Genomic DNA, 57671 nt, shown 5'->3' with positions numbered 1-57671 from the left:
CGTCGATCGGCGGGCGTTCGTCGCCGAGCTGCTGCCCGGCTGGTACGACGACTGGGTGATCGCCGAACGCGAACGACTCACGCAGCTGCAACTGCACTTCATGGAGGCGCTCGCCTACGCGCTGGTGCGGGCCGGTCGCATCCCCGAAGCGCTCGACGTCGCGATCCGCCTCAGCGCTGCCGACTCGTTGCGCGAGGGCAGCCAGCGGGTGCTGCTGTGGGCGTACTGCTGGGAGGGCAGCCTCGGTCAGGCGCGCCGGCAGCTCGAGCGGTACCGCGACGAGCTGCGCGAGGAGTTCGGCGTCGAGCCGTCGCTCGACCTGGCGTCGATCATGCAAGCGGTCGCTGCCGAACGCGGGCGCGGCTGCCCCGAGCACGCCGCGCAGGGCATCCCGGTCGCCGCCGGATCCAGCCGCTGAGCCCGTCACCGCCGGCCTGCGCCGACCGTCGACGGCTGCGCGACGGGACCGCGACGGTCCGACGACGATGCCGCACCTTCACTGTTCCGCATGATCGTGCGGCCGATGATCGCGGACTGGCAGGTGCCCAACCTGACGTCCGTCGAGGCGGTGGAGTCGAAGCGGGTCGCTGTGCTGCCCGTCCCCGGGCTGCGCGGCGACCTGCAGCAGGACCTGGGTACCTCGTCGCTCGAGGTTCGCCTCATCGGATCGCTGTTCGGCGACGAGGCCCGCGACGAGTTCCTCGGCACCGTCCGCGAGAGGTTCCTCGCCGGTGAACCCGTGACCTTCGTCGCCGACATCACGACCGCGACCGAGCTCGAAGAGGTGCTGATCGTCGGCCTGGAGGTGTCCGAGCGCGCCGCGAGCAACGGCGAGTGCCACTACTCGATCACGCTGCGCGAGTACGTCGAACCGCCCGAACCGCCGCTGCCGTTCGACGAGCTCGGCGCCGACCTGCTCCCCGACCTCAGCGACCTCGCGGCCGGCCTGCTCGACGGCCTGGAGCTGCCCGATCTGCTCGGTGCCCTCCCCTCGATCAGCGACCCGGTCGCGCCGGTCATGCCGGCGCTCGACGCCGTCGCCGCCGAGGTCGACGCGGTGCCTGCGCTGCTCGATGGCGTGAAGGGGGCCCTCGGGTTGTGAGCGTCCCGCAGCTCCTCGACCGGCTGGGCACGGCGATCGGTGTCGGCGCGCCCGCTGCGACGGTCGGTGTCGCCGCACCGGTGGATGCGGCCGACCTCCCCTCGATCGTGCTGCACGCCCAGGCACTCGAGCGTCCGATGAACGGCATCGGCGATCGTCCCGCACCGAGCCGGACCGGCGCCCTGCCCGTCCAGCGCTCGATCGACCTCGCCGACCCGGTCGCGACGTTCCTCGACGGGTCCACCGCAGACCTCGTCTCGACGGATCGCCTCACGCTGTTCCTGCCATTCGGCCCCGCGGTGGCCGCCGACGGCGTCGAGGTCGACACCCTGACGGGGGACGACATCTCGATCGACATCGACGGCACACCGGTCACCGTCACGTCCGCCACGCCGGGCAGTGGGGAAGCGCTGGCGACCCCGGCGCTCGGCACGGTGGTCTTCGGGGATCCGCTGCCGTCGACGGGCCTCCTGTCGGTCGCGTACTCGATCGGCGAGTGGGAGGTCACGCTCGATCGAGTTCGTGGCGAGCTCGTCGTCGACGTGTACGGCGCGAACGACACGTCCGTCGACGACGTGAGCCGGCTCGCCGACGCGGCGCTCGTACCGGCGAGCCGCGGCGGCATCGCCGGGCTGGTCAGCATCGCACCCGTCGAGTTCGGCGAGATCGAACCGCCGCTCGCGACGCACGGCAACGGGCGGCGCCGCCGTCTGACCTACGCGATCGACGCCGAGGTCGAGCTCGTCGCGCTCGGTGGCGGTGGCGGCCCGATCCGCACGGTCGACGTGACCTCCACGTTCGGCCCCGAACTGTTCTCCGTCCCGGTCCCATGACGCGCCCCGCGGCATCGAGGCCGACAACCCAACACAGCGAAGGGAGCTCACCATGAGCGAGTCGATTGCCGAGATGATCCTTCCCGGCACGTACATCGAGGTCCGGTCGGAAGGCCTCATCAGCGCCGGCGCGATCGCGACCGGCAACATCGGCATCGTCGGCACCGCGGCTCGCGGCCCACGCAACGAGGTGCGGGCGATCGGCAGCTACGCCGAGGCCCTCGACCTGTTCGGCGCCTACGACTCCTTCGTCTCGCCGAACGTCGCCGGATCGCCGCTCACGCTGACCCGTGCCCTCGAGCAGGCGTTTCGCGGCGGGGCCCGCAGCGTGTACGCGGTGCGGATCGCCGCCGGTGACCCGTCGGCCGCGACGCTCGACCTGCTGACCGACGGCGGCACGGCGGCGTTCACCCTGACCGCCGTCGACGAGGGGAGCTGGGGCGATCTCATCACGGTCAAGATCGTCGACGAGGGCGCGCCCGGCGCGGCGAACTGGAAGCTCTCGCTCTCGTACCGCAACGTCACCGAGACGTTCGAGGGCGCCGACGTCGCCGCAGTGCACGCCGCGATGGCGACGTCGAGCCTCGTGACCGTCGGTGCCGTGTCGAACGGGACGTCGGGGTTCGCCACGCTCGACCCGGCGCAACCGCTCGCCGGCGGCGCCGACGAGCCCGTCGTCAGCAGCATCGACGTCGGCGCCGGCCTCGCCGTGCTGGAGGACCAGCCCGTCCAGCTCGTGCTCGTCGCGGGATTCGGGTCGAGCGCGGTGCGCGGCGTCGTCGCCGGCCACCTCGAACGGACCGAGAACGAGGGCAACGAGCGGATCGCCGTGCTCGGCGTCGCCGACGCGGGCACGTCGACCGACGTCAGCGCACCTCTCGCCGAGGCGACTGCGATCGCCGACGACCGCGTCGTGCTGGTCGGACCGGGCCTCGTCACGACGGATGCTGCGGCCAGGGCGGTCGTCGACCTGCCGGCGAGCTACCTCGCGGCAGTCGTCGCAGGCCGCCTCGCCACCGTTGCCCCGCACGTCAGCCTCACCAACAAGACGCTGGCGGTCGACAACATCACGCCGCACTACACGTCGACCGCCTACAAGAACCTGCTGCAGAACCGGATGCTGCTGGTGCGCCGCAAGTTCGGCTTCCAGGTGGTGAAGGGCATCACGACCGACACCGGGGCCTTCAAGCAGATCAGCATCCGGCGGATCGTCGACTTCGCCAAGGCCGGTGTGCGCCAGAGCAGCGACCCGTACATCGGCAGACTGAACAACTCGCGCGTGAGGTCCGCACTCCAGGCGACCCTCGACGGCTTCCTGTCGCAGATGGTGCTCGACGAGATGCTCGTGTCCTACGAGCTCTCCGTGACCGCCACGCGACAGCAGGAGATCCGGGGGATCGCGCAGGTGACGATGACCCTCCTGCCCACGTTCTCGATCGATTTCGTCCGCGTCACGATGAACCTCCAGTGACCGACCGTCCAGCTTCAGACAGGAGATCAACATGACCAGCGTGTACACCGGGATGGACGGCTCGATCAGCGTCGCCGTCGAATCGGGCGTCGAAGGCGACGCCGCGGCCGTGGTGGCCGACGAGTTCGGCCTCACACCGATCGGGCGGGCGACCGACGTTCGCGTCGAGGTGGTGTCCGACGTCAAGGCGTTCCACGAGATCGGGCAGCGGTATCCGACCGATGTCCGCTACGGGAACGTCAACGTGTCGGGCAGCATCGGCCGCGCCTACGTGAACGGCGCCCTCCTCCGGCTGATGCTCGGCGAGGGAGCGGCCGGCACGCGCCCGGCGGGCGCGTTCGTCAGTCCGACGTTCAACCTCTCCCTGCGTCACGAGAACCCGGCCCAGCCGGGCACGGCGTCGACGATCGCGATCCACGGCGTGAAGATCGACAGCTGGAGCCACCACATGCCGGAGGACGACTTCGTGCTCGAGGGCGCCACCTTCAAGGCGCTCTGGATCAGTGCCGTCGACGAGTCGGAATGAGCGACGGGTGAGCACCATCACCGCCGAAGCGCTCCTGGCCGGCGGCGACACGACGTTCACCGTCGAGGTCCCGCCGTCGATCCTGACCCCGGCGCGCCGCGGGCAGGATGGCGAGTCCGACGGCGCCGACCCTGTCGAGGGGCCGGCGACGGTCGTGCTGCGACCGTTGCAGCTCAACGACCTGCAACGCGTCGCCAAGGCCGCGCCGGACTCGAACGAGCTGTCGAGCGTGCTGATGGTGCAGCAGGCGCTCGTCGAACCGGCGCTGAGCGTCGAACAGGTCGGGCGGCTTCACGCCGGCCTCGTCGAGTTCCTGCTGGGCGAGGTCAACCGCATCAGCGGGCTCCACCTCGCTGACGGCGAGCTGAGCGACGCCGTGCAGGCGCCGATGGCGCGTGCGTGCTTCACGCTGTCGCGCGAGTTCGGCTGGACGCCCGACGAGTGCGCTCAGCTGACGATCGGCCAGGTGCTGCTCTACCTGGAGATGCTCAAGACGGGTGGAGGTCCGTGGGATACGCCCACCGCCTGACGGGCCCGCCGCGCCTCGACGCCGCGATGGCCGGCCATCGCGTGATGTCGCGCCTGCGCGTCGGCGACGAGCCACTGCTGGCCGAGAACGAGCGGCGCGCGACCTTGGCCGCGCTCGGCGGGACGTTGCCGACGTGGGTCCACGCAATGCGCAACGTCGACGACCGGCTGGCGCTGGCGCTCACCACGACCGACGCAGTTGCCGTCGACGCACCCGACGAGCTCCTGCGCCGGGCGTCGTTGGCGGCACCCGCACCGGTGCCCGAGCGCACCGCCGCCGCTCCCCGCCCAGCGGCACCGGGACCGGTGCGTCCGCACGCCGCCCCGATCGGCGGGCGGGCGACTGCTGCACGTCGCCGCAGCCACGACCGACCCGACGTGACGCCGGCCACTGCGGCGCGTGACCGGCTGTCGAGGCCGGCAGCCGCCGCGTCGGACTCGGGCGACGCCACGCAACTCGCCGCAGCCCCGACCCGCCCGACGACCACCGGCCCGGTCGTCGTCTCGGCCGCAGGACGCCCGCTCGAACGCCCGCTCGCCGCCGCTCGCTCCTCGGCACGTGCACGCCGGGTCGGCGCCGCCGCTGGCGGCCACGTCGGCAGCCGGGCACAGGCGCCGTCGGCGCCCACCGCCGCCGCACCGGCACCCGCCGCGATCCCGCACGACCGCGAGACCGACGCGACAATGCGCAGGCCGGCTGCGCCGATGCATCCGGGCGCAGCACCGGTGACCGACTCGCCGGCCACCCGGCCGCCGGCGATCCGAACGCTGGCGGACCTCGCCGAGCGGTACCAGCCCCGGCCGGCGACCGCGCCGCCCGAGCGGCACGAGGCTCCGACAGCCGAGATCGAGCCGGTGCCCGTGGCTGCCGGCCCCGCTCCGTCGTCCGGCGTCGAGGCGCAGCGGGTCGCCCCGAGGATCGACGGCCGTCAGAGCGGCGTCGATCAGGCACCGGACAGCCAGTTTCACGAGCTCGGATCCGCCGATCCTGCACACGCACCATTCCTCGCGGCGCAGCTCGCCGAGCTGGTCGGCGAGGCCACTGCGCACGAGGCGCGACGGCAGGGTCTCGATCTCGAAGGGCTCTTCACGTGAGTCGTGTCCCGACCGCCGAGATCGTCGTGGACGGACGGTCGCTGTCGATCCCCGAGTCGGGACTGATCGCGATGTCGGTGTCGATCGGGAGCGGGCCGTCGGTCGACGCGGCCACGCTGGCCCTCAGCTGGTACTCGCCGGTGGCGGCGACCGAGCCGGGCGCGCCGGTCGAGGTCTCGCTCGGCTACGAGGGCGAGAACGAGCTGGTGCTCACCGGTGACGTCCAGCGCGCCACGGGTGCGCCGTGGGGCGTCCGGCTCGACGTCCACGCCGAACCCGGCCGTCTCCAGCGGGTCAGGGTCGGGCAGAGCTTCCTCGACCAGACGGCCGCCGACATCATCTCGACGCTGGCCGGCGAGGCCGATGTCAGGACCGGCGAGCTCGCGAGCGGCGACCCGCTCGCCGCGTACCACGTCGACGAGCACCGCACCGCGTGGCGGCACGCCAACGACCTCGCTCGCCTCGTCGGCGGCCAGCTGACCACCGAGCCGGACGGCGCCCTGTCGATGCTCGTCGCCGGTGGTGGTGGGGCGCTCGGAGGGCTCGCCGACGCCGCCGCCTCGGCCGCCGGCAGCCTGCTCGGAGGTGCGGGCGGCTATCGCTACGGCGCCGAGCTGCTCGATGTCGCGATCGTGCGATCGATGGCCGAGCCCACCCCACAGGTGGTCCCGCACGGCGCCGCGAGCCCGCTCGGCGGCGACAAGTGGCACCTGCTCCTGCGCGAGCCCGACGGCGGCGCGCCGGGCGAGCCGACGCTGGTGCCGGCTGCGATCCGCGATCAGAGCGGGGCCGACACGTTCCGCGGCGGCATCGAGGTGCTCGCGAGCCGAGCCGCCGCGACCGGCCGCCTCGCCGTGCGCGGCGTGGCCTCCCTGCGTGTCGGCGATTCGATCGAAGTCGGCGACTGGCCCCATGGCGAGCCGCCGGCGTTCCGGGTGGCGGACGTGCAACACCGCATGAGCCGCGCTGACGGGTTCGCGAGCCACGTGCGTCTGGAGCAGGCGGCATGAGCAGCCTGCTGACCGTGATGCGCGCCGTCGTCCGCGAGGAGCTCGCCACCCGACGTACGGCCGAGCTGGGCACGGTCACCGACGTCGCGACCAACTCGGGCGGGAACGGCGACCGGCATCTCGAGTGCAACGTGCGGCTGAGGGGCAGCGCGCTCGAGCTGCAGCGGGTCCCGGTGAGCGTGGGGCGCCCCGGTCTGTCGGCGCTCCCACGCGTCGGCGACCTCGTGGTCGTCGCGTTCGCCGGCGGCGACGTGAACGGTGCGGTGGTGATCGGCATCGTGCACGACGAGTCGATGCCACCACCCGACGCCGAGCCGGACGAGATCGTGTACACGGTGCCCGACGACGGCGGCGAGCGGCGCTTCGAGATCCAGCTCCCGAATGGCAACCTCATCACCGTCACCGACGATTCGGTGGTCATCTCGTACGGCGGCTCCACGTTCGATCTGCAGTCCGGCGGCGACATCACGATCGAGGCCGGCGGCAACCTGACGCTGAAGGCCGGTCAGGCGATCACGATCGAGGCCGGTACCGATCTGTCGGCGAGCGGGCTGAACGCCTCCATCGAGGCCTCGGCCGAGGCGAAGTTGAAGGGCGCGATGACCACCATCGCCGGGATCACCCAGTTCTCGAGTTCGTGAGATGTCCGGTCCTCCTGTCTCCATCGGCTGCACCGTGACGGTCTCGCCGGGCGCCGCCGGACCCCCGGACACCGGGGTGATCACCGTGATCCCCCAGGTCACCGCCACCGCGAACGGGATGCAGCTGGCCGTCACCGGATCGGTGTGCACCATGGTGAACTCGGTCAGCGGCGTGCCCTATCCACTGCCGATCGGCTCGGTCGGCGCGTCGACGGGTGTCACGATCGACGGTCAGGCGCTCGTGCGGATGGGCGACAACATCCCGTCGGGCAGCGGGATCATGACCATCCTCGGGCCGCCCGCGGCGCCCACGATCATCGACGGGAACGCGCCGTGAGTCGTCGCAGCATCGCCGAGCTCGACCTCCTCGAACGACGGCTCGGCCGCGACCTCGAGCTCCGCTATCTCGAGACCGCCGGCATGTTCGAGGACGCGGAACTGGCCACGGTCCGCACGACGAGTGGGGGTCTCATGCCCGCCAACGACATCGCGACGATCGACGGCATCCCGGCTGCGACGCAGCTGCTGGCCAACCGGCTCAAGACGCAACGGGGCGAGCTCGCACCGCTCGGCCATCCGGAGTACGGCTCGCGCCACCACGAGCTGATCGGCGAGCCGAACGTCGAGCGGACCCGCAACCTGATCAAGCTGTACGTGCTGCAGGCGCTGCGCCACGAGCCCCGCATCGCCGAGGTGATCCAGTGCACCGTCGCTGCCGGGCACCAGCCGGCTCGTGATCTCGTGCGGATCGAGCTCACGGTCCGCCTGATCGACGAACACCAGCCGCTCAACCTCGTCGTGCCGTTCTCACTCGAGACGGGAGACCCATCGTGAGCTTCGCGGCCGAACCCTACGGCGTCTTCGTCGACGACCTCGTCTCGGGCCTGACCGGCGGTGTCACCCGCGAGTCGTTCCGGAACCTCGTCGAACAACGGCCCTTCCGGCTCGGCGCAGGGACGGCGGTCGTCGCGGCGACCGTGCGCGTGCACGGCCTGCTCGACGGGGAGTTTCACCGGTTCGTGCCCGAGCAGGACTTCGACGTCGTCGACGGCACGATCGTGTGGCGCGAGGATCCCGACGGTACGCCGTCGGCCGGCGCGACCTGGCCCGATCGGGGCACGCTCTTCTGGGCCAGCTACGAGCGGACACCGGACCCGCAGGCGCCACCCCGGCTGACCGATCGGAATCCGGGGAGCATCGTGCGCACGCTGGCCGAGAGCTTCGCCCGCGAGTTCAGCGTCGTCTCCTTGCAGCTCGACACCGTGTACCGCGCGGCGTTCATCGAGACGGCGGGCGGCCGCGATCTCGACCAGCTCGCCGCTCTGGTCGGCCTGACCCGCCGGTCCCAGGAGTTCGCCACCGGCGAGGTCGTCTTCTCGCGCGGCTCGCCGGCGGCCGCCGACATCGCCATCGTGGAGGGCACGCTGCTGTCGACCGCCGATGCGCCGGCCGTCACCGTCGAGACGACGGTCGATGCGACGCTGCGAGCCGGCACGCTGTCGGTCGCCGTGCCCGTCCGAGCGCTGGTCTCCGGCGGCGCCGGGATCGCTCCCGCCAACAGCGTGACCGTGGTCCACCGGCCGATCCTCGGCATCACGGGCGCGACGAACCCGCAGCCGTTGGCGTTCTCGGCGAATGAGACCGACGACGAGCTCCGCCGACGGATCGCACGTGCGCTCCAGACGGGCGGTCGCTCGACCGTCGATGCGCTGCTCGGCGCCGTCACATCGGTCGACGGGGTCCGCGAGCAGGACGTGCTCATCGAGGAGGACCACCTCGAGTTCCCCGGCGTCGTCAAGATGACGATCGCCGCCGACCTCGACGACGATGCGGCTCGGGTGGCGGCCGAGCGGATCGAGGCCCACCGCCCGGCGGGGATCCGGGTGCTGCACGACCTCCCGGTGGTGTCGACCGTGACGCCCGACCCCGGTCCCGGTGGCGGAGGTGGCGGTGACTCGACCGAGGAGACGGCACCTGTCGCGCCCGACGACATCGCCGCCAATCGCTTCCCGATCGGCGTGACGGCCGGGCTCACACCGGCCAGCTCCAACCTCACGGCAGCCGAGAAGGAGACGCTCGTCGCAGCAGCGGAGACGGCCATCGAGGATGCCGTGTCGGCACCGGGCCTCGGCGAGCCCCTCATCTACAACCGCCTCGTGGCCGACCTCATGTCGATCGCCGGCGTCTACGACGCCGTCGTGGACGTCTACCAGATCGGCCAACCGCCTCGACGGAGCAACGTGCACCCGGTGCCGGTCACCACCCGCGTCGAGCTGGTCGAGCTCGACGTGACGCTCCGCGGCGCGCTCGTCTCACTCGACGTGACGGCCGATCTCAACCTGCTCTCGTTTGCCGCCGAAGGCGACCCCGTCGCGCAGCGCGCCAACGCCATCAAGGACATCCACGAGCGTCTCGCGGTGTTGATCCCGACCCTCGCGCCAGAGACGCCGCCGGGTGGCGAACCGCCGCCGTTCACGGTGACCCCCGCACTGCTGCTGGGTGCACTCACCGCGACCGAGACGTACGAGGTCACCGCGATCGACTACACCGCCGAGTTCGTCGACGAGGGCCTGCGCGTGAGCAAGCCGAACGTGACGATCACACTCCAGCCCGACCAGGTCGTCTCGGTGCGACGTGTCGTCGACGGGGGTTCGTGACGTGACGGCGACCCTGACCGGGCGAGCGAGGGCGGTCCTCGAGCGATTCCCGCACCACCTCGCCGTCGACGACGCGACGAAGGTCTTCGCCGAGGTCGTCGATCAACTCGCGCTCGAGCTCGACCGGCGCTCGAGCGAGGTCGGGCGGATTCGCAAGGCACATCGTCTCCTCGACGGCGAGACCGAGTGGGACGTGCTGCACCACGCGGGGCTCCACGACCTGCGGTCGAGCGAGTTCGAGGTGCTCCGACGGCGACTCGCGGCCTGTGCTGCGATCGCCGACGCGCTCACCCGGGAACCGGGCACCGCCGCCGCGGCCGACGCCCGGGCGGCGCTACCGGCGACGCTCAATGTCGGCGCCGACGTCTTCCCGGCGTGGGACGGCGAGCCCGATGACGTCGCCGCCGATCAGCGGCTCGGCGCCGCGGTCGGCGCCCAGCGCCGGTACGGCAACGAGCTCGACCGGATGCAGCGCCACGTCGCCGATCTGGTACGCGTGCACCAGGTCGGCAACGGCACGACGTCGGCGATCCTCACCGCAGCAGCCAGCCATCTCGCGCTGGGCATCGACGAGATCGGCCACAGCGACGACGGCTACTGGCACATCGCCCGCTGCACCGATCTCCTCGTCCTCGACGAGCCCCGGCCGCCGAGCGACGACCCGGCGACGGCCGGCCCCCTCTCCGAACCGGTGGCGCCGCTGCCGGATCTGGTCGCTCTGGAGGACAACCCGTTCCGGACGGCCGAGATCGACCCGGTCGAGCGCTCGCACGCCGATCGGTTCCTCGTGACGCGCTCGGGCTGGGAGCCGGTCCCGGTGACCGTCCGTGTCGTCGGGATCGGCGAGCGCACGCACGCGCCGATGGTCGTCAACATCGACAGCGGTGTGGGCGTCGCCTACACCGGAACGGTCCCCGACGGGGCCGAGCTGCGTTTCGAGTCGGTCGGCGTCGCCACCCTCGACGGCGCTGCGGTCACGCGGGAGTGCCACGGCTTCGAGGGCGGCGTGTTCGCGGCGCACGACGCCGAACACGTCCGCGACTTCGTGTTCGCCGACGCAGACGACCCGGACCGCTTCGGTGATCGGTCCGGGACGTGGTCCCGGCCGATCCCGTACGCCGAGGCCTTCGATCGCACCGCGAGCTTCCCGCACGCCGCCGGCAACCTGACGGCGCCGGAGCTGCGGGTCGGCGAGACCCGCTGGGCGTTCCTGGTCGGCGTCGGACACTTCGGCACCCGGCGCGTGGCCGAGGGCGAGGTGCCGGCCGTGGACCTGACCGCCGTGCCGCTCCCGTTCGCCGGGATCTGGGACGACGCCGTGTTCCACCCCGACGACGCCGGCACCAGCGCACCGTCCGGCCACGTCGGGTTCACCTGGCAGGAGCGCGAGGCGTTCGCGGCCCGGCTGTGGCTCCCTCGCCGCTTCGCCGAGCTCGACGCCGATGCACCCGTCACGGTGGCCGAGCAGATCCGCCTCCGGCTCGACCGCTACCGGGCCGCAGGCGTGCACCTGTACGTGCGCTACGCCGACGAGCGCTGGGTGCTCGGCACGGGACTCCTCCGCGACCTCGAGTCCGACGACGGGCTCGGCATCGTCGTCGCAGGCACCGCACTGTGGACCGACGAGATCGAACAACCCACGCCATGACCGACGACCCCGACCAGAACGGAGCGACGAGATGCCCCTAACCAAGCCAGCGATCACCCCGGCCGTTCCCGGCGAGCCGATCACCGCCCAGGGATGGAACGAGGTCGTCGACGGCGTCGACGACCTGTTCGACGCCGTGCTCGCGATCGGCACCGGCGTCGCCGAGATCCAGCCGACGGCGGGCGGCGCGACGGTCGCCGGCGCGATCGTCGTCGCCGAGCCCTTGGGCGAGGGAAACCCGGTCCCGGCGATCCCGCCGTTCGGACCCCGGGAGACCTACAGCGTCGTCGGGGTCGCGCCGGGCAACTGGCGCATCCACGTCGCTGCGGCGGGCTTCGTCACCGAGGCGCGTGACGTCGAGTTGCCGCTGACCGAGACGCTCGTGGTCGAGATGACGCCGGCCGGGGCCACCGTGCCCGACCTGTTCGGCACGAGCATCAGCGAGGCGATCCGCGAGCTCGCAGCGCTCGGGGTCGACATCGAGCGGGTGATCGACACCACGGGTCGCGAGATCTCACCGTTCGACGTCCCTGCCGACCAGACCGACAGCCCGGTCCTCGTCCAGCTGCCCCATGCGGGCGAGGTGCTTCCAGCGCGCGGCAACGTCCGGCTCGTCGTCGCAGCACCCGTCCGGCGCACGAGCACGGTCACCATGCCGAGCCTGATCGGCCTCACCTACGACGAGGTGGTCGAGGTGCTCGAGCGACTCGGCCTCCGCGTCGGCGCCACCACGACCCGCACCATCTGAAACGACGAGGAGCAACACCATGAGCGACTTCAACTTCCGAGAGACCGAGAGCTTCGGGGCGTTCGCAGATCGCTTTCGCGCTGCCGAGAGCCAACCGAGCGAGGTGTTCATCGCGCTCGGGGAGAGCGCCAAGAAGGCCAACGTGGTGCGAGACGACTTCGCCGTGCCGGTCCTCGAGGTCGACACGAGCGTGTTCGACGACTTCTTTGGTGGCCGACCGCAGATCGTCAACAAGGTGGTCTCGCAGTCGATCCCGGCGGGCACCGTCGTCACTCAGGGCACCGCGGTGAACCTGGTGCTGGCGCCGGCCAGTGAGGTGCCCGGCAAGGTGTTCCAGGGCGGTCACGTCGGCCTCAACGAGGACACGATGGCCTCCGTCTACGAGCTCTACGTCGGCAACAACGTGGAGGTCAACCGGATGCTGAGCCGGCGGAGCAGCCCTGCGGACCTGTCGCCGGAGGACGTCGAGATCATCAAGACAGTCGCGGCCGACAACGAGCTCAACGTCTCCGACCAGGTGGGGGAGACGGTCGAGGACCTGTTCGTGTCGTGGCAGCACGCCTACACGTTCGCCCGCTGATCGGCAGGAGGACGGGAGCATCGTGGCGACGCAGTACACCGGTGACATCGCCTACGTGGAGACGACGGTCCACGGGTACTACGGCACGCCCTACCTGATCTACCAGCCCACGGGCACCGCCGTCCTGCTGCGGTTCGAGGACCTGGCCGTACCGGCGGGTGCACTGGTGCGCAGCGTCCGGGCCAGGGTGAGGGCGCGGGCGCCGGGCACGGTGCCGCTGCGCGACGTCGCCGAGGTGCGTGCCGCCGGTTCGGCGACCGGCAACTCGACCGAGATCATCGTCGACTTCAAGGGAGTTCGCACGATCGCCAGCCTCTCGCGCGACTTCGTCGCCGCGTCGCCGTCGATGGTCGACGTGGACTACGCGCCGTGGACCGGCAGCTCGTTCAGCTACCCACGCGACATCGCCACCTTCGAGGAGCTGGCGACCGAACGCCTGCAGCTGATCTTCCCGGCGCCGGTCGCACCGTCGGCCATCGCCGACGGCTGGCGCGCCACCCTGCCGTCGCCACCGCAGACGATCGATCTCACCGTCAACGGCGGGCGGGCCTGGTCGGGGGGCGTCGCGACACCCGCCGCTCCGGACAGCGACTACGACGTCGACGCCGAGATCGACATCACCGGCGCGGTCGCCACGGCGGTCGCATCGGCGAGCGTGCCCGTTCACGTCGAGCTGACGTCGACGATGCCCGCCGACCTCGAGCTCGAGCTCATCGACGTCGACGTGTTGCACGTGCACGAGGTCGGCTTCCCGGAGGGCTCCCTCCGGCGGGCCGAACGAGCGTCGGAGGGGCGCTGGCACCTCGATCTGCCGCTCGCCGGTCTCCCCGACGCCGCCTCCGCCCAGGTCCGGCGGCTCGAGCTCTCGGTCAGCGCGGACGTCGGCACGACCCGCGTCCTTCCGGCAGATGGCCCGACCGCCTCACCGGACGCCACCGTGGAACTGGTGGGGGGCCGCTCGGTGCTCGTGCGACTGCCCGTCGCCCTGACCGGTCGCTTCGAGCAGCTCGACGGCGTACGTCTCGCGATCGCCACGGATGCCGAGGTCGAGCTCGCCGGTGAGCTGCGACGGGGCGTCGAGGGAGCGCACGTGCCGACGCCCGGCGAGTCGATCAGCGACGTCGCGTTCGACCCCGTGATCGTTCCGTCGACCGACGGCGTCGTGCAGTGGGTCACGATGACGACGACCGAACCCGTCGAGCTCGACGGCGGCGACGTGTGGATCGCGCTCCAGCCCGCACGCGGCACCGCTTTGCTCGCGACCACCGACGCAGCGGCGCTGGCGGCGGAGTCGCGGACGCTGCTCCGATGGCAATCGGCGAGCGGCGCGTACCGGAGCCTCTCCGCGCCCGCCGAGCTCCCGCCGCTCGACGCCATGGTGCGCGCGATCGGCACACCACCTGCCGAGAACCCGGTCGGGTCGGTGACGCTCAACGTGGGCGACCGGTCGGACATCGCCGTGGTCGCCGATCCGCCGGCCGCCGGGCAGCAGTTCGTGGTCGATCTGGGCGAGCAGGCGATCACACCCGACGAGCAGGGCCTCGGCGACGTGCCGGCTCTGCGCGTCGACGTCCTGGCGACCGCGGCGGGCACGTACACGTTCGACCGGGTCCGTGTCTTCTACACGCCCAACGAGGAGTGAGTTCGATGACTCTGGCGCAGCACAGCAACTTCGTCGAGGGCTTGCGGGTCACCCCGCAACACCTGGCCCATCTGCAGGACACGCTGGCCGAAGCGGTGCGTGACCTGCGGACGGTGATCGGCGTCGGTCAGATCGGCTACGGCCTCCGGCTCGAGACCGACGGATCGGCGGTGAGCCTGACGCCGGGCCTGGGCTTCACACCGGGTGGCGAGCGGCTGCGCATCGAGGAGGGTGCGACCGTGCCCGTGCCCGACGGCGACGGCCCGTTCCGAGTCGAGCTCACGCAGCAGATCGACGACGACCCGGTGAGCCGCTTCGGCGACGTCGGCACGATCGTGTTCGCGACGACGCTCGTCTCGGTGGTCGACGATGCCGAGCCGAGCGCCCCCGACGCGCTCTCGATCGGAACGATCGAACGTATCGACGGCGACCTCACCGTGACCCAGGACCCGATGCTCTTCGTCGCGCCGAGTCGTCACGGCCACACCGGCGAGCACTACCAGGACGGGGCGGGTCGCTGGCGCTTCGACGGCCAGCTGCTCGACGCAGGCGGCGGAGCCGTGGGGCCGGCCGGACCACCGGGAGCCCCGGGTCCCCAGGGCGAGGCCGGACCCGCCGGCGAGGCCGGCCCACCCGGACCGGCCGGCGACGTCGGTCCGGACGGCCCGCCCGGACCGGCAGGCCCGCCGGGCCCGCAGGGCGAGCCGGGCCCGCGAGGTGACGCAGGCCCCGCCGGCGAAGCCGGTGAGGCGGGTCCTCCCGGGGCCGCCGGCGAAGCCGGCCCGGCCGGTCCCGAGGGTCCCGCCGGGCCTCCGGGACCCGCCGGCGAGCGGGGCCCCGCCGGCGCGCCGGGGACGGCAGGTCAGCAGGGTGCCGTCGGCCCGCCCGGGCCGGTCGTCCCGCCGGGACCGGCGGGCCCGGCGGGTGAGATGGGTCCCGCGGGCCCCGCCGGAGAGCGTGGTGCGGCCGGCGCCGCCGGTGAGGAGGGCCCGCCGGGGCCACGAGGTGACATCGGCCCGGCCGGTGGGGTCGGACCTCCCGGCCCGGAAGGTGCCGCCGGGCCTCGCGGCCCGGTCGGCGAGGCAGGTCCTCAGGGCACCGCCGGCCCCGAGGGCCCCGCCGGTCCGCCTGGCCCGCGCGGCGAGCCCGGTCCCGACGGTCCGGCGGGCGAGCGAGGAGACCCAGGCGCACGCGGCGAACCCGGTCCGCAGGGCGAGGTCGGCCCACCCGGTCCGCAGGGGAGGCGCGGTGCCGTCGGCCCGGCGGGTCCGCAGGGCGAGACCGGTCCGGCGGGGGAGCGTGGCCCCGTCGGCGAGCCCGGTCCCGAAGGTCCGCAGGGTGAGGTGGGTCCACCGGGGCCGCGCAGCGAACCCGGGCCCCGGGGCGAACAGGGTGAACCAGGACCGCGCGGCGAGCAAGGTGCGCGGGGCGAGCAGGGCGAGCGCGGTGAGATCGGACCGCAGGGGCAGCGCGGCAGGACCGGTGCGACCGGTCAGCCCGGTCCACGAGGCGATCGGGGCGAGACCGGACCGCCGGGGCCCCGCGGTGAACCGGGGCCGGACTCGCTGCAGGGCCTGGTCGTGCTCGAGGGCGCGGCATGGGACCCGCGCAAGCCGATCGGTGCCGACGAGGCGCTGTCGATCCTCGGCAACCTCGAGTTGAGCTGGAGCGACGTGCTGACGCCGCTCGTCCCGCAGAACGCCTTGTTCCTCGCGATGACCGTGACGATGCGCGTGAACGCCCCGGCGAGCCCGGCCGTCGTTCTCCGCGGCACGGTCGAGGTCAAGGACACGATCCTCCGCTGGCGCATCGTGGGCGACGACGTCGAGCGGGTGAGCGGCACGATCGTCGAGATGACGACCTTCATCGGCGTCGACGTCGACTGCAACCAGTTGGTGGGTCCCGACCGCCGCCTCGTCTCGTCGTCCACGGCGCCGCTGTTCGGCGGCAACGGACCGCTGGCGCCCGGCGGTCTGATGCGTCTCATGATGATGGTCACGACCCCGAACGCTCCGGTGACGATCCTGCGGCGTCCGTTCGCCAACACCCCGTCGGTCGCATCGATGCCCGGCGTCGACTTGAGCCGGCTGGTGCGCTGACATGGCACTGGCGGCAACGCTCGAGGCCGACTTCGGCGACGGGGGGTTCGACCTCGACGTCACCGTGGACGGTCTCGGCGGCGACCTGAGCGCGATCGACGTGCCCGCGATCGACCTCGACGGCGCATCCATCGCCGACGCGGCGGCGTCGATCGACGGGATCGGCACTGCGACGATCGGCGACGCCGTCGCGGCGATCGTCGACGGCCTGACCGCGGTCGGCGTGGAGGTCCCGTTGTTGGACGAGCTGATCGGTCCGCTCACCGCTGCGATCGATCTGGGGCGTCAGCTGACCGAGCTCGACATCGACGCCCTCGCGGCCGTCGGCGAGCTCGGCAGCGACATCGAGGGGACCGGCCTCGACGCGATCGAGGCCCGGATCCGGGCGGTGACCGACGGCGTGGCGTCCGGACCGGTTCGCACGATGATCGATCTCCTGGGCGGCGCCGTCCCCGGCGGTCTCGACCTCGACGGTGTGTTCGGCGAGCTCGGATCACACGGCGCCGCGATCAAGGAGCTGGTGGTGCAACTCGGCGGCCTGATGGCCGTCGAGGCAGCCGTGCGCGACGCCGCGGACGGTGCCGCACTCGTGCTCTCGATGATGGAACCGACCGAGCTGTCGGCGCTCGTCGGCCGCCTGGAGACCTGGCGGCTCCGCGACCCGGCGGACCTGCTGGTCGGCATCGACCCCGACGATCCCGATCTCACGGCGATCGTCGCCCCGGTCATCGTCGACTTCGCTCGCGATGTCCGGCTCACCGCCGAGGCGCTCACCCGCGGGCTCGGCTTCGGCCAGGCGACGCTCGTCGGCATCGATGTCCCGGGGGTGGCCGCCCGTCTCGACGCGGCGGTCGCGCTGCTCAGCGAGTCGGGAACGGCGCCGATCCGGGCGCTGTCGGAACAGATCGTCGAATGGTGTCGCCCGCTGCTGGACGCCCCGCTGCCCGACCCAGCCGACTCGCTGGATGCGTTCTGGCAGCTCGCACGCGACCAGGTCGGCGCGCTGGCGAGTGGCATCGATCAGCTCGACCCGGCCGTGCTCGCGGGTGGGCTCGTCGGCGGTCTCGAGCCGGTGCTCGGGTTCGTCGACACGGTTCGCCAGGCGGCGGACGAGGTGGTCGTCGCGATCAGCAGCGCGCTGGCCACCGTCCGGCAACTGGTCGAGGCGGTCGACCTCGGCCCGCTGATCGCCGAGATCCAGACCGTGCTCGAGCCGATCGAGGCGGTGATCGACACCGTCACCGGGCTGATCGGCGATGCGGAGGCCACGATCCAGAGCGCCAGCGACGCCGTCGTGGCCGCGATGGACACCGTGCGGACCTCGATGCAGACCGCTGCCGACCTGGTGTCGGGGGCGTTCGGACGGATCCAGGCCGCCCTCGACGCGCTCGATCTCGCCAACCTCCAAGCGACGCTCGAGGCCGGCATCGCTCCGATCGCGACCGCCCTCGAGAAGGCGCAGGTCCGGCCGTTCTTCGACACCGCCATCGACATCGTCGACACGACCGCCGACGTCGTCGGCGCCGTGCCGCTCGGTCTGCTTCCCGACGACGCCAAGGCCGACCTCGCCGAGGCCGTCGAGCCGATCAAGCAGATCGACGTGCAGCGCGACGTCGCCGACGTCCTGAACGCCCGCCTCGCCGAGATCCTGGATCAGCTCGACACGACCGTCCTCGACGAGATCGAGCAGGCCTACGCCGAGGTCATCGCATTCCTCGAATCCGTCGACCCCGGCGCACCGATCGAACAGCTGGAGGCCGACGTCTACGAGCCGTTCCTGGAGACGCTGCGAGCGATCGACCCGACCGCGATCCTGCAACCCCTCGACGATGCGATCGCTCCCGTCCGCGACGCGATCGGTGGCTTCGATCTCGGATCCGATCTGCTGGACCCGATCGATGCGGCCCTCGACGACGTCCAGGAAGCCCTCGCGCCGTACGAGCCGTCGACCCTGCTCGCGCCGGTCGTCACCGAGATCGACGAGGTCCGGACCGCGATCACCGAGTTCCTCCACATCGAGGAGCTGCACGGCTGGCTCGACCAGGCCGAAGCGACAGTGGACGAGTGGGTCGGGCGGCTCGACCCCGACCAGTTCACGACCCTGTTCACGGGAGCGTTCGACCGCATCGTCGCCGACGTCGCCGGGCCGTCGCGTGGCGTCGGCGTGGTCCCCGCGGCCATCGCTGGCCTGCTGCGCAGCGCCGGCATCGACGCGCGACCCGAGACGTACGACACGGTCTCGGCGTGGATCCGTGGCGAGCCGTCGGTGCTCCAGCCCCGCCTCACCGGACCGGCCGGACGGATCGGTGAGCTCGCAGAGGTGGTGCGGCAGGTCGACCTGACCGATCTCGTCGCAGGTCTGGCGCCGATCCATCGAGGTCTCGTGCAGCAGATCGAGGCACTCCCCGAGAACAGCCTGCTCCGGCTCAGCGTCGAGATCGAGGTGACCGCGGCCTCGCCGACCGAGCTGCTCGGCCCCTTCGCCGACGCCGCCGCGCACTACGCCGACGCGCTGGACGCCGCGGCGAGCGAGCTCGACCGCCTCGCCGGCTCGGAACGATTGATCGTCGACGCCGTGGCAGCCGCGCTCCGCGACGCGCTGCGCCCGCTGTCGACGATCGGCGACTGGGTGCGCTCCCTGCTCGGACGGTTCGGGCTCGACCCGTCCGGGAAGACGCCACGCGAGATCGCCGCCGAGCTGCTCGCGACCCTGTCGCCCGACACCGTGCTCGAGCCGCTGCTCGACGCGATCCGCTCGTTCGTCGACCGGCTGGCCGCGCTCGCCTCCGACGGCGTCCTGCAACCGGCCCGCGAGATCGTCACCGACGTCGAAGCTGCGCTGGCCGCGATCGACATCGGGTTCGTCGCCGACGAGCTCGATGCGATCTATGCCGACCTGCTCGGCGCGATCGATGCGATCCGCCCCAGCGCCGTCCTCGGCGACCTGCTGACCAGCATCGAGGCGCTGCAGGCCGAGCTCGCCGGCTTCGACCCCTTGGCGCCGGTCGAGGCCGCGGTCACCGCGATGACCGACGCGATCACCGAAGGCTCCGAGGCGCTGCGGCCGACGGTGCTGTTCGCGCCCGTCACCGACATCTACGACCAGATCGTCGATGCGTTGGGCGCTCTCGACATCCGGGCTCTCCTCGACCCGCTACTGCTCGCCCTCGATGCGATCGCGGCCCAGCTGGGCGGCGGGCTGAACGACCTGGCCGTGGCCATCAAGCGGCTCCAAGATGCGCTCCCCGACGCCGCCGACCTGGCCGGGGGCGGTGGCGCGAGCGCCTCGGTGAGCCTGTCGGTGGGAGGTTGACATGAGCGACCTGATCCTCCCGAGTGCCGTCGTCGCACTGGCCCACAAGCGCCTTCGCGAGGCAGGCAGCGCGCTGCGCGACAAGGCGACAGCCGGTCGATACGACGCACGGATCGGCGGGGCGGCGGCGAACCTGACCGACGCGGTCACCTTCCAGGACACCGACCAACGCATGCTCGCGCTCATCGAGCGCGCACGCGACATGCTCGCCGGTGCCGACCAGGCCCCGATGCCCGCAAGCCTGCGCATCGGCAACGGCGTCGGCACGTACGCGATGCTCGGCACGACCGCGTTCGAATGGCCGAGCTACGCGCAGTACTTCACCGGCGACCCCGTGTGGATGACCGGTGCGATGCGTCGCGGGTCCCCCGACCCGAACTTCAGTCAGGTGATCGTCCCCTCGACCGAGTTCGCGCTCCAAGTCGGCCAGCGGGGGCGGCAGAAGACCACCGACGCCGACGAGCGGTCGAACATCGACGCGTTCACGGGCGGCATGCTCGCCGCCGTCGCCACCGATCTCATCGTCGGGCCGATCGCGCGTGGCCTTCGCGCGGACGTGAACGACCGGCGGCACGATCGTCACGGGCCCGCCGCCGTCACCGAGGCCGGCCGGGCTGCGGTGAGGAACCTCTTCGGTGGCGCAACCCGTGGCGCCGCATCGTGGCAGCGGTGGTGGCCGCCGGAGCGCGAGATCCCGGATGCGTTGTACGACGGGTACCTCGAGGCGCTCACGACCACGTACGGCTTCTCGCCGCCGTTGGGGTTCGCACCGTTCCTGGACGGCTTCGAGCCTGGTGACGACCTGGACGCCGAACGTCTCGCGGCCGGCGTGTCGTTCCTGACGCAGGATCTGGTCACTGCCCAGTGGGGTGCCGGCGAGTGGTACCTCGTCCTGACCCCGGCGCTGCTCTCGGTGCCCGTGTCGCTCCTCGTCGGGCGGTTCCTCGGCCCGGCGAGCGGTTGGCTGACGGCGACGGGCTCCTCGGGCGCCATCGGCGCGCTCCAGCTCTACAGCCTCGCGGCAGGCATCTCATCGATCTCGCCGTTCGCGCTGTCGATGTACCTCTGGGCCAACGTGCCCGAACACGCCGAGGCGTTCATCACGGCGCTGGTGCTGGGACTCGCACGAATCGTGCTGACGCCGGCCACCGTCGGCAGCGCCGCCGCCGGCAGCGTCGGATGGACCTGGGCGCTGTGGGGCCTCCAGACCGGCACCGATCTCTACTCGCTGGTCCGCGGCATCGTCGCCGCCGGGATGGGTGAGGGGGCCGATGCGTTCCTGCACCTGATCAACGCCACGCCCTCGATCTTCGGTCTGCTCACGACGGCCTTCGCCGCGATCATCGATGCCGCGGATCTGACCGACGATCTGGGCTTCTGGCTCACCTGGGCGATCCTGACCGTCCTGATCATGGTGCCCGGTGGCCTGGCCGCCGCCTTCGGTCTGGCCGGTGCGGGGGGCATCGGGGCACTGTTCGCTCCCGACCGCAGCGACCGGTTCCCGGTGATCGAGGCGCTCGCCGATGCGGCGGCTGCGTCTGCGGTCGCCGCTCGGGCAGCCGTCTTCGACGAGTCGACGCTCTGGCGCGACCCAGCCGTGCCGCCGGCGACGCCGGCAAGCCTCACCGAGCTGCGCTACCCGACCGACCGCCAGGCGATCGTGAAGGTCTGGTGGACCGGAGCCGGCAACCTCGAGATCGCACACGACGACCACACCATCCAGCTCCGGGTCGACGGCGGTGCGCCCACCGTCGTCACCCTCGGCCCCGACGAGATGACCGGATTGGCGATCGCGATCAAGCTCGAGGAAGCGCTCGTCGACGTCAACACCGCACTGGTCGACCCGCCGCTGGATCAGCGCCTGGCGTTCCCGCACGGGCTCGCCGATCCGGGCGACGACGAAGCGACACGAGCCGACCACGATGCCCATGCCGGTGACTTCGCGGCGGTCGGCACCACCGAGGACGAGGCATACCTCCTCCGGACAGCCCCCAGATCGCAGGTGGCGACCCGGGTCGGCCTGACCGCCGCCGCCGGCCGGCCTGATCAACCGATCGCTCTCGTGCCGGGTCCCTCGCTCGCCGACACCGACCAGTCGGCGGTCGGTCTCGCCGCCGACCTCGCGGCGATGTTCGCCGCCGGCGCCGTGCCGTCGCTGGGTGGCGCGAACGCCAACCAACCCGGCCTTCCGATGATCCCGAACAACGTGCCCGGTGCCGTCTACCAGGTCTTCCGGCAATGGAACCTCGACGAGCGACGGCTGAACGAGTGGCGGATGCTCGTCGAAGGCGGCGCGGTGAGCGAGAAGGCGGACGCGGCGAACCACGAACCCGGCATGCGGCCGCACCCGGCCCCTGCCGCCTACGGCAGCGCCGTGCCGGGCGGTGAAGACCTCCTCAACGACATGGGCTGGATCGCGACCTGGCGAGCGTGGCTCCGTGTCGCCTCCGACATCACGACCGACACCGCGGCGACCATCGCCGAGCCGTACACGCCGGCGGTGCAACGCCGCGACGGCACGACCGCGCCGCCGACCAACGCTCAGCTGACCGACGCGATGCGATTCCTCTTCGATCTGCCATGACCCGCAACCGAACCCGACCCGGCCCATGACCGACGACAACGTCTCTCTGCGCGAACTGGCCTTCGACGCCGACCTGGCGACGAAGGAGGCATGGAGCACCGAGGCGGTTCCCGGCCCGCCCCGACTCGCGGTCGACCGCGACCCGGCGCCCGGCGACCCCGTCAACTTCCCGGGCGATGCGGTCGCCAACGCGTCTGGGAGCCGGGCCCCGACCCCCGGCAGCCACAACTGGGTGTCGATCGGACCCCGCAACGTGGGCGGCCGCGTGACTGCGCTGGCGGTCGACCCGACCAATGCCGCGATCATGTACGCCGGCGGCGCCTCCGGCGGGGTGTTCAAGAGCCTCGACGGAGGACAGTCGTGGTTCCCGCTCTGGCAGGACACGGCGGCGCTGGCCGTCGGCGCGATCGACATCTCGCCGTCGGCGCCGCAGACGATCTGGGTCGCGACCGGGGAGGTCAGCACCGGCGGGGCCGAGATCATTCGCGGCGACGGCGTCTACGTGAGCACCGATGGTGGGGCGACGTGGGCGACCAGCGGACCACCCGGTGCCGCCCCGAGCATCGGTTTCTCGTTCGACGCGTGTGCAGCCCACCCGACCGACCCGACCATCTGCTGGGCCGTAGGACCGGCAGGGGTCTTCCGAACCTTCAACGGCGGTGGGGCCTGGACGCAGTTCGCCGCGACCGCCGGCACGAACTTCTCCGACGTCGCCTTCTCGACCGACACGGCAGGGCGACCGATCCTCTACCTGGTCCGCGGCTCTGCGACGAGCGCGGCCGGCGGGTCACTCGTCATCCGCCTCGACAACGCCCTGCACGGCGATCCGGCCACCACGGCAGCATCCAACGATGCCGCGGTCGAGGCTGCGCTCGCGCTTGCGGCGAACCAGATGCAGGTCGTCGCGCCTCCCGGCGGCCCGAACCCGCCGCTGCCGGGCCGCGCCAAGATCGCGATCGCCCCGTCGAACCGGAACGTGGCCTACGTGCTGTACGCCGACGCGACCAGCGGCGCCGTGCTCGGCCTCTACCGGTCGCGCAATGCCCGCGCCACGCCGCCGAGCAGCGTCGCCTGGACACGGCTCGCTCCTCACGTCGACTGGCCCAACGAGGCCCAAGGCGGCTACAACATCTCGCTCGCCGTCAGCCCGGCCAACTCGAACCACGTGGCGCTGGGTTTCGTCGAGTTGTACACGTCGACCAACGCCAACACCGCCAACGCGGCGAACGTCAACTGGAACCTGGCGATGCTGTCGGATCTGTACCACCTCGATCGCGCCCATCACGCCGACCACCACGCCGCGCTCTTCATCCAGCGCGCCCCAGGCACGCCCGAGCTCTGGGTCGGCAACGACGGTGGCATCTCGATGAGCACCGACTGGAACACGGCGAACTCGTACGTCGCCAGGGGTACGAACCCGTCGACGATCTTGCCGCTCCCGGCGGGCGGGACCACATGGCAGAAGCGCAGCGCCGGGCTGCTCGCCGCACAGATGTACGACCTCACGACGAGTCCGTTGGTCCCGACGATGATGGCGTGCGGGTTCCAGGACAACGGCGTGTACGTGACCGATGGCGGCCCGACGTGGCGTCTGGCCCTGAGCGCCGACGGCGGCTTCGTCACCTTCGACCCCGACGACCCGTATCGGTTCCTCGCCACGTGGCAGGGAGCCATCGATGCCGTCGAGTTCGCCGGCGCGCTCGACGGCACCTTCCCGGTCGCCGGCCACGACGTGGTCAACGGGTTGTGGCCGCGCGAACTGACGCAGGGGTTCCTTCCCGAGGACGATGCCGTGTTCGTTGCCGACACGGCGAGCGACCCCTTCGACAGCGACCGCGTGCTCAACGCGCGGTGGCACCGGCTGTACGGGCTCCAGCGAGGGGCGACCGGCGAGCTGTGGGCCCCCGAGGCGGTCGGAACGCACGTCCACATCTTCGCCCCGCAGGTGGGCGGCAACGCGCAGATCACCGTCCAACAGTCGGCCGGCGCCCGAGGGCTGGGGCTCGAGCCGCAGCGGTCGACGGCCAACGGTGCGAGCGCCCATCTGCTCGTCCCGTGGACCGAGCCGTACGCCTTCGCCGAGGGCGATGTGCTGCAGCTCAACGTCAATGGCGCCGCGCTGCCGATCGTGTTCAGGTCGGGGCCGACGATCGCGAGCGCTGCGTCGGCCACCGCGGCGGAGGTGATCGCCACCATCAACGCGCAGGCCGGCGGTGCAGTGACGGCAGCGCCCACCTTCCCGGCGCGCCCGCTCGCTGTCGAGATCCAGACCATCGCGACGTCGCCCGCCGCGCCGGCGGCGCCCGTCTCGATCACCCTCGGTGGCACGGCGCTCACGACCGCGCCGGCGAGTCGGCTCGGCATCGCGGCCGGGACGTACACGGCGTTGCCCGGAGCGCCCGCGATCGTGCGGATCCCCGTCGTGAGCGCTGGCGCCGGGGGCTCTGCGTTCGCCAACGCCGGCGGGCCCCCCGCCAACATGACCTTGACCGTTCAGGTGTCGGGTCGGCCGATGCGGACCGTCACCTTCTCAGCGCCCACGTTCGCCAACCCGACCAACCTGCGGGTCGGCGAGCTCGTGGCCGCCTTGCGGACCGCACTCTCGACCGACGGTGTGCGGGTCGAGCCGACCGCCGTCTTCAAGTCGATCCGCCTCCGCGGCAACCCGCCCGGCGGCGTGACGATCGGCGGGACCGCCCTGGCAGCTCTCGGCCTCACGGCAGGTGGGTTCCTCGGGCAGTCGTTGGGCAACGAACCGTACAACGTGCCCCCTGGTCAGACGCTGCAGCTGACCGTCGGCGCGACCACCGCGACCGTGACGTTCAACGCGGCTACGTTCCAGAACCTCGGCGCGATCTACGTCGACGAACTGCTGCCGATCATCCAACAGGCGATCACCACCGCCGGTCTGGCGGGCGCTTTCGCAGACTTGAACGTCGGTGCGGCGAACTGGACGCAGAACGGCCTCGCCGCGTTCGGCGGTCATGCGACGGAGATCACGTTCTCGCCGGTTCGGCCGAACACCGTGTGGGTGGGTGCGATGGCGGGCACCATCTTCGCGTCCGACGATGGCGGACAGACCTGGCGGACGATCCGGTGGCCGGCGATGGTCTCCCAGGATCGTCGGGTCGAAGCGATCGCCTTCCACCCGACCGAGCCCGACACCGTGTACGTCGGGCTCTACGGCGAGCGCCAAGATCTCGGTGTTGCGTTCAACAACCCGCTGTTCCTCGGAACCGGCGCCAACGATCCAGGGTTCATGTTCCGCAGCACCGACGGTGGCGCCACGTTCACCCACATCGGTGCGCAGATCGTCGACACCGGGGCGCCGCCCAGCCTCGTCAGCATCAACGCGATCGAGACCGACCCCGCCCAGCCCGATGCGGTCTACGTCGGCACGAACATCGGCGTGTTCGCCTCGACGGATCGTGGCCGGAACTGGACCGCGATGAACCAGGGACTGCCGAACGCGTGGATCCGCGATCTCGCGTTCGAGCCGACGACGCGCATGCTGCGGGCCGGCGCGTGGGGCCGAGGCGTCTACGAACGTCACGTCGGGACGCTGCCGGCACAGGACGTCCAGCTCTACGTCCGCGCCAACGAGCTCGACATGGGTGTGCAACGCCCTGCGCCGATCGGGCCCTCGGTGATGTCGCCGGTACCGGCGCGCGCCGAGATGTCATCGCCCGACATCAAGATCACCCGATCCGCGCCGGCGCGCTTGCTGGCCGCCGGTGCGGTGATCGACGGCGTCGACTTCGACGAGGACATCGTCGACGAGCACCCGACGCCAGGGGCAGCCGACCTGTTCGTCCAGGTGCACAACAGAGGTGCGTTCCCGGCCAGCGGGGTTCGGGTCGTCACGATGTACGCCGACACGTCGGCCGGGGTACCGCCGCTGCCCGAACTGTTCTGGGTCGACCACCTCCTCGGTCCTGTCGCCGGCGCACAGGGGGCGTGGACCGTGCTCGACGACCACACGATGACCGACCCGACGAACGTCGGCGCCGACCGGGTCACGCCGGAGATGCCGCGCGTGCGGCACGTGTCGGTCAACTTCCCCGCCGACATCGCCAACTTCGCGTCGATCGGCATCCTGACCATCGTCGAGTCGCCACAGGACACGATCCCGGCCGACGTCGTCGACGTGACCGACGTCGAACGCCTGGTCGCGACCCAGCTCAAGATCGCACTCCGGCAGAGCCTGACGACCCCGACGGCCGACGATCACCAGCTCTTCCTGCGCGGCGTCGACGGCGCGCAGTTCTCGGTCGCCGCGTCGCCCACCGCATCGGCGCTGCAGCGCCTCGGCTGGGCGGCAGCTGTCGGTCCTGTGTCGGAGACGCTGGCGGGCTCCGAGACGTTCGACCTGCGTCCCCCGGGCCCGACCGATCGCGGCATCCGCATCTCGACGCCGCAGGCGGCGTTCAACATCTCGATCCCGACGAATCCGGTCGACTTCCCGCCTCCCGGACCACACAACGCATGGGCCATCGCGTCAGCGCTCAATCGGGAGTTCGCCGAGGCCGGGCTGGGAATCCAGGCCGACGCCGTTCTGACGCCCCCACCCGGACCGATCACCACGGTCCGGATTCGCGGTTTCGGCGGCACCCAGTTCGCGATCACCGGAGGCTCGCTTCAGCTCCTCGTCGGCTTCCCCGTCACGCCGCCCGGCACCATGGTCAACAACTCGATCGGGACCAACAACCAGAACTACGTGATCCCGCCCGGGAACAACACGCTGACCATGCTGGTCGCCCAGCAGCGCGACGTCCGGTTCGCCAATGCCGACTTCGGCAACCGCCGGCTCGCCACCGCCCGCGAGGTCCGCAACGTGATCAACCGCGCGATGGCCGAGAGCCGGATGCCCGTGCGAGCCGAGGTGCCGCGCGTCGCGCTGCGCGTCGGCGGCTCGGTCACCGACGTGCTGGGTCCCGAGCCGACGCTGGGCGGAGCGCACCTTGCCGAGCTCACCGCGCAGGGCAACGTCTCGATTCCCCCTGCGGGCCGTGCCGCGCTGTTCCAGCTCCTGCCGGTGCTGGGTGCCGACACCGTGCAGCGCAACGCCAACAAGTTCCTCTACCTCCGCGTCACGAACGCCGGCAACGTGCAGGCGGCCGCAGCACAGACGCGGCTGTTCGCCGTCACGATCGATCCCGGCGACGGTGAGGTCACGACGGCGCAGATCGGTGCCGACGTGCCGCTCGACGTGCCAGCGGGCGGCTTCGGCATCGCGGAGTTCCAGTGGAACCCGGGGCCCGTCGACGCAGGGTCGGAGGTCTACGTGCTCGCCGTCGCCAACCAGGCGGGGCGCGAGATCGCGATCCCGCCCACCTTCACCGACTTCGACGCGTTCCACGAGTTCTGCGTGACGAACCCTGCCGTCGCCTACCGATCGTTCGGCGTCTCCCCATGAGCCCGGCGATCATGACCGTCGTCCTCGTCGCGACGTTCGTCTCGTTCACCGTGTCGGCGTCCGCAGGTCTGGGGGGCTCGCTCGTGCTGGTGCCGACGCTGGTCGCGGTGCTCGGGCCGAAGGAGGGCGTCGCGCTCGCCGCGCTCCTGCTGGCGGCGAACAACGTCGTCAAGGTGGTCGCCTACCGCGACCGCCTGCCGTACCGCGTCGCCGTGCCCGTGGTTGCGCTCGTGTCGATCGGCGCGTTCCTCGGTTCGACGCTGCTCGTGGCAGCCCCGGAGGCGTGGGTGCTCGCCGCTGTCGGCGTGGCGCTGATCGCGGGCTTCGCGCTCGAGCGGGCGCCGGTGACGTCGAAGCCCGCCGGGCCGCTCCTCGCGTTCGGCTCGGGAGCCACATCGGGGTTCTCGGGCACGTCGGGCCCGTTGAAGGGCATGGCACTGCGGGCCCTCGAGCTCGACCGCCACCACCTGGTCGGCGCGGCGTCGCTCGTGTCGCTGTTCGGCGACGCGACGAAGTCGGCCGTGTTCGCCGAGGCGGGGCTGCTCGGTCCGAACGCGGTCCGCGTCGCCGTCGCCGCCGTCCCCCTGATGCTCGCCGGGACGTTCCTGGGGCGTCGGCTCAACGACGAGCTCGGCGAGCAGGGCTACGCCGCGCTGTTCTGGCTCGTGATGAGCGGCTACCTGGCGCGGCTCGCGCTCGCGTAGCGGGCGCTGCCGAGGACGCACCCGCGCCCGCTCGTGGAACGAGACCGACGCTCGGCGGGGTCGCCGGAGGGGGAGGCCCGACCAGGGCGCCAAGCTCCTCGCGAAGTTCGAGGCGCTCGTCGGCCCGGTGCTCGGGGCGGAGCGAGCCGGGGCGCTGGGTGACCGGCTCGTCGATCTCGCCTCGGTCGCAGACATGGGCGCCCTGCTCAGGAGCACCGTCTGAGCCCTTCGCTGGGGCGGGCGCACCTCTGATCGCCGCCGTGGCGTGGAGAGGCTCAGGCGAGGTGCTTGCGGTACTCGACCTCGGGCACCCTGACCTCGCAGTACTCGTCGAAGTCGGCCTCGATGCCGCTCGCCTGCCAACCGTGCTTCTCGTAGAAGCGGCGGCCGCGCGGGTTGTCGTCGAGCACCCACAGCACGGCGACGTCGAACCCCTCGGCGCGCAGCCGTGTCTCGGTGTGGTCCATCAGCGCCGACGCGATGCCGGTCCCCCACAGATCGGGCTGCACGTAGAACGCCCAGACCTCGCCACGGCCGGTGAACCCGCGGGCCCGCTCGCGTTCGGGACCGTAGGACGCGAAGCCGAGCACCCGTTCGGCACCGTCGTCATTCGGGCCGACGGCGACCGACAGGCGGTGCCCGGGCGCGAACCGCCAGGCGTTCCAGAACTCGCGGCGGGTCGAGTCGAAGTCGTCGGCGTACAGCACCGACTCGGGGAAGACGTGCGCGTAGCCCGCTCGCCAGGCTGCGACCTGGGCGTCGGTGATGCCGTCGGCGTCCTCGCGGTGCGCCGGCCGGATCTCGAACGTCATCCGCTCAGTGTTGCACTTCCTCCGTCCGGATTCAGACCGTGTTCGAACTGTCGCGCGAGCTCGTCGCGCCGGCGGCCGGCCGCACGGAAGCCCTGGACGAACCACTCGCGCCGCTCGTCGGTCGAGGTGGCCTCGACCCGCCACGGGCGCCGCAGGACGACCCGCCCGATCACCCCGAAGATGCCGACGATCAGCAGCCAGGCGAGGTCGATGCCCAGGAGCAGGAGCGGCCAACCGAACAGGAACAGCAGGATGATCGCCACCACGATCGCGACGACGATGGCGACGGCCTCGATGTCCCCACTGAAGTCGAGCAGTTCGACGCCGTCGAGCACGCGGTTGCCGTCGTCCCTGCTTCCTCGCCGTCGCTCGCGGTGCTTCCGGAAGCGAGATGTGACACCTCGGCCCTCGCGGTGAGGGATCCAGCGGCGGCGAACCACCCAGGGGGTGCCATCCGGAGCGGAGACCCGCCGCGCCGTCATCGAAGGCGCCCCTGGTCGCGACGCGAGTTCACCTCGACCCTCATCGCGTCGAAGGGCTCCGTCGGAACCGATGAGGAATCGTGGCGCTGAGGCGGGTCCGGGGTCGGTGAGCGCAAGGCGCGACGAGCCCGAGTTGCCCCTGGGCAACGAGCGGCGAGCCGCAACGCAGCGATCGCCGGCAACCGGCCCGCCTCAGACGGCGAGGAGGTCGCGGGCGCCGGTGTCCGAGCTCGGGTGACGCAGCTTGCTCATCGCGCGCGCCTCGATCTGGCGGATGCGCTCGCGGGTGAGGTTGAAGTGCTCGCCGACCTCTTCGAGCGTGCGCGGCTCGCCTCGGTCGAGGCCGAAGCGGAGCTTGAGGATCTCGCGCTCGCGCTCGTCGAGCGGGGCGAGCAGCCGTGCGATCTCTTCGGGCAGCAGCGCGGTGGCGGCCACCTCGAACGGCGACTCGGCCGAGCGGTCCTCGACGACGTCGCCCAGCTCGGCGTCGCCGTCCTCACGCAGCGGCTCGGACAGCGAGAGCGGCTCGGCGGCGAAGCGCAGCGCCTCGGTGACCTTGTCCTCGGGCATCTCGACTTCCTTGGCCAGCTCGGCGAGCGTGGCCGGGCGGCCGTACTTCAGCTCGAGGCGCGAGCGGGCCTTCTGCAGCCGGGCCAGCGTGTCGCCGGCATGCACCGGGAGGCGGATCGTGCGCCCCGTGTTGGCGATGCCACGCGTGATCGCCTGGCGGATCCACCACGTGGCGTAGGTCGAGAACTTGAAGCCCTTGCGCCAGTCGAACTTCTCGACGGCGTGCATCAGGCCGAGGTTGCCCTCTTGGATGAGGTCGAGCAGCGGCAGGCCGGATGCCTGGTACTTCTTGGCGATCGACACGACGAGACGCAGGTTCGACTGCACGAACTGGCGCTCGGCCTCCTCGCCCTTGCGGGCGGTGCGGCGGTGCTCGCGCTTCTTCGCGGCGGTGAGCTCTTTGCCGCCGGCGTCGAGCGCCTCGATCGCCTCTTTGCCGGCCTCGATCGCCTTCGCGAGACGGACCTCGTCGTCCTTGGTGAGCAGCGTGTACTGGCCGATGTCGGTGAGGTACAAGCGGACGAGGTCTTCGTCGTCACGGTCGACGCGATCTTTGGCCACGTTGGCTCCCTTGGTCTGGTCACGCCCGACGGCGATGCTGGCGCCCCTCCGTCGTGGGCGGACGAACCAGCCACCAGCAAAACTCCTGGTAGGTCGGCTTGGCGGGGGTCCACCCGGTGCCATTGGGGTTGTGCTAACGATACCGAGGACGTCAAGTGGGGCAACCAGGGCGTCTGGCTTTCCGTGCCGATAACTGTGTTCGGAATGGTGAGGCTCGCGCCATCGCTGCCGGAGATGGCCGTCGCCTCGTGATCTGGCGGTGTGATCGCTGCCCACGGTCGGTCGCCGATCCGGACCGCCGCGGCGCCGGTAGCATGATCGCCCGGCCGCGCCCGCCACCAGCGGGCCGGGCCGGCGAGGATTCCAAGGAGGATTCGATGGCCAACCCGGTGCTCAACGAGCGGACGATGCGGCAGGCGCCCATGAACTGGGCGCCGCCCGAACCCGGCACCGACTACTTCCCGCCGGTCACCGACGGCCCGGTGAGCTCGTGGACGCCGCGGGTGATGACCGTCAACGGCGTCATCTCCGCCACCGCGACCCTGCTCGTGCTCCTGCTGGTCAGCGCCACGTTCGGCTGGATGCAGACCGAGACCGTCGAGGTCGGCGACGGGCAGAGCGTGGTCAGCGGGTTCCCGACGCTCGCGTGGGTCGGGCTGTTCGTCGGCATCGGCCTCACCTTCCTGTTGATGTTCAGGCCGCAGCTCGCACGGTTCGTCGCTCCCGTGTACGCCGTTGCGGAGGGGTTCTTCGTCGGGGCGATCTCGAAGGCCTACGAGACCTACTACGACGGCATCGTGGTGCAGGCGGCCGGCGCCACGCTCGCGGTGTTCGCGGTGATGCTCGTGCTGTACCGAACCCGCATCATCAAGGTCACCGAGCGGTTCCGGCGGATCGTCGTGACCGCCACCATCGGCGTGATGGTGTTCTACGGCGTCAGCTTCCTGATCCGCCTGTTCGCCGGCGCCGACTCGGTCAGCTTCCTGCGCAGCCCGAGCCTCCTCGGCATCGGTTTCAGCATCCTCGTCGCCGGCCTCGCTGCGTTCAACCTCGCGCTCGACTTCGACTTCATCGAACGCGGCGCCAAGCAGGGGCTCGACAAGAAGTTCGAGTGGTACGCCGCGTTCGGGCTGTTGGTCACGATCATCTGGCTGTACCTCGAGCTGCTCCGTCTGCTGGCCAAGCTGCGCGAACGCTGAGCGGGTGACCGACAACCGGCTGCCCGAAGCCGCTGCCACGGCCGCAGCCGGCGCAGCACTCGGCGGCGCGTTCGGATCGCTGTTCGGCGTCGCCGTGCCGGCGGCGCTGATCGCCGGGGCCAACGGAGCGGTCTCGGGGTGGCGGGCGATCTACGACTGGGGATCGTCGAGAGGGGTCGGCGCGTTCGCGCTCGACTCCACCTGGGCGCTGGCCACGACGAGCGCCGGCCTCGTCTCGCACGCGCTGGGAGCGCTGCGTGGTGACGCCGGCTACGTCGAGCCTCTCAGCCGCCGCAGGAACCGTCACGTGTACACCCGCGGGTTCCAGCCGCGCCGTGGCTTCGCGATCACGCTCGGCAACGTCATCGCCGGCGCGGGCGATCTGTCCCGACCGCGCCGGGCGAAGCTGGTGACCGACCACGAGGACGTGCACGTCTGGCAAGCTCGGGCGTTCGGGCCCGCCTACCCGGTGCTCTACGTCGGTTGGATGGTCGGTGGTGGCGTCGCCGGTGCACTCGTCTGGCTGCTGGCGCGCCGCGACCAACCGTTCGGCCGGGTCGTCGAGTCGTGCGCCTACTACATGAACCCGTTCGAGTGGTGGGCGTACAGCCGCGACGACCACTGGCCGCCATCCGGCATGGTCGACCGGCTCGGCTGGAAGCGGCCCCTCGTGCGCAGCTTCGCCAGCTTCCGCTGATCTCGCCGCTGGCGGACCCCTCAGCCGAGCGCGGTGGCGAGCTCGTCGACGTCGGCGGCGACCAGGTCGACGACGCGGTGGGTGCTCGGGTCGAGGTCGGGGTCGGCGCGAGCGGCGAGGTCGCCGAGGTCGGCGCGGAGGTCGTCGAGCGCCGACCGGTAGGCGTCCGCACGCGCCGCCGGTGGCGTCGCCGGCGCCAGCGCGGTCGGCGTCGGCTCGTCGCCGGGACCGAGATCGGCGACCGCAGGCCGGCGCGACGACCAGAGGTCGGCGTGCCAGGCGTGTCGATGACCGGCCGTCGCGAACAGCCGCTGCAACGCCGGGTCGTCCGTCGTCGTCACCCAGGCGCCGAGCGTCTCGAACAGGTCGAGGCACCGGCGTCGCATCCGCTCGCACACGTCGGCGAGCTCGACGATGCCGAGGTGCTCGCTCACGATCGGGCGCCGGCCCGCCACGCCGCTTCGGCCGCACCGAGGTCGGTGGCGGGCTCGCCGTCGGCGACGTACTCGAGCAGCATCGCCCGGAACGGGCCGTGCGCCTCGAGCTTGCCCATGATCGCGCTCATGCCCCAGACGACCCGGTCGAGGATCACGAACGAGGGCGGCATGTTGAGCGACTCGATCACGTCGGCGTGCGGACCCTGCACGTCGAAGATCTTGCCGAGCGTGTCGACCATCCACTGCCGGGTGAACGTGAACTCGTCGGACAGGTACGGCACGTACGGGCTGCTGACGTAGTCGTACAGGTGCGCCGCGTCGAGCTGGTGGCCGGGGCGCAGGAAGCCGCTCGCCTCCATCGCGTCGACGAGCCGGTCGGGGTCGCGGTGGATGATGATCGCGTCGATGCTCGGACGCAGGAGCTCCCACTCGCCCGGCGACCATCGCTTCACCAGGCCGAAGTCGAGGAACGTGACGCTGCCGTCGTGGTGGAACTTGTAGTTGCCGGGGTGCGGGTCGCCGTTGAAGGCGCCGTGGTGGTGGATCGAGTACTGCGCGAACCGCCAGATCACCTCGGCCGCCCGCTGCTTGGTGTCGTGGCTCGCCGTGTGGCGGAAGTCGTCGAACGACAGCCCGTCGATCCATTCGGTCGTGAGGATCTTCTCGGTCGAGAGCTCGGACACCAGCCGCGGCAGCCGCGCCCACGGGTGGCCGGCGAACCGCTCGGCGAACTCGGCGATGTTGTCGGCCTCGATCCGGTAGTCGAGCTCTTCGCGCATCCGGTCCCGGAGCTCGTCGACCAGTCCCTTGGCGTCGAGGCCCTTGAGCATCATCGCCGAGAACATCGTGTACATCGCCTCGGCCGCGTCGAGGTCGTGCTCGATCGCCTCGTGGACGCCCGGATACTGCACCTTCACGGCGACGTCGACGCCGTGCGACGTGACCGCGCGGTGCACCTGGCCGATGCTGGCCGCCGCCGCCGGCGTGTCGGACCAGTCGAGGAACGCGTGCTCGGGCGCCTTGCCGAGCTCGCCCTCGACCACCTGCGCGGCCAGTGTCGGCGACATCGGTGCCGCGTCGGCCTGCAACGTGGCGAGCGCCGCCTGCGCATCGTCGGGGAGCGCCTCGAAGATGAAGCTGATGAGCTGGCCGGCCTTCATCAGCACGCCCTTCATCTCGCCGAGCTCCTTGGCGACGTCCTCGGCGGTACGGATCGCGAACTGGGCATCGAGCTCGGCGCGCCGTTCGGCGGCTGACCCGACGCCGCGCACCTTCGCCATCGCGAACCGGGCCGAGTTGCGCGCCGACAGCTTCCAGACCTTCGCCGAACGGCTCAGCTTGCTCGCCACCGGCAGCGGGTCACGCGTGTTGCGCCGCGCCGACGCGGCGCCGATCCCCGCCGCTACGGCGGCCAGCGCTGCGGCGGACGCAGCGCGCTTCATGGCGCACGTCGGGCGACCGGGTCGTCGGCGAGGGCAGTGTCAGGGATGGGCGCGCCGGTCACCTCGTCGGTCCAGTAGGTGCCGTCGTCGAGGCGATCGAGCGCACGCTCGACACCGGCCAGGTCGCGTTCGATCGCTGCGAGATCGAGCGCCGGGTCCTCGTAGCTCACATCTGCGGACGGGGTCGGAACGGCGCGATCGGCGCCCGGCTGGTCGGCGACGGGTTGCGGATCGAGCTCGGACGGCGACGGGGGATCGACGTTGGCGTTCACCCGACGGACGCTAGCCGTTCTCATCGGCGGCGTACCCTGTGGGCATGGCAACGCGTTCGGCCCGGCGGCGGCGTTGGAGGCAGTTCCCCGCCGCACTGGCGTTGCTCTCCCCGTCGATGGTGATCCTCGGTGCGTTCCTGCTGTACCCCCTCGGACGGGCGGTCTGGCTGGGCCAGCAACGGTGCGACGTGCAGGGCCGCAACTGCGTGTCGATCGGCTGGGACCAGTACACCGACACGTTCATGTCGTCCGAGTTCCAGCACGCGCTCTGGGTGACGACCAAGTTCGCACTGATCACGGTGCCGCTCGGCCTCGCCCTCGGGGTAGGGCTCGCCGTGCTGGCCGACAAGCACCTGCGCGGCATGGCGTTCTTCCGTGCCGTGTTCTCGTCGACCGTCGCCACCTCCGTCGCCGTCACGAGCCTGATGTGGCTGTTCCTGCTCCAGCCCGAGGTGGGCGCACTCGCGAACGTGGGTTGGCTGAGCGACCTGTTCCCGGTGATCAAGAGCCCCGGCCTGCTCCGCGATCCGGGGACCGCGCTCACGTCGGTCGCGCTGTCGAGCGTGTGGTCGAGCCTCGGCTTCACGTTCATCCTCGTCACCGCCGGCCTGCAGGGGATCCCCGACGAGCTGTTCGAGGCCGCCGCGATCGACGGCGCGTCGAGCACCCGGCGCTTCTGGCACGTGACGCTGCCGATGCTCGGCCCGACGCTGCTGTTCGTGGTCATCGTGCTGACGACGAGGGCGTATCAGACCTACGGCGAGATCGACTTGCTGACGTCCGGCGGCCCGAAGCCCTACGACTCGACGATGACGCTGACCTATCTCACGTACGGGCAGGACTCGATCATCCGCGGCAACGTCGGTCTCCAGGCGACGACCGCAGTGCTGCTCTTCGTCGTGCTGCTCGGTCTGTCGCTCCTCCAACTGCGCGGCATCGGGAAGCGGGTGCACTATGGCAACTGACCCGACCGCACTCACGAGCGTCGACGACGCAACGCAGCCGGTGCCCTCGGCGAGGCGGCTCTCGGGGCCTGCGTTCGGCCGCCCGCGTGGCCTGCGTCTCCTCGGCCGCTACCTCCTGCTGTCGTTGGTGACCTTCGTCGTGCTGTTCCCCGTGTACACGACGGTGATCGCCTCGCTGAAGCCCGGCGACCGCGTGCTGCAGAACCCGCTCGTGCCGGACGCGTTCACGCTCGACATCCTGCGCGAGGCCTGGACCGACGGCCGGCTCGGGCGCTTCATCCTGAACTCGCTCGTCGTCGCGATCGTCGTCACCGTGTGCCAGGTCGCCACGTCGGTCATGTCCGGGTACGCGTTCGCTATGCTGGAGTTCCCGGGCCGCGGGCTGCTGTTCCTGCTGTTCCTGGCGACGCTGCTGGTGCCGCTCGAGGCGACCCTCGTGGTCAATCGCCGGACGATCGACTCCCTCGGCTGGCTGAACTCGTACCAGGGTCTGGCGGCGCCGTTCCTGGCGACGGCGTTCGGTACCTTCCTCCTCCGACAGGTGTTCCTCGGCTTCCCACGCGACCTGCGCGACGCCGCCCGCATCGACGGCGCCGGGCACTTCCGGTTCCTCTGGCACGTCGCGCTGCCCGTGATCCGGCCGACTGTGGGAGCTTTGGCCCTGTTCGGCTTCCTCTCGAGCTGGAATCAATATCTGTGGCCGAACCTCATCACGACGGAGTCCGACATGAACACGGTCCAATCCGGCCTGCGCCTCCTGCGCAACTCGACGCTCGACAAACCCAACCTCCTGATGGCCGGCACCGTCATCGCCGCCGTGCCGATCTTCGCCGCGTTGCTGGCCTTCCAGCGCCAACTGGTTCGCGGCCTGACCGCCGGAGCGGTGAAGGGATGAGGCGCCGGACCGCCCTCCTCGCCGCCACGCTGGCGCTCGTGGCTGCAGCCTGCGGCGGCGGCGGCGATTCGATCCTGGAATCGGGACTCGAGACCGACACGACGCCGCCGCCTCCCACCACGCAGCCCGCCACCGACGACGGAGCGGCGACGACCGCGACCGACGCGACCGACGGCGCGGACGGCGCGCCACCGGCGACGACCGCACCGGCGCCGACGGCTCCGCCCAGCACGATCTCGACGCCGCTCGACCAGTTCCCGCCCTGCCCGGTCGATGCGCTCGAGGGGGCCGATGGGCCGGTCGACGTGTTGATGTGGCACGGCCTCACCGGCGCCACCGAGGACGGCATCAACTTCCTCGCCGACCAGTACAACGCGAGCCAGTCCCGCGTGCGGGTGCAGCTCGAGCCACAGGGCAGCTACGACACGACGATCGACAAGTACGTGCAGTCCGGGCAGGACAGCCGGCCCGACCTCGTCCTGTTCCCCGAGTACGTCGTGCAGCAGACGATCGACTCCGAGTCCGTGATTCCGATCGAGGCCTGCATCGACGCTGCCGGCTTCGACGTCGGCACGTTCCAGCCGGCCACGATCAAGGCGTACTCGACGGCGGGCGTGCAGTGGGCGATGCCGTTCAACGTCTCGAACCCGGTGCTCTACTACAACCGGTCGATGTTCCGAGAGGCCGGGCTCGACCCCGACGATCCGCCGCAGTCGCTCGAGGAGCTGCGGGCGTACTCGCAGGCGATCGTCGATTCCGGAGCTGCCGCGTACGGGATCGCGATTGACAGCGCCACCGACTCGGGCGGCGGCTGGTTCATCGAGCAGTGGTTCGCGAACGCCGGCGAGCTCTACGCCGACAACGACAACGGCCGCGCCGCACCGGCGACCCGCGTGCTCTACGACAGCCCGGCCGGCGTCGAGCTGCTGACGTTCGTGCAGCAGCTGGTGCAGGACGGCCTCGCGTTCTACGTCGGCGGCAACGCGAGCGGACAGGACAACTTCCTGAAGTTGGCGGATGCCGACGAGCCGGCGGCGATGACGATCGGCACGTCGGCGGCGCTCGGCACGATCATCGACGTGATCGACGGCGGGCTGATCCCCGACATCACCGGCGACGACATCGGCATCGGCCCGCTACCCGGCCCAGCGGGCACGCCGACCGCCCTCGTCGGCGGTGCCGCGCTGTACGTCGTGGCCGATCACGGCGACGAGACGGCGGCGGCTGCCTGGGACTTCATCACCTACCTGGTCTCGCCGGCGGCGCAGTCGGAGTGGGCCGTGCAGACGGGGTACGTGCCGGTGCGCACCGATGCGCTCGACGTCGAGCCGGTCGCCACGACCTACGTCGACGACCCGCGGTTCCGCGTCGCCTACGACCAATTGATCGGCTCGCCGGACGAACCGGCGCTCCAGGGGCCGATCCTCGGCCCGCAGCGCGACGTGCGCGTCGTCACCGCCCGCGCCGTGGCGGAGATCCTCGACGGCGGTGACGTCCAGGCCGCTCTCTCGAACGCCGCCTCGCAGGCCAACGCGCTGATCACGGAGTACAACGCGCGAAACTGATGGGGCTGCGCACGGTGGCCGAGCCAATGGCTCCGGTCCTGATGTGGGACCGCAAGGCCGGCAAGGTCTCCAACCCGTTCCTGTTCAACATCGGCCTGCTGTGCTCGAAGACGTGCCGGGCTCGGTGCTCGCTGGGCTGCGCTCTCGCCTCCCCGCCCCGGCGGGCGCGGATGGCTGAGGCATGATGTCTGGCTGCACCTCCCGTGCTCGCCGTCTGCGCCTCGCTGCGACGCTGCGAGCCCTTCGGGCTCGGCCCGCCTCCGTGGCGCGACGCGGTCGGCCGGTGGGTCGAACCTGTCGCTCCGGGTCGCCGGGCCGGGATCGACTGCACCCGGTCAGGTCGTGGGGAACTCGACGACCTTGCCGCGGTTGATGCTGACCCAGTCGCGGGCGTCGAGGTACGGGCGGAAGCTCTCGGTGATCGCCTGCTGGTGGGCGTCGGTCTTCGGCTGCTGCAGCTCGAACAGGTGGGGGAACTCGAGCCATGCCGTCACCGCGTGCCAGAGCCGCAGCGCCGCGTCCCCCGTCGGCGGGTCGATCAGCACCGGGCCGAACAGGCAGTGGTCGCCGAAGAACATGGTCGGCACGCCGTAGCCGCCCGCCGCCACGACCCGGTCGTGCTCGGCCCGCACGACGTCGTGCGTGGCCTGGTCGCCGATCGCCTCGTCGACCAGCGCAGGGTCGAGACCGAGCTCCTCGAGCAGGTGGCGGGCGACGTCGGGGTCGTGCGGGCGATGACCGTCCTCGTGGAGGGCCCGTCCGGCGCGCTCGTACCACGCGTCGAGGTGCTCCATCCCGATCTCGCGCAGGCGTGCACCGATCCGCATCATCGACCATCCGTACGACCACTCGCGTTCCCACGGATGCTTCTTGCCGGGTTGCCGGTTGATCTCCTCGAGACTGAAGAACCGCCAGTTGATCGTCAGGCCGGTCTGCTCACGGACGTCGCGGAGCCATTTCGACGTCTGGTAGGCGAACGGGCACATCACGTCGAAGTGGAAATCGACCACGCTGCTGTCGGGGGCGCTCATCGGTCCAGCCTTCCACGCCGCCACCCGACGCGACGAGGGGTACGTCCGAGTCGACCGGCGGCGGGCCGTCAGCGATCGCCGAGCCGGGCGAGGGCACGCCGCCGGCGCATCCGCTTGTTGCGGCGGGCGATCGCCACGAACGCGATGAACGCCGCCGAGACGACGAGCCAGACCACCAGCGCCACGAGGGCGACCGTCGCCAGCGGGCTCGCCCATGCGTTGCCACTGCCGGCCGGGCGCTGCACCGTGTCGGTGCGCAGGTTGACGCTGGTGCCGTCGAGCGGCGCCACCCACTCGATCACGCCGTCGTCGACCTCGGTGCCCGTCTCGGACGACACGATCTCGCCGGGCAGGGCGATGCGGAACGTGAACGAGATCGCCTGCGACGGCGTCAGACCCGATGCGGCGATCTCGGCCCCGAACGGCAGGCCGCCGACGGCCGCCAGCAGGTCGGCGTCGGCGAACGTCTCGAACCCGTTCGTGAGCACGAGATCACCGTTGATCGCGTTGGTGACCTGACCCTCGGCGTCGGCGGTGCGAGCCGCCTCCATCCCCTCGAGCGGTGGCCCGATGCTGTTGAGCACGTTGGCGAGCTCGACCGCCGAGCGGAACTCGTGGGTGAGCGTGATGGTCGCGCCGCCGCCCTCGACCAGCGTCGGCCCGTCGACGACCCACCCGTTCGCGATCGCATCGTCGAGTCGCAGATCGTCGATCAGGTCGGGCACCTGCCCGAGCAGCTCGTCGTCCGCCACGGCGACGACCGTGACCACGCCGGTGCCGTCGGGTTCCATCTCCACCGACACCGAGACGTCGAGGCGGCACGCCGACAGTGCGAGGACGGCCACGACGAGGAAGGCGAGTCGGCGGGTCACGGCGCCCCATCATCGCAGGGCCGCGCAGGCCCCGGCTGGCACCTCGTGAGCATCGGCGCACGCCGGATTCGGTGCACGGATGGTCACCGGAGTGAGATGATCACTGTCGTGCTGCCCGAGATCGTCCCGACGCAGCGGCATCGCTTCTACGACGGCGGCGAACCGGCCGACGACGACGGCGAGGGCGGTGAACCGCCGAACCGCGAGGCCGAGCTGCAGATCCGCCTCGACCGGCGACTCGTCGACGGCGACGAGATCTTCCTGCTCACCCGCCGGATCGCCTATGACGACCGCCACTGCGGCGAGATCGTCGTGCCGCCGGTGTACGCCTCGTTCACGTCCGACCTCACGTCGGTCCCCGCGCTGTTCACGTGGCTGGTGCCCAAGACCGGCGCGCACCTGCCGGCTGCGCTGATCCACGACGGCCTCGTCGGTGACCCGCACGATCCGACGTACATCTCCACCGAGGGCCACACCATCGATCGGGTCGAAGCCGACCGCATCTTCCGCGACGGCATGGCCGACACCGGCACCGGGTTGGTCCGCCGCTGGCTCGTCTGGACCGCGGTCACCCTCGCCACGATGTGGGCGCGCGACAGCACGTCGTCACGGGCCGCGGTCCGCGTGTACTACCAGGTCATCGTGGCAGCGACGCTGGCCTCGATCGCCTGGCTCGGCTACGTGGCGACCGCCGACCTCTTCGACCGGGCGTGGTGGCTGACCTACGAGTTGCCGTGGATGGGCGACCGCAGCTTCGGCGCCGAGCTCGTCACCGGCGCGGCAGGAGCGATCGCCATCCCGCTCGCGCTCGGCCTGTCATGGGGCCGCTTCCACCGGGCCGGGTTCATCGCCGGTGTGGCACTCGGTCTGCTCTTCCACGTCACGATCGCGCTCGCAGCTGTGCTCGCCGTGTACCAGGCGCTCGAGCGCGTCGCCGTCGCGGTGCCGACGTTGGCGCTGCGACTGGGCACGGCCGCGGTCACGCTGGCGGCGGGCGCCGTGTTCGTGATCGCGCTGCTGTAGCACCGACCGGGCGGCCGGACACGGTCAGCTCTCGGGCGGGGGCGGCTCGGTGTTCTCGTCGTTGGTGGCGGTGGTCGCCAGCTCGACCGAGGCCGGCGGCACGAACCCCTCGACCGCGTTGAACGAGAACTGCATCTTGCCCTCGTTCTCGGGGTCGGGCTCGACGTCGACGACGATGATCTCGCCGGCCGAGAAGGTCTTGTAGAGGATCTTCTCGGACAGGACGTCTTCGACGTGACGCTGGATGGCACGGCGCAAGGGTCGCGCGCCGAGCTGCGGGTCGTAACCGATACCTGCCAGCTGCTCTTTCGCGGCCTGGGTGACCTCGATGCCGAGACCCTGGCCCTCGAGCTGCCCGACGAGGCGCTTCAGCATGAGGTCGACCATCTCGACGACCTCGGCCTGCGAGAGCTCGTGGAAGACGATCGTCTCGTCGATGCGGTTCAGGAACTCGGGCCGGAAGTGCGCCTTGAGGGCGTCGTTGACCTTCTCCTTCATGCGCTCGTAGCTCATCGCCGAGTCGTCGGTGGTGAAGCCGACGTTGGCCTTGCGCAGGTCCTGCGTGCCGAGGTTCGACGTCATGATCAGCACCGTGTTGCGGAAGTCGACCGAGCGCCCCTGGCTGTCGGTGAGCCGGCCCTCTTCGAGGATCTGCAGCAGCGTGTTGAACACGTCGGCGTGGGCCTTCTCGATCTCGTCGAACAGCACGACCGAGAACGGCTTGCGCCGGACGGCCTCGGTGAGCTGGCCACCCTCTTCGTAGCCGACGTAACCGGGGGGCGAACCGACGAGGCGGCTCACGGTGTGCTTCTCCATGTACTCGGACATGTCGAGCGTGATGAGCGCGGAGTCGTCGCCGAACAGGAACTCGGCGAGCGTCTTGGCCAGCTCGGTCTTGCCGACGCCGGTGGGCCCGAGGAAGATGAACGAGCCGCTCGGGCGGCGCGGATCCTTGAGGCCGGCGCGCGTGCGGCGGATCGACTGGCTGACCGCCGAGACGGCGTTCTCCTGCCCGATGATTCGCTTGTGGAGCTCGTCCTCCATGTTGAGGAGCTTCTGCGTCTCCTCCTCGGTCAGCTTGTAGACGGGGATGCCCGTCCAGATCGACAGCACCTCGGCGACGGCTTCCTCGTCGACCTCGTCGAACAGGTCGACGCCCTCGGCCTTGACCTCGACCTCCTTCGCGGCCTTCTCTTCGAGCAGCGTCTTCTCTTGGTCGCGGAGGCGTCCGGCCTCTTCGAACTGCTGCTCTTCGACGGCGCGCTTCTTGGCCTCTTGCACGTCGTCGAGCTTGCGCTCGAGCTCGCGGAGGTCGGGCGGGGTCTGCATGCGCTTGATGCGCAGGCGCGAGCCGGCCTCGTCGATCAGGTCGATCGCCTTGTCGGGGAGGTGGCGGTCGGAGATGTAGCGATCGGCCAGGTTGGCCGCCGCGACCAGCGCCTGGTCGGTGATGGTGACGCGGTGGTGCGACTCGTACTGGTCGCGGATGCCCTTCAGGATCTCGATCGTGTGGGCGAGCGTCGGCTCCTCGACCTTGACCGGCTGGAAGCGGCGTTCGAGCGCGGCGTCCTTCTCGACGTGCTTGCGGTACTCGTCGAGCGTCGTCGCGCCGACCGTCTGCAGCTCGCCGCGCGCCAGCATCGGCTTGAGGATCGACGCCGCGTCGATGGCCCCCTCTGCGGCGCCGGCGCCGACGAGCGTGTGGATCTCGTCGATGAACAAGATGATGTCGCCGCGGGTCTTGATCTCCTTCAGCACCTTCTTGAGGCGTTCTTCGAAGTCGCCGCGGTACCGCGACCCGGCGACCAGCGCGCCGAGATCGAGCGTGTACAGCTGCTTGTCGTGGAGCGTGTCGGGGACGTCGTTGTTGACGATCTTCTGGGCGAGGCCCTCGACGATGGCGGTCTTGCCGACGCCGGGCTCGCCGACCAGCACCGGGTTGTTCTTCGTTCGCCGCGACAGGATCTGCATCACCCGCTCGAGCTCGCGAGTGCGACCGATGACCGGGTCGAGCTGGTGCTCGCGTGCCATCTGCGTGAGGTTGCGGCCGAACTGGTCGAGGATCTGGCTGTTCTTCTCGTCGTCGCCGCCCTTGGTCGAGCCGCCGACGTTGGCGCCGGCCGTGCCCTGTTCGGAACCACCGCGGCCGCCGGCGGACTCGGCCCCGCCGGCCGGGCCCTGGTAGCCCGAGAGCAGTTGGATGACCTGCTGCCGCACCCGGCTCAGGTCGGCGCCGAGCTTGACGAGCACCTGGGCCGCGACGCCTTCGCCCTCACGGATGAGCCCGAGCAGGATGTGCTCGGTGCCGATGTAGTTGTGGCCGAGCTGCAGCGCTTCGCGCAGCGAGAGCTCGAGCACCTTCTTGGCTCGCGGCGTGAACGGGATGTGTCCCGACGGCGACGAGCCGCCCTGACCGATGATCTCTTCGACCTGGTTGCGGACCGCTTCGAGCGAGATGCTCAGCGACTCGAGCGCCTTGGCCGCGACACCTTCCCCTTCGTGGATGAGTCCGAGCAGGATGTGTTCGGTGCCGATGTAGCTGTGGTTCAGCAGCCGCGCTTCTTCTTGGGCGAGAACCACGACCCGTCGGGCCCGGTCGGTGAAGCGTTCGAACATGTGTCGCCTTCCGTCGAAGTGGCGAATACGTGTGTCTACTCTATCGGCGTGTGGGCGCCCTGCCCTGACGGCTTCATGTGACTGAAACGACCGCACACGACCGGCGGACCCCGGCTGACTTCGAGCCGGTGTTTCTCCTCTCACGGAACCTCGCCTAGCCTTCCGGTCGTGTCCGACGCTCCGGTGACGTCCCCGCTCTTGGCGATCCCGGGCATGGACGCGGACCGTGAGCGGATCGAGGCGGCGATGCGTGCGGCGGTCGTCACCGCCGACCCGTACCTCACCGAGATCGCGTCGCACCTGATCGTTGCGGGTGGCAAGCGCCTCCGGCCGGTCCTGACGATCGTGGCCGGGCAGATCGTCGGCGGACCCGTGACCGACGACTTGGTGCAGGGCGGCGTGGCGTGCGAGCTCGTGCAGACCGGCTCGCTCTACCACGACGACGTCATGGACGAAGCAGAGACCCGCCGGGGCGTCGAGACCGTGAACGCCCGGTGGGGCAACCTCCAGGCGATCCTCGCCGGCGACTTCCTGCTGTCTCGGGCATCCGAGATCGCGGCGTCGCTCGGCACCGAGGTCGCCGGACTCCTCGCGCGCACGATCGGTTGGCTGTGCGAGGGTCAGATCGAAGAGCTGCGCCACACCTACGACGTCGAGCGCAGCGAGGTCAGCTACCTCGCCTCGATCCACGGCAAGACCGCATCGCTCTACGGCACCGCGGCCCGGATCGGGGGCATCGTCGGTGGTCACGACCGGGCGACGATCGACGCGCTCACCGAATACGGCAACGCGTTCGGCATGGTCTTCCAGATCGTCGACGACGTGCTCGACCTCACGGCGACCGCCGAGCAACTCGGCAAGCCCGCGGGCCACGATCTCGAAGAGGGCGTCTACACGCTGCCGGTGCTGCGCACGCTCGCCGTCGGCGACGCGACCGCCGACGAGCTGCGCGACCTGCTCGGATCGCCGCTCGAGCCCGCCGAGCGCGACAAGGCGCTCGCGATCGTCCGTTCCAACGGCGGGATCCCGAGTGCCATGGAGACCGCTCGCGACTACGTCGGCAGGGCCACCACGGCGTGCGAGCAGCTCGGTGACGGCCCGGTCGTCGATGCGCTGCGTGCCGCACCCGGCGCGCTGCTGGCGACGGTGCTGCCCGAGATGACCGGGCTGCCCTCCGTCTCGGGCTAGTCGATCGGGCTCCGCGCGGGCTCGGGCTGGTAGCCGTCGCCTCCCTGCCTCTGCTGGGCACAGTGTGGCTCGGTGTGATGACCGGCTGCGCCTCCCGTGCTCGCCCTCTCCGCTCCGAGGCTGCGAACCCTCCGGGCTCGGCCCACCTCGTTCGGAGCACGCGGTCGATCGGATCCCTGGGCTCGGGTGGGGCCGGGGGCGCTGCCGGTGGGAGTTGCCAACGGTACGCATCGACGAGCTGTCTTCCGGTCAGTCGACGGGTCGCATCGGGCCACCGTGTGTGGTGATTCGGGTCCGCACGCGCCAAGCTGTGCGACCGTGCACGTCGTCATCATCGGAGCCGGCGAGGTCGGTTGGTACCTCGCCCAGCGACTCGGAGCCGAACACCACGACGTCGTCGTGATCGAGCAGGAGGAGGTGATCGCCCGGGCACTCGGCGACGAGCTCGACGTTCAGACCGTCGTCGGCAGCGGCACGCACCCGTCGGTGCTGAGGGCCGCACGTGTCGAGCGGGCCGATCTCGTGGCCGGCGTGACCCAGGACGACGAGGTGAACATGATCGCGTCGGCGCTCGCCAAGCAGCTCGGCGCCGAGCAGACCGTCGTGCGCCTGCAGACCGACGAGCTGCGCGGTCCCGACGGCGCCCATCTCCGCGAGCTCATCGACGCCGACCTCATCATCGACCCCGACGCCGACACCGCGGAGGAGATCCTCCGGCTCGTCAGCGTCTCGGGGGCCGACGAGGTGTATCCGATGGCGACGGGTGGCCTCGTGGTGCTGGGCGCCACGATCGGCCCCGACTCGCCGATGGTCGAGCAGACGCTCGCCGACATCTCGTCGGTCGACCACTGGCGATTCCTGTTCGGTGCCGTGACGCGGGACGGTCAGACGGTCATCCCGCGCGGCGATCTCGAGGTCCGCGCCGGCGATCACGTCCGCGTGCTCACCCACGAGCGTTCGCAGCGCGAGGTGCTCGAAGCACTCGACTCGGCGGGCAAGCGGGTGCGCCGCGTGATGGTCCTCGGCGGAGGCGCCGTCGGCGGGCGCGTCGCCGAGCACCTCGTGCGCAGCGCCGAGGTGACGCTGGTCGAACGCGACCGCGAGCGTGCCACGGCGCTCGCCGAGCGGCTCAAGAAGGTCACCGTCGTCGAGGGCGAGATCACCGACACCAACCTGTTGAGCGAGGAGTCGGTGGCGACGATGGACGTCGTCATCGCGGCCACCGGCGAGGACACGGCCAACGTGCTCGCCTGTGCGTTCGCGGCCGCCGAGAGCTCCGCGTTCACCGTCGCCGTGCTGCACCGGTTGGCGCTCCTGCCGCTGATCCGACAGTTCGGCATCGACGCCGCGCTCAGTCCACGTACCGCGTCGGCGAACTCGGTGCTCCGGCAGATGCGCGGCGGCGCCTCGTCGGTCGCGACGTTCCTCGAGAGCGACGTCGAGGTCGACGAGTTCGTCATCCAGGAGGGCAGCCCGGGCGCCGGCGCGGTCGTGCGCGACCTGCACCTGCCCCGGTCGGTGCTGCTCGGCGCCGTGGTGCGCCACGACGGTTCGAGCGAGATCGTGCGCGGCAACACGACGCTCCACGCCGGCGAGAGCGTCGTGCTCTTCGCCCGGCCGGCGGCGCTCCCCGACGTGCGTCGGGTCTTCGCGTCATGAACCGGGCGGGCGCGGCGCCCGTCGCCGGGCGTCCCCGTCGATCGAGGAGCCGACCGTGAACGACCGGATGATGGGGTCGCTGTTCGGCGGCCGCGACGTTCGGTGGGGACGCGCCTACGAGACGCTGGTCGGCCACATCATCGGGCTGACGCTGGCGGTCGCCGGGTTCGGCATCGCCGGCTCGGGTGTGGTCGACGCGATGCGGGGCGGGCCCGACGTCGCCGAGTTGCTGATCATCGGGGTCATCGTCGGGTCGGTCGGCCTCGTCACGTGGCGGTTCACGACGATGCCCCAGCAGATCCGGATCCTCGACGTGTTCACCACCGTCACGCTGGCGTGGGTCAGCCTCGCGATCGTCGGCGCGCTGCCGTACTGGGTGACCGGTTGGATCCCCGACCCCGACGATGCGCTGTTCGAGTCGATCGCCGGGTTCACGACCACGGGCTCCACGGTGCTGCGACCGATCGAGGGCACCGGCCCCGGCGTGCTGTTCTGGCGCTCGATCACGCAGTGGATGGGCGGGATGGGCGTGATCGTGCTCGTGGTCGCGGTGCTCCCGACCGTCGGCTCGGGAGGCATGAGCCTGCTCGAGGCCGAGGCGCCCGGACCGACCGGCGAGCGCCTCACGCCGCGGGTGCGCCAGACCGCTCGGCGTCTTTGGGCCGTGTACATCGGGTTCACGATCCTGCTCGCGCTCGCCTATCTCGTCGCCGGGATGAGCGTCTACGACGCGGTCGCCCACAGCTTCACGACCGTATCGACCGGTGGGTTCTCGCCCTACAACGCGTCGCTGGGCCACTTCGAGTCGGGCGCGATCGAGTGGATCTGCATCGTCGCCATGTTCATCGCCGGCACCAGCTTCACCCTGATCTACCGCCTGCTGCGCGGCAGCCCGGGGCCGCTGCTGCGCTCCAAGGAGTTCCGCGTCTACGTGCTGCTCGTCGCCTCGGTGACAGCGGTGCTGTTCGCGGTCAACGACGCCGCCGGGCCGGTCGCCGATCGGATCCGGGCCAGCCTGTTCACGACGCTCACGGTCGTCTCGACCACCGGCTACGCGACCGAGGACTACGGGGCGTGGTCGGATGCGGCGCAGGCGATCGTCCTCCTGCTGTTGCCGATCGGGGCGATGGCCGGGTCGACCGCCGGCGGCGTGAAGCTGATCCGGGTGCTGGCGGTCGGGAGCTACGCCCACCGCGAGGCGCTCCGGCAGCTCCACCCGCGCCTCGTGCGCCCGGTGCGCGTGGGCGGCATCATGCCCGACCGGACGGCCGACAAGATCGTGGGCTTCCTCGTCCTCGCGCTCGCGACGTTCGGCGGTGGTGCGATCGCGATCGCGCTCACCGGCACCGACGTGATCAGCGCGTTCTCGGCGGCCGCGACGGCATTCGGCAACGTCGGCCCTGGTCTCGGCGACGTCGGGCCGAGCAGCGACTTCCTCGAGCTGCCGCGCCTGGCGCGCTGGGTCACGATGGTCCAGATGCTGCTCGGCCGTCTCGAGATCTACCCCGTGATCCTCGCGTTGTCCTTCATCACCCTCAGGCGCAGGTACCAGAAGCTCGTGGTGTAGTCGGGCTCACTCGCTCGCTCGCTGCGCTCGCTCTCTCCACGCCACCCCACCGGCGCACGAGCGAGCGACGAGGATGCGCAGCGAGCGAGTGACGAGGAGGATCACGCCTCGGGCGCGAACTTGGCCATCGCTCGGCCGAGGCGGTACATCGCTTCGGCGGCGCCGGGGCGATGCGGGCGGAACTCGTTCATCGCGATCCTGGTGAAGGTCTCGGCGGCCGTCCGACGCCGCGTGGCGAGCCGGGCGACCCGCGTCGACACGGTCGGCGAGCCGAGCAACCGCTCGACGAGCCTGCCGACCTGGTAGTACGAGCCGTACCGATCCGCGAGCAGTTGCGGGTACCGCTGCAGCGACGTCACCGAGTCGGTCTGCAGCGCCTCGTCGAGCACGTCGGCGGCGATGACCCCGGTCTCGAGCGCCGCCTCGATCCCTGCGCCCGACAGGGGATTGGCGGCGCCGAGCGCGTCGCCGACCAGTAGATACGTCGGGCCCGCGGCGGGGCCGACGGAGTTGCCGAGCGGGATGCGGCCACCGGCCGGCGGCAGCAACGGTCCGGGGGCGAGGTGCCACCGGTCGGCGTGTTCGGCGAGGAACCGTTCGAGCAGGTGCGCCGGGTTGATGACGCGGAACGACGGCGAGGTCGACATCAGCATGATGCCGACCGCGACGGTGCCGTCGCCGGCGGGGAACAACCATCCGTACCCGGTGATCGGCGTGCCTGCGCGGTCGCGCAGATCGACGACGAGCTCGATCTCGGCGGCGTCGTGCAGCGCCGACTCGTAGACGGCGCGGTGGGCGAGGGCGTACGGCCAGCTCGGTTCGCGGAACGTCCCGAGGGCCCGGCCGAAGCGGCTGTTCGCGCCGTCGGCCACGACGGTGTAGTCCGCGTGGACCTCGAGCGGCGTGCCGTCGGGCGCCCGGACAGCTGCGCCGCGCACGAACCCGCGCTCGACGATGGGTCCGGTCGCATCGTGCTGGCGGAGCACGGTGACACCGGAGGCCGTCATCGCCGCCCCGAGCTGCTCGTCGAGCGCACCCCGGTCTGCGACGAACCCGTGGCGGGGGAGCTCGGGATGCGCCGGCCAGGGTGCCGAGGTCGAGCGTCCCGAGCCGGTGATGCGGACCTGGTCGATTCGATGGAACCGCACGTCGAGCTGCAGCGTCTGTAGCGCGTGCGCGGCTCGCGGCGTGAGCAGCGCACCGCACGCCTTGATGTCGCCGCTCAGACCGCGCTCGATGACGACGACGCGATGCCCGGCGCGTGCGAGGCCGATCGCGGTGGCGGCGCCACCCGGCCCGCCACCGACGACGAGGACGTCGGCGACCGCCGCGGGGTGCGCGGTCACCGCCGCCCGATCACTCGGCGGCCGGAGAGCCCGGAGCCGGCGCGTCGCCGATCGGGATGATCGACTCGTCCATCTCGTGGAGGGTGGCCAGCGACTGCTCGCCGTTCTCGAGCGCGATGAACAGCTCGGACTCCTCGGAGCACCACTGCTCGAACTCCTCTGCCCACTCGCCGTCGGGATCGGCCCCGCCGAGCGCGTAGCGCTCGTGGCACACGACGGCCAGGATCTCGTAGTCGGTGAGGCCGCCGCCGACCGACTCGCCTTGCTGGGGCATGACGCCGCGCTCGCCGGTGACGCGGGCTCCGCCCTCGCGGTCGGGGTCGCCGTAGCTGTCGACGCCGGCGAGGTTGTACTCGCCGGTGCCGAAGTAGACGTATCGCAGCATGTCCTCGATGTTGGGGAAGGTCAGCAGGACCTCGCCGCCGGTGAACGCATAGCCGACGCCGCCACCGCCGGCACCGCCGTGGCAGGACGCGCAGCCGCCGTACTCCTCGGCGCCGATGCCGAGCGGGCCGGCAGCCTCCTCGGGCTGCTCGGTGACCGCCCGCGCGTACAGGATCGCCCACATCGGCAGGATGCTGAGCGCCGCCATCGCCCAGAACGGGATGCGCCGACGCGCCTTGTATGCCGCGACGACCGGGGTGTCGGGCTTCGGTGGTTCGGGGGCCGCCGGCTCGGGAGCGGCCGCGCGCTCGACGGGGCCGCTCGCGGCCGGCGCCGGCGCGCCTGCCTCGACCTTGGCCGGCGCGGCCGCAGCGGGAGCGGCCTCCGACTCACCGCCTGCATCGTCGCCGCCGAGCCCGAGCGCGGCACGGCGCTCGCGGCTTCGCTTCAACAGATGCTCGGGGATCTCGGTCACGCTCGTCCTCTCACGAAGGGGATGGTGTCAGGCGACGGCCTCGCTCGTCGCTGCGAACCTCCGAAACGATAGACGCCCGACCGCGACTTCGGTGAATTCCCCGGCGGTTCGCGATCGGTCGTCCGGGTCTCGTCGCGGATGCCGAAACCGGCGTCAGCGGCGGGCGCGCGTGCACTTATGCACAACCGGTGTGGCGCGCCAGACTGATTTGCCACACTGTTCCGCACTGGATGTCACAGCCCCGCATCCGGCGACTACAGTGCGACAAACGAGTTCGTGCGACCATTCACGAGCGGCAGCCGGCGAGCCCGGTGAGCGCAGCCCGGAACGGTGCGGCACGTGTACCTCAGCGGCACACCAGTCGCATCCGAACCCAGCGAGCAGTCGAAAGGTCCAGCGAGCGAGATGATCGCCTTCAACTGGTGGAACCCCCTGGAAGGCAAGGCGGTTCCCGGTGTCAACACGGCGTTCATCGTGTCGTTGGTCGCCGCGACGGTGCTCACGTTGGCGGCGATCCCGTACGGCAAGCGGCGCCCGAAGGGCACGCCCTTCTCGTGGGGCGAGGCCATGCTGGGCGCGACGTACACCTTCGGCGTCATGTTCCTCGCGTTCGGCGTGGTGCCACACCAGTGGATCGACCATGCCGACAAAGAGCTCGGCTGGGATCGCACCAACATCATCTACGGACCCTTCGACATCTTGAAGCCCGAGCCGCTCGGCGGCTGGAACCCGATCACCCTCCAGTACGAGGCGGTGCGCGACATCGTCGTCGTGGTCATCCACGTCTACTTCTTCGGGTTGCTGATCTACATCTGGAACTGGTGGCAGAAGCGCGGCGACGATGCCGGCGTGAAGGAGCTCGAGACCAGTACCTACGGCCGTCCCCTCGTGAAGAAGGCATGATGAGGCTCGGCCTCACTCCCTCGCTGCGATCGCTCCGCTCGGTCCGTTCGGTCCGAACCGGCGCGACCCGGTGCGGGGCGCATGGGGACCGGGCGGGCCGAGCCCGCCCTGGGGCGCACCCGGCTGCGACATGGCACCGAACCCACCGTCCAGCGGGTTGCCAGGACATGAGAGCGCGTGCGAGTGAGCGGAGCGCCAGCGAGCGAACGGCAGGCAGCGGCCTGCGTGGCCGGGGAACGCGCTAGATGGCCAAGACCGACGCCAACCCGCCGATGATGCCGTACACCGACGACTACGCGCTCGTCGAAGTCGACGCCGACTACCTGACCCGTGCGGTCAAGCCGAAGCAGTTCATCCACATCGACCAGACCGAGTGCATCGCCTGCGAGGGGTGCGTCGACATCTGCCCGTGGAAGTGCATCCACATGGTCAACACGTCGGCCGTCGACGAGGCGACCGGCACCGAGCAGCCCGGTACCGATCCGTCCGACGCCTTCATGTTCATCATCGACGACGACATCTGCACGCGGTGTGCGCTCTGCGTCGACCGCTGCCCGACCGGGGTGATCATCCTCGGAAAGGTCGGCCAACCCACGTCGGCCGGCGATTCCCATGCCCGAACGAACAGCCACGGCTACGGCTACGGCATGAGGCTGGGATGATCGAGACCAACGCAATGAACCAGATCGAACACACACCGCCGACGCGAGCGAGCGAGTCGCCAGCGAGGGAGTGGTCAGACGCGGCCTGCGTGGCCGGGGAACGCGAGTAATGGCAAAGATCATCGACGACACCCCGCGGCCGACGGCGAAGGAGCGCATCCAGCAGACCGTCGACAACGTGCAGGGCGGACAGGTCTGGTCCAGCATCTTCCGACCCGGCTCGATCTTCCGCAAGGGCTACAGCGACAGCCCGCGCAACCGGAGCTACGTCATCATGAACTCGGTGCTGTACCACCTGCACCCGGTCAAGGTGAAGCGTCACGCGGTCAAGGTCAGCTACACGCTGTGTCTCGGCGGCCTCAGCTTCTTCCTGTTCATCCTGCTGACGGTCACCGGCATCTTCCTGATGTTCTTCTACCGACCCGAGGCCACCGCCGCGTGGGATGACATCTCCAACCTGCAGACCTCGGTCACGTTCGGCCTCCTCGTGCGCAACATGCACAGATGGGGCGCGCACCTGATGGTCCTGTCGGTGTTCTTGCACATGGCCCGCGTCTTCTATCACGGCGCGTACAAGCCGCCCCGTGAGTTCAACTGGGTGATCGGTGTCATGCTGCTCAAGCTCACCCTGCTGCTCTCGTTCACCGGCTACCTGCTGCCGTGGGACCAGCTCGCCCTCTGGGCGGTCGCGGTGGGCACCAACATGATGGGCTACACCCCGGTCTTCGGTCAGGACGTCAGATTCGTCTTGTTGGGTGGTGCCGAGATCGGCTCCGAGACCCTGCTGCGATGGTACGTCTTGCACGTGTTGTTCTTCCCGTTCGTCATCGTCATCTTCATGGCCATCCACTTCTGGAGAGTCCGCAAGGATGGCGGCATCAGTGGACCGCTGTGATCGGAGCTCCCTCGCATGACTGAGATCCCCGAACATCTGCTGAAGCGGGCGCAGGCCGCCCGCGACAAGGCGGCCGCCGACAAACCGGCAGCCGATGCCGGCGCGTCCGGCGGCGGTGACGAAGCCGCCGAGTCGCCCGGCGATTCGCGGATCCCCGCCCACCTGCTCGAGCGGAGCCGGGCGGCCAAGCAGAAGGCGTCCGGTGACGAGGCCGAGTCCTCCGGCGGCGGTGGCGTTGCGGTGCAGGAGAAGGTGGCGTCGGTCGTGCAGGCCGCCCCCGCCGGCGGTGGCGTGCCGGTCGGTGCGGGGCCCGGTGGCCACACCCAGCGCCTCCTGACGGTCGTCAAGTCCGGTTCGATCCAAGACGTCAAGGCGCAGCCGGTCGACAAGGTCCACACCTGGCCGCACCTGCTGGCGGCTGAGTTCGTGGCCTCGCTCGCCTGCCTCGCGTTCACGTTCCTGTTCTCGATCTGGGTGAACGCCCCACTCCTGCAGCTCGCCAACAACAACCAGACGCCCAACCCGTCGAAGGCGCCGTGGTACTTCCTCGGGTTGCAGGAGCTGCTGACGATGTTCCACCCGATGGTCGCCGGCGTGACCATCCCCGGCGTGGGTCTGATCGTGCTGATCTTCGCCCCCTACATCGACAAGAACCCCTCCAACAAGCCCGAGGACCGCAAGTTCGCGACCTCGCTGATGACCGTGCACCTCATGTTCTGGGCGGTGCTGGTCATGATCGGCTCCTTCTTCCGGGGACCGGGCTTCAACTTCACCCTGCCGTGGCGCGACGGCTTGTTCTTCGAGCTGTGAGCGCGGACGGAAAGGAGACCTCGCCATGAACGCAACCGCCGTCATCGTGATCGCCATCGGCGCCGCCGTGCTGCTCGGCGCACTCGCGTTCATGACCCTCGCCCGGCGTTCCGACGTGCGCGGTGCCGGCGCGCTCAGTGCCGAGACGGTCCGCCGCGACGCCGCCGCTCGCGCAGCGCACCCCGACGAGCACGAGGTGCCGACCGCTGCCGAGGTCGAGGCCGAAGGCGCCGAGGCGCGCACGGGCGTCGCGCTGGCGACCATCGACGAGGACACCGGCCTCACCCCGTGGGTGCCGCCCGACCCCGACGCGCTCGGCGTCAGCCGCCGGCAGTTCTTCAACCGTGCCACGATCTCGCTGATGGCCGCCGGCCTCGGCACGTTCTCGGCCGCCAGCTTCGTCGCCTTCCTCTGGCCGACCAAGACCGGTGGCTTCGGCGGCAAGGTGCCCGTCGGGCGCATCGACGACATCCGGTCCGGCATCTCCGCCGGCGACGGCTTCTTCTACGCCCCCGAGGCTCGTGCATGGATCACCGAGTACCCGGTCGACGCCGTGCCGAAGGCAGAGGCCGTCTACGCCACCAGCCTCCTGCCGGGCATGGAGCGCGGGTTGATCGCCAGCTACCAGAAGTGCCCCCACCTCGGTTGCCGCGTGCCGCAGTGCGTGTCGAGCCAGTGGTTCGAGTGCGGCTGCCACGGCTCGCAGTACAACCGCGTCGGCGAGAAGAAGGCCGGTCCCGCGCCGCGCGGCATGGATCACTTCCCGCTCGAGTTCTCGGCCGCCGGTGAGGTCACCATCGACACCGGCACGATCGTCAACGGTCTGCCGATCGGCACCAACACCACCGGCCAGGAGGCCGAGGGTCCGCACTGCGTGGGAGAGTCCGACCACTGATGATCGCACTCACGTCCACGTCGATCGCGTGGCTGCTCTTCGCCGTCATCCTCGGCGGCTGGGTCGTCTACGCGTTCTTGAACATCCGGCAGTCGCGTGACGAGCTCGGCTCCGAGATCGAGCTCGCCGCCAACCGCAAGAAGTACTACGACGACGAAGAGCTCGAGGGCCCGCGGTTGACCCGTGTGCTCGGCATCGGGGTCATCCTGCTCGTCATCATGGTCATCGGCCTGCCGCTCTACTGGATCCTCGAACCGGCGCGTCAGGCCGGCGCCGAGGAAGCGAAGGACGAGATCTTCGTCGAGTGGGGCTCGCAGCTCTTCGCGACGACCGCCGACGGCGGCTTCAACTGCGCCGGCTGCCACGGCGGCATGAACGGCGCCGGTGGCGAGGCTCCCTACAACCTGACCGACCCTGCAACCGGCGAGGTGCGTGCGGTCAACTGGAAGGCGCCCGCGGTCAACACGATCTTCTATCGCTTCGACGAGGACGAGGTCCGTTTCATCCTCGTCTACGGGCGACCGTTCTCACCGATGTCGCCGTGGGGTCTCGAGGGCGGCGGCCCGATGAACAGCCAGCAGATCGACACGTTGATCGCGTACATGAAGAGCATCCAGGTCGAGCGCGAGAACTGCGGTGTCGGCGAGGACGACCCCAAGACCTGCCCGTCCGGCAACCTGCCGGCCGACACGCAGAGTGACATCGACACGCTCGCGCTCCAGTCGGTCGAGGACGGCACCTACGCCTCCTACGGCGAGGCGCTCTACAATCTCGAGCTGGCGAGCGGTGCCTACAGCTGCGCCCGGTGTCACACGCAGGGGTGGAGCTGGGGTGACCCCGGTCAACCCGGTCAGGGTGCCTTCGGCTGGAACCTGACCGGCGGTGCCGTCAACGCCCACTTCCCGAACGAGGCCGAGATGGTCGACTTCATCAGGAACGGCTCGGTGTTCGGCCAGAAGTACGGCATCCAGGGCCAGGGCAGCGGTCGCATGCCCGGCTTCGGGGCGATGCTCACCGACGAGCAGATCCAGGCCATCGTCGAGTACGTGAGGACCCTGTGATGTCGACCGTCCTGCTCGCGATCAACTGGGAGCCCGAGCTCCGCGGCTGGCTGACCGTCATCATCGGCGTCGGCGTGCTGATGGGCTCGGTGTATCTGATCCTCGGCACCAACGTCGGCGCCCGGCTCGGTTTCCTGATCACCCTGACCGGCCTCGCCGGCTGGATGGCGCTGATGGGCGGCATCTGGTGGATGTACGGCATCGGGCTGAAGGGCGACGACGCGTCCTGGACGCAGGTCGAGGGCCGCACGGTCATCCAAGAGGTCGACAAGCTGTTCCAGGCGGGCGTGCTCGACGACCCGATCGGCTTCACCGCCGTCGACGACTCGGTCGAGGCCGCCCAGGCGGTTGCCGCCCAGCTCGAGCGTCAGGGCTGGAGCGAGGTCGAGCAGTCGGCGCCAGAGTTCGGCCAGGCCGAGGCGTCGGCCGGGGTGTTCCTCGAAGAGGAGGGTGCGTTCTCGCCCGGCGAGTTCCAGGTCACGGCCGTGTACGAGGTCGACCCGCCCGACGAGTCGGCGTACCCCAAGCTCGGCCCGAACGGCGAGTTCGACCAGATCGCCTTCTTCCACAAGCCGTACTACACCCTGGTCGAGGTGGCGCCGTTCGTGCCGCTCCGCGAGGAGCCCGGTCGCGCGCCGACGGCACCCGAGATCGACACGTCGCAGCAGCGTCAGTACGTCTACATGATCCGCGATCTCGGATCGCTCCGTGAGCCGGCCGCGTACATCACGATCGGCTCGACGATCATGTTCTTGGCGCTCTGCTGGTTCCTGCACCGCCGCGACCGGTTCGTCGCCGAGAACCTGAGCCGGAAGGCGCTGGCGGCCGCATGAGCGCACCGGAGCGCTCGATGATGGGGTTCGGGGGCGCGGCCCCCGGGTCGGGAACGGCCGCGGGGTAGCGCATGGGCCAGTACCTGCCGTTCGTGGTCCTCATGCTGCTCGCCATCGCGTTCGGCGGTCTGAGCTTCGTCGCCTCCCGGCTGCTCGCCCCGAACCGGCCGTCGGCCGCCAAGGAGGCACCCTATGAGTGCGGCATCGTGCCGAGCCGCGAGCCACCCGAGCGATTCCCGGTCAGCTTCTACATCGTGGCGATGCTGTTCATCATGTTCGACATCGAGATCATCTTCATCTACCCGTATGCGGTCGAGCGCGGCACGCTCGGCGTGTTCGGGTTCTGGTCGATCGTCGTGTTCTCGGTGATCTTCTTCCTCACGTTCGTGTACGAGGTCGCCCGCGGCGGCCTCGACTGGGGTCCGCTCCACCAGTACCGGAGCCTCGAGCGTGACGCCGCGATGGTCTCGGCCACCCGTGATTCGTCGTCGACGATCCGTCGGGTCGGCCTCGAGGGCCGGAACGAGCGCGGCGCCGACGTCTCCGCACCGTCCGAGAACGAAGCCGCATAGGAGGGCCGATGGGACTCGTCGACGACGTGCTCGCTGATGGCATCGGCGGGCTGAGCCACAACGCCATCACCGCTCGGTTGGAGGATCTGGTCAACTGGTCGCGCTCGCGCTCGAGCTGGCCCGCCTCGTTCGGCCTCGCCTGCTGCGCGATCGAGATGATGGCCACCGGCGCCGCCCACTACGACATCTCGCGCTTCGGCATGGAGGTCTTCCGGGCGTCGCCGCGCCAGGCCGACATCATGATCGTCGCCGGGCGCGTCAGCCAGAAGATGGCGCCGGTGCTCCGGCAGGTCTACGACCAGATGATGGAGCCGAAGTGGGTCATCTCGATGGGCGTGTGCGCGAGCTCGGGCGGCATGTTCAACAACTACGCGATCGTCCAGGG

At 70.7% G+C, this 57671-nt stretch carries 51 protein-coding genes (1 of these 51 running past the window's edge); 40 read left to right on the top strand and 11 right to left on the bottom strand.

Annotation, left to right across the window (positions count from 1 at the left end):
* From QNJ12_RS07235 to QNJ12_RS07135, 21 genes are all read left to right on the top strand, one after another.
* Positions 1 to 418: the 3' portion of a BTAD domain-containing putative transcriptional regulator gene (locus QNJ12_RS07235; RefSeq protein WP_300620890.1), read on the top strand. The gene continues 314 nt to the left of window position 1, outside the view; 418 of the gene's 732 nt are visible here — the last part of the coding sequence; its start codon lies off the left edge, out of view; it ends in the stop codon at positions 416 to 418.
* Between the two features lie 90 nt (positions 419 to 508).
* The gene (locus tag QNJ12_RS07230; RefSeq protein WP_300620887.1) at positions 509 to 1102 is read left to right on the top strand and encodes a hypothetical protein; all 594 of its coding nucleotides are present in this window, start codon (positions 509 to 511) and stop codon (positions 1100 to 1102) included.
* On the top strand, positions 1099 to 1935 hold the full coding sequence (locus tag QNJ12_RS07225) for a hypothetical protein (protein WP_300620885.1): 837 nt from the start codon (positions 1099 to 1101) through the stop codon (positions 1933 to 1935). Before QNJ12_RS07230 ends, QNJ12_RS07225 begins: the two co-directional genes overlap by 4 nt.
* A 52-nt stretch (positions 1936 to 1987) precedes the next feature.
* A complete protein-coding gene (locus tag QNJ12_RS07220) occupies positions 1988 to 3406 on the top strand; it encodes a hypothetical protein (protein ID WP_300620882.1) in 1419 nt (472 codons plus the stop codon).
* A gap of 31 nt (positions 3407 to 3437) precedes the next feature.
* Positions 3438 to 3932 (top strand): hypothetical protein, encoded by a 495-nt coding sequence (locus QNJ12_RS07215; protein ID WP_300620880.1) that lies wholly within the window; start codon positions 3438 to 3440, stop codon positions 3930 to 3932.
* Between the two features lie 7 nt (positions 3933 to 3939).
* On the top strand, positions 3940 to 4461 hold the full coding sequence (locus QNJ12_RS07210; RefSeq protein ID WP_300620877.1) for a hypothetical protein: 522 nt from the start codon (positions 3940 to 3942) through the stop codon (positions 4459 to 4461).
* Positions 4440 to 5555 carry a hypothetical protein gene (locus tag QNJ12_RS07205; RefSeq protein WP_300620875.1) on the top strand — a complete coding sequence of 372 codons (1116 nt, stop codon included), beginning with the start codon at positions 4440 to 4442 and terminating at the stop codon, positions 5553 to 5555. The genes QNJ12_RS07210 and QNJ12_RS07205 overlap by 22 nt, the downstream gene beginning before the upstream one ends.
* Positions 5552 to 6565 (top strand): hypothetical protein, encoded by a 1014-nt coding sequence (locus QNJ12_RS07200; RefSeq protein WP_300620872.1) that lies wholly within the window; start codon positions 5552 to 5554, stop codon positions 6563 to 6565. Before QNJ12_RS07205 ends, QNJ12_RS07200 begins: the two co-directional genes overlap by 4 nt.
* A complete protein-coding gene (locus QNJ12_RS07195) occupies positions 6562 to 7206 on the top strand; it encodes a hypothetical protein (protein ID WP_300620869.1) in 645 nt (214 codons plus the stop codon). The genes QNJ12_RS07200 and QNJ12_RS07195 overlap by 4 nt, the downstream gene beginning before the upstream one ends.
* A gap of 1 nt (position 7207) precedes the next feature.
* On the top strand, positions 7208 to 7543 hold the full coding sequence (locus tag QNJ12_RS07190) for a hypothetical protein (RefSeq protein WP_300620867.1): 336 nt from the start codon (positions 7208 to 7210) through the stop codon (positions 7541 to 7543).
* Positions 7540 to 8040, top strand: coding sequence for a GPW/gp25 family protein (locus QNJ12_RS07185; RefSeq protein ID WP_300620864.1), 501 nt, complete (start codon positions 7540 to 7542; stop codon positions 8038 to 8040). The genes QNJ12_RS07190 and QNJ12_RS07185 overlap by 4 nt, the downstream gene beginning before the upstream one ends.
* Positions 8037 to 9863 carry a baseplate J/gp47 family protein gene (locus QNJ12_RS07180; protein ID WP_300620862.1) on the top strand — a complete coding sequence of 609 codons (1827 nt, stop codon included), beginning with the start codon at positions 8037 to 8039 and terminating at the stop codon, positions 9861 to 9863. The genes QNJ12_RS07185 and QNJ12_RS07180 overlap by 4 nt, the downstream gene beginning before the upstream one ends.
* A gap of 1 nt (position 9864) precedes the next feature.
* On the top strand, positions 9865 to 11511 hold the full coding sequence (locus QNJ12_RS07175; protein WP_300620859.1) for a hypothetical protein: 1647 nt from the start codon (positions 9865 to 9867) through the stop codon (positions 11509 to 11511).
* Positions 11512 to 11542: 31 nt separating this feature from the next.
* Positions 11543 to 12259, top strand: a complete 717-nt coding sequence (locus tag QNJ12_RS07170) for a PASTA domain-containing protein (RefSeq protein WP_300620857.1) — start codon at positions 11543 to 11545, stop codon at positions 12257 to 12259.
* Between the two features lie 19 nt (positions 12260 to 12278).
* Positions 12279 to 12839 (top strand): hypothetical protein, encoded by a 561-nt coding sequence (locus QNJ12_RS07165; RefSeq protein ID WP_300620854.1) that lies wholly within the window; start codon positions 12279 to 12281, stop codon positions 12837 to 12839.
* 22 nt (positions 12840 to 12861) lie between these two features.
* Complete coding sequence (locus tag QNJ12_RS07160) at positions 12862 to 14481, top strand: hypothetical protein (protein ID WP_300620851.1); 1620 nt, start codon at positions 12862 to 12864, stop codon at positions 14479 to 14481.
* 5 nt (positions 14482 to 14486) lie between these two features.
* The gene (locus QNJ12_RS07155) at positions 14487 to 16580 is read left to right on the top strand and encodes a hypothetical protein (protein ID WP_300620849.1); all 2094 of its coding nucleotides are present in this window, start codon (positions 14487 to 14489) and stop codon (positions 16578 to 16580) included.
* A 1-nt stretch (position 16581) separates the two neighbouring features.
* Complete coding sequence (locus QNJ12_RS07150; RefSeq protein WP_300620847.1) at positions 16582 to 19893, top strand: hypothetical protein; 3312 nt, start codon at positions 16582 to 16584, stop codon at positions 19891 to 19893.
* Between the two features lies 1 nt (position 19894).
* The gene (locus tag QNJ12_RS07145) at positions 19895 to 22477 is read left to right on the top strand and encodes a hypothetical protein (protein WP_300620844.1); all 2583 of its coding nucleotides are present in this window, start codon (positions 19895 to 19897) and stop codon (positions 22475 to 22477) included.
* Positions 22478 to 22502: 25 nt separating this feature from the next.
* The gene (locus tag QNJ12_RS07140) at positions 22503 to 27893 is read left to right on the top strand and encodes a hypothetical protein (RefSeq protein WP_300620841.1); all 5391 of its coding nucleotides are present in this window, start codon (positions 22503 to 22505) and stop codon (positions 27891 to 27893) included.
* Positions 27890 to 28597, top strand: coding sequence for a sulfite exporter TauE/SafE family protein (locus tag QNJ12_RS07135; RefSeq protein WP_300620838.1), 708 nt, complete (start codon positions 27890 to 27892; stop codon positions 28595 to 28597). The genes QNJ12_RS07140 and QNJ12_RS07135 overlap by 4 nt, the downstream gene beginning before the upstream one ends.
* Before the next feature lie 275 nt (positions 28598 to 28872).
* Here the strand turns inward: QNJ12_RS07135 and QNJ12_RS07130 are convergent, their stop codons facing one another.
* The 3 genes from QNJ12_RS07130 to QNJ12_RS07120 all read right to left on the bottom strand — a co-directional run bounded on the left by QNJ12_RS07130 (position 28873) and on the right by QNJ12_RS07120 (position 31022).
* Positions 28873 to 29409 (bottom strand): GNAT family N-acetyltransferase, encoded by a 537-nt coding sequence (locus QNJ12_RS07130; protein ID WP_300620836.1) that lies wholly within the window; start codon positions 29407 to 29409, stop codon positions 28873 to 28875.
* Positions 29406 to 29744 (bottom strand): hypothetical protein, encoded by a 339-nt coding sequence (locus tag QNJ12_RS07125; protein WP_300620833.1) that lies wholly within the window; start codon positions 29742 to 29744, stop codon positions 29406 to 29408. Before QNJ12_RS07125 ends, QNJ12_RS07130 begins: the two co-directional genes overlap by 4 nt.
* Positions 29745 to 30083: 339 nt before the next feature.
* Positions 30084 to 31022, bottom strand: coding sequence for a sigma-70 family RNA polymerase sigma factor (locus QNJ12_RS07120; RefSeq protein WP_300620830.1), 939 nt, complete (start codon positions 31020 to 31022; stop codon positions 30084 to 30086).
* A 377-nt stretch (positions 31023 to 31399) separates the two neighbouring features.
* On the opposite strand from QNJ12_RS07120, the gene QNJ12_RS07115 reads away from it, so the two are divergent.
* Both QNJ12_RS07115 and QNJ12_RS07110 read left to right on the top strand, forming a co-directional pair.
* The gene (locus QNJ12_RS07115) at positions 31400 to 32221 is read left to right on the top strand and encodes a Bax inhibitor-1/YccA family protein (RefSeq protein ID WP_300620828.1); all 822 of its coding nucleotides are present in this window, start codon (positions 31400 to 31402) and stop codon (positions 32219 to 32221) included.
* A 4-nt stretch (positions 32222 to 32225) separates the two neighbouring features.
* Positions 32226 to 32918, top strand: a complete 693-nt coding sequence (locus QNJ12_RS07110; RefSeq protein WP_300620825.1) for a hypothetical protein — start codon at positions 32226 to 32228, stop codon at positions 32916 to 32918.
* Positions 32919 to 32938: 20 nt separating this feature from the next.
* On the opposite strand, the gene QNJ12_RS07105 is transcribed toward QNJ12_RS07110, so the two are convergent.
* Genes QNJ12_RS07105 through QNJ12_RS07095 form a run of 3 tightly spaced genes read right to left on the bottom strand, consistent with a single transcriptional unit; the run spans position 32939 to position 35069 of the window.
* On the bottom strand, positions 32939 to 33352 hold the full coding sequence (locus QNJ12_RS07105) for a hypothetical protein (protein ID WP_300620823.1): 414 nt from the start codon (positions 33350 to 33352) through the stop codon (positions 32939 to 32941).
* Positions 33349 to 34797, bottom strand: coding sequence for an AarF/ABC1/UbiB kinase family protein (locus QNJ12_RS07100; RefSeq protein ID WP_300620820.1), 1449 nt, complete (start codon positions 34795 to 34797; stop codon positions 33349 to 33351). Before QNJ12_RS07100 ends, QNJ12_RS07105 begins: the two co-directional genes overlap by 4 nt.
* Positions 34794 to 35069, bottom strand: coding sequence for a hypothetical protein (locus tag QNJ12_RS07095; protein WP_300620817.1), 276 nt, complete (start codon positions 35067 to 35069; stop codon positions 34794 to 34796). Before QNJ12_RS07095 ends, QNJ12_RS07100 begins: the two co-directional genes overlap by 4 nt.
* Before the next feature lie 44 nt (positions 35070 to 35113).
* Here QNJ12_RS07095 and QNJ12_RS07090 point away from each other — a divergent pair, with 44 nt between their 5' ends.
* Genes QNJ12_RS07090 through QNJ12_RS07075 form a run of 4 tightly spaced genes read left to right on the top strand, consistent with a single transcriptional unit; the run spans position 35114 to position 38679 of the window.
* A complete protein-coding gene (locus QNJ12_RS07090) occupies positions 35114 to 36034 on the top strand; it encodes a carbohydrate ABC transporter permease (RefSeq protein ID WP_300620815.1) in 921 nt (306 codons plus the stop codon).
* A complete protein-coding gene (locus QNJ12_RS07085) occupies positions 36024 to 36929 on the top strand; it encodes a carbohydrate ABC transporter permease (protein WP_300620813.1) in 906 nt (301 codons plus the stop codon). Before QNJ12_RS07090 ends, QNJ12_RS07085 begins: the two co-directional genes overlap by 11 nt.
* Positions 36926 to 38494 carry an ABC transporter substrate-binding protein gene (locus QNJ12_RS07080; RefSeq protein WP_300620810.1) on the top strand — a complete coding sequence of 523 codons (1569 nt, stop codon included), beginning with the start codon at positions 36926 to 36928 and terminating at the stop codon, positions 38492 to 38494. The genes QNJ12_RS07085 and QNJ12_RS07080 overlap by 4 nt, the downstream gene beginning before the upstream one ends.
* 26 nt (positions 38495 to 38520) lie before the next feature.
* A complete protein-coding gene (locus QNJ12_RS07075; protein ID WP_300620808.1) occupies positions 38521 to 38679 on the top strand; it encodes a hypothetical protein in 159 nt (52 codons plus the stop codon).
* Between the two features lie 150 nt (positions 38680 to 38829).
* On the opposite strand, the gene QNJ12_RS07070 is transcribed toward QNJ12_RS07075, so the two are convergent.
* Positions 38830 to 39525, bottom strand: coding sequence for a DsbA family protein (locus tag QNJ12_RS07070; protein ID WP_300620806.1), 696 nt, complete (start codon positions 39523 to 39525; stop codon positions 38830 to 38832).
* Positions 39526 to 39593: 68 nt separating this feature from the next.
* The gene (locus QNJ12_RS07065) at positions 39594 to 40397 is read right to left on the bottom strand and encodes a hypothetical protein (protein ID WP_300620803.1); all 804 of its coding nucleotides are present in this window, start codon (positions 40395 to 40397) and stop codon (positions 39594 to 39596) included.
* A gap of 96 nt (positions 40398 to 40493) precedes the next feature.
* Here QNJ12_RS07065 and QNJ12_RS07060 point away from each other — a divergent pair, with 96 nt between their 5' ends.
* A complete protein-coding gene (locus QNJ12_RS07060; protein WP_300620801.1) occupies positions 40494 to 41420 on the top strand; it encodes a DUF1353 domain-containing protein in 927 nt (308 codons plus the stop codon).
* Between the two features lie 24 nt (positions 41421 to 41444).
* Here the strand turns inward: QNJ12_RS07060 and QNJ12_RS07055 are convergent, their stop codons facing one another.
* Positions 41445 to 44036 (bottom strand): ATP-dependent Clp protease ATP-binding subunit, encoded by a 2592-nt coding sequence (locus QNJ12_RS07055; RefSeq protein ID WP_300620798.1) that lies wholly within the window; start codon positions 44034 to 44036, stop codon positions 41445 to 41447.
* Positions 44037 to 44204: 168 nt separating this feature from the next.
* Between QNJ12_RS07055 and QNJ12_RS07050 the strand changes: the two genes are divergently transcribed.
* The 3 genes from QNJ12_RS07050 (at position 44205) to QNJ12_RS07040 (ending at position 48450) form a co-directional block, all read left to right on the top strand.
* Positions 44205 to 45224, top strand: coding sequence for a polyprenyl synthetase family protein (locus QNJ12_RS07050; protein ID WP_300620796.1), 1020 nt, complete (start codon positions 44205 to 44207; stop codon positions 45222 to 45224).
* 318 nt (positions 45225 to 45542) lie between these two features.
* Positions 45543 to 46883, top strand: a complete 1341-nt coding sequence (trkA, locus tag QNJ12_RS07045; RefSeq protein ID WP_300620793.1) for a Trk system potassium transporter TrkA — start codon at positions 45543 to 45545, stop codon at positions 46881 to 46883.
* Positions 46884 to 46938: 55 nt separating this feature from the next.
* Complete coding sequence (locus tag QNJ12_RS07040; RefSeq protein WP_300620790.1) at positions 46939 to 48450, top strand: TrkH family potassium uptake protein; 1512 nt, start codon at positions 46939 to 46941, stop codon at positions 48448 to 48450.
* Between the two features lie 101 nt (positions 48451 to 48551).
* Here the strand turns inward: QNJ12_RS07040 and QNJ12_RS07035 are convergent, their stop codons facing one another.
* On the bottom strand, positions 48552 to 49796 hold the full coding sequence (locus QNJ12_RS07035; RefSeq protein ID WP_300620787.1) for a geranylgeranyl reductase family protein: 1245 nt from the start codon (positions 49794 to 49796) through the stop codon (positions 48552 to 48554).
* Positions 49797 to 49806: 10 nt separating this feature from the next.
* Positions 49807 to 50655: a hypothetical protein gene (locus tag QNJ12_RS07030; RefSeq protein ID WP_300620785.1), complete on the bottom strand. Its 849-nt coding sequence runs from the start codon at positions 50653 to 50655 to the stop codon at positions 49807 to 49809.
* A gap of 405 nt (positions 50656 to 51060) precedes the next feature.
* Here QNJ12_RS07030 and QNJ12_RS07025 point away from each other — a divergent pair, with 405 nt between their 5' ends.
* The 9 genes from QNJ12_RS07025 to QNJ12_RS06985 all read left to right on the top strand — a co-directional run.
* A complete protein-coding gene (locus QNJ12_RS07025) occupies positions 51061 to 51558 on the top strand; it encodes a hypothetical protein (protein ID WP_300620782.1) in 498 nt (165 codons plus the stop codon).
* A 245-nt stretch (positions 51559 to 51803) separates the two neighbouring features.
* Positions 51804 to 52220 (top strand): DUF362 domain-containing protein, encoded by a 417-nt coding sequence (locus QNJ12_RS07020; RefSeq protein ID WP_300620779.1) that lies wholly within the window; start codon positions 51804 to 51806, stop codon positions 52218 to 52220.
* Positions 52221 to 52329: 109 nt separating this feature from the next.
* A complete protein-coding gene (gene extP / locus QNJ12_RS07015; RefSeq protein ID WP_300620776.1) occupies positions 52330 to 53115 on the top strand; it encodes a selenite/tellurite reduction operon b-type cytochrome ExtP in 786 nt (261 codons plus the stop codon).
* 15 nt (positions 53116 to 53130) lie between these two features.
* Positions 53131 to 53925, top strand: coding sequence for a menaquinol-cytochrome c reductase cytochrome b subunit (locus QNJ12_RS07010; RefSeq protein WP_300620774.1), 795 nt, complete (start codon positions 53131 to 53133; stop codon positions 53923 to 53925).
* 25 nt (positions 53926 to 53950) lie between these two features.
* Positions 53951 to 54820, top strand: a complete 870-nt coding sequence (locus QNJ12_RS07005) for a ubiquinol-cytochrome c reductase iron-sulfur subunit (protein WP_300620771.1) — start codon at positions 53951 to 53953, stop codon at positions 54818 to 54820.
* Entirely contained in the window at positions 54820 to 55881 is a 1062-nt protein-coding gene (locus tag QNJ12_RS07000; protein WP_300620768.1) for a c-type cytochrome, read from the top strand. The genes QNJ12_RS07005 and QNJ12_RS07000 overlap by 1 nt, the downstream gene beginning before the upstream one ends.
* Entirely contained in the window at positions 55881 to 56714 is an 834-nt protein-coding gene (locus QNJ12_RS06995) for a hypothetical protein (protein WP_300620765.1), read from the top strand. The genes QNJ12_RS07000 and QNJ12_RS06995 overlap by 1 nt, the downstream gene beginning before the upstream one ends.
* 71 nt (positions 56715 to 56785) lie before the next feature.
* A complete protein-coding gene (locus QNJ12_RS06990) occupies positions 56786 to 57286 on the top strand; it encodes an NADH-quinone oxidoreductase subunit A (RefSeq protein ID WP_300620762.1) in 501 nt (166 codons plus the stop codon).
* 8 nt (positions 57287 to 57294) lie between these two features.
* Positions 57295 to 57671: NADH-quinone oxidoreductase subunit B (locus QNJ12_RS06985; RefSeq protein WP_300620760.1), on the top strand; the 377-nt coding region annotated here is incomplete at its 3' end.

Origin of the sequence: Ilumatobacter sp., from assembly GCF_030065885.1 — a bacterium.
Lineage (GTDB): Bacteria > Actinomycetota > Acidimicrobiia > Acidimicrobiales > Ilumatobacteraceae > Ilumatobacter.
Note: the sequence above shows the minus strand (reverse complement) of the source record. Positions and strands in the feature narration are given on the sequence as shown.

Excerpts from the sequence above, each read along its gene's own strand:
- QNJ12_RS07230 (WP_300620887.1), top strand. The coding sequence starts at position 509 with ATGATCGTGCGGCCGATGATCGCGGACTGGCAGGTGCCCAACCTGACG.
- QNJ12_RS07220 (WP_300620882.1), top strand. The coding sequence starts at position 1,988 with ATGAGCGAGTCGATTGCCGAGATGATCCTTCCCGGCACGTACATCGAG.
- QNJ12_RS07215 (WP_300620880.1), top strand. The coding sequence starts at position 3,438 with ATGACCAGCGTGTACACCGGGATGGACGGCTCGATCAGCGTCGCCGTC.
- QNJ12_RS07195 (WP_300620869.1), top strand. The coding sequence starts at position 6,562 with ATGAGCAGCCTGCTGACCGTGATGCGCGCCGTCGTCCGCGAGGAGCTC.
- QNJ12_RS07190 (WP_300620867.1), top strand. The coding sequence starts at position 7,208 with ATGTCCGGTCCTCCTGTCTCCATCGGCTGCACCGTGACGGTCTCGCCG.
- QNJ12_RS07170 (WP_300620857.1), top strand. The coding sequence starts at position 11,543 with ATGCCCCTAACCAAGCCAGCGATCACCCCGGCCGTTCCCGGCGAGCCG.
- QNJ12_RS07165 (WP_300620854.1), top strand. The coding sequence starts at position 12,279 with ATGAGCGACTTCAACTTCCGAGAGACCGAGAGCTTCGGGGCGTTCGCA.
- QNJ12_RS07155 (WP_300620849.1), top strand. The coding sequence starts at position 14,487 with ATGACTCTGGCGCAGCACAGCAACTTCGTCGAGGGCTTGCGGGTCACC.
- QNJ12_RS07150 (WP_300620847.1), top strand. The coding sequence starts at position 16,582 with ATGGCACTGGCGGCAACGCTCGAGGCCGACTTCGGCGACGGGGGGTTC.
- QNJ12_RS07145 (WP_300620844.1), top strand. The coding sequence starts at position 19,895 with ATGAGCGACCTGATCCTCCCGAGTGCCGTCGTCGCACTGGCCCACAAG.
- QNJ12_RS07140 (WP_300620841.1), top strand. The coding sequence starts at position 22,503 with ATGACCGACGACAACGTCTCTCTGCGCGAACTGGCCTTCGACGCCGAC.
- QNJ12_RS07135 (WP_300620838.1), top strand. The coding sequence starts at position 27,890 with ATGAGCCCGGCGATCATGACCGTCGTCCTCGTCGCGACGTTCGTCTCG.
- QNJ12_RS07130 (WP_300620836.1), bottom strand. The coding sequence starts at position 29,409 with ATGACGTTCGAGATCCGGCCGGCGCACCGCGAGGACGCCGACGGCATC.
- QNJ12_RS07115 (WP_300620828.1), top strand. The coding sequence starts at position 31,400 with ATGGCCAACCCGGTGCTCAACGAGCGGACGATGCGGCAGGCGCCCATG.
- QNJ12_RS07100 (WP_300620820.1), bottom strand. The coding sequence starts at position 34,797 with ATGAAGCGCGCTGCGTCCGCCGCAGCGCTGGCCGCCGTAGCGGCGGGG.
- QNJ12_RS07090 (WP_300620815.1), top strand. The coding sequence starts at position 35,114 with ATGGCAACGCGTTCGGCCCGGCGGCGGCGTTGGAGGCAGTTCCCCGCC.
- QNJ12_RS07085 (WP_300620813.1), top strand. The coding sequence starts at position 36,024 with ATGGCAACTGACCCGACCGCACTCACGAGCGTCGACGACGCAACGCAG.
- QNJ12_RS07080 (WP_300620810.1), top strand. The coding sequence starts at position 36,926 with ATGAGGCGCCGGACCGCCCTCCTCGCCGCCACGCTGGCGCTCGTGGCT.
- QNJ12_RS07075 (WP_300620808.1), top strand. The coding sequence starts at position 38,521 with ATGGCTCCGGTCCTGATGTGGGACCGCAAGGCCGGCAAGGTCTCCAAC.
- QNJ12_RS07070 (WP_300620806.1), bottom strand. The coding sequence starts at position 39,525 with ATGAGCGCCCCCGACAGCAGCGTGGTCGATTTCCACTTCGACGTGATG.
- QNJ12_RS07060 (WP_300620801.1), top strand. The coding sequence starts at position 40,494 with ATGATCACTGTCGTGCTGCCCGAGATCGTCCCGACGCAGCGGCATCGC.
- QNJ12_RS07055 (WP_300620798.1), bottom strand. The coding sequence starts at position 44,036 with ATGTTCGAACGCTTCACCGACCGGGCCCGACGGGTCGTGGTTCTCGCC.
- QNJ12_RS07025 (WP_300620782.1), top strand. The coding sequence starts at position 51,061 with ATGATCGCCTTCAACTGGTGGAACCCCCTGGAAGGCAAGGCGGTTCCC.
- QNJ12_RS07020 (WP_300620779.1), top strand. The coding sequence starts at position 51,804 with ATGGCCAAGACCGACGCCAACCCGCCGATGATGCCGTACACCGACGAC.
- extP (WP_300620776.1), top strand. The coding sequence starts at position 52,330 with ATGGCAAAGATCATCGACGACACCCCGCGGCCGACGGCGAAGGAGCGC.
- QNJ12_RS07010 (WP_300620774.1), top strand. The coding sequence starts at position 53,131 with ATGACTGAGATCCCCGAACATCTGCTGAAGCGGGCGCAGGCCGCCCGC.
- QNJ12_RS07005 (WP_300620771.1), top strand. The coding sequence starts at position 53,951 with ATGAACGCAACCGCCGTCATCGTGATCGCCATCGGCGCCGCCGTGCTG.
- QNJ12_RS07000 (WP_300620768.1), top strand. The coding sequence starts at position 54,820 with ATGATCGCACTCACGTCCACGTCGATCGCGTGGCTGCTCTTCGCCGTC.
- QNJ12_RS06995 (WP_300620765.1), top strand. The coding sequence starts at position 55,881 with ATGTCGACCGTCCTGCTCGCGATCAACTGGGAGCCCGAGCTCCGCGGC.
- QNJ12_RS06990 (WP_300620762.1), top strand. The coding sequence starts at position 56,786 with ATGGGCCAGTACCTGCCGTTCGTGGTCCTCATGCTGCTCGCCATCGCG.